Source organism: Salipaludibacillus sp. CUR1 (assembly GCF_021028955.1).
Lineage (GTDB): Bacteria > Bacillota > Bacilli > Bacillales > Salisediminibacteriaceae > Salipaludibacillus.
Genome location: NZ_JAIWPE010000053.1, coordinates 115,343 through 173,013, shown reverse-complemented (window position 1 = coordinate 173,013; position 57,671 = coordinate 115,343). Strand labels below are relative to the sequence as shown.

57 protein-coding genes (2 of these 57 running past the window's edge) are annotated in these 57,671 nt (G+C 43.7%); 19 read left to right on the top strand and 38 right to left on the bottom strand.

Features of this window, described 5'->3' with window-relative positions; all coding sequences use genetic code 11:
- Nucleotides 1–357, bottom strand: partial view of a D-2-hydroxyacid dehydrogenase gene (locus K8O68_RS11195; protein WP_230896969.1) — the 5' portion only. The gene continues 585 nt to the left of window position 1, outside the view; only the first 357 of its 942 coding nucleotides appear in the window; it begins with the start codon at nucleotides 355–357; its stop codon lies beyond the left edge, outside the window.
- A 228-nt stretch (nucleotides 358–585) separates the two neighbouring features.
- Here K8O68_RS11195 and K8O68_RS11190 point away from each other — a divergent pair, with 228 nt between their 5' ends.
- On the top strand, nucleotides 586–2,010 hold the full coding sequence (locus K8O68_RS11190; protein ID WP_230896968.1) for a tyrosine phenol-lyase: 1,425 nt from the start codon (nucleotides 586–588) through the stop codon (nucleotides 2,008–2,010).
- 308 nt (nucleotides 2,011–2,318) lie between these two features.
- Here the strand turns inward: K8O68_RS11190 and K8O68_RS11185 are convergent, their stop codons facing one another.
- Entirely contained in the window at nucleotides 2,319–2,621 is a 303-nt protein-coding gene (locus tag K8O68_RS11185; RefSeq protein WP_230896967.1) for an HNH endonuclease, read from the bottom strand.
- Nucleotides 2,622–2,781: 160 nt separating this feature from the next.
- The gene (locus tag K8O68_RS11180; RefSeq protein WP_230896966.1) at nucleotides 2,782–3,501 is read right to left on the bottom strand and encodes a hypothetical protein; all 720 of its coding nucleotides are present in this window, start codon (nucleotides 3,499–3,501) and stop codon (nucleotides 2,782–2,784) included.
- A gap of 1,043 nt (nucleotides 3,502–4,544) precedes the next feature.
- Between K8O68_RS11180 and K8O68_RS11175 the strand changes: the two genes are divergently transcribed.
- Complete coding sequence (locus K8O68_RS11175) at nucleotides 4,545–5,918, top strand: MFS transporter (protein WP_230896965.1); 1,374 nt, start codon at nucleotides 4,545–4,547, stop codon at nucleotides 5,916–5,918.
- Nucleotides 5,919–5,983: 65 nt separating this feature from the next.
- On the opposite strand, the gene K8O68_RS11170 is transcribed toward K8O68_RS11175, so the two are convergent.
- Nucleotides 5,984–6,838 carry a GNAT family N-acetyltransferase gene (locus tag K8O68_RS11170; RefSeq protein ID WP_230896964.1) on the bottom strand — a complete coding sequence of 285 codons (855 nt, stop codon included), beginning with the start codon at nucleotides 6,836–6,838 and terminating at the stop codon, nucleotides 5,984–5,986.
- Between the two features lie 223 nt (nucleotides 6,839–7,061).
- Here K8O68_RS11170 and K8O68_RS11165 point away from each other — a divergent pair, with 223 nt between their 5' ends.
- Nucleotides 7,062–8,231, top strand: coding sequence for an MFS transporter (locus tag K8O68_RS11165; RefSeq protein WP_230896963.1), 1,170 nt, complete (start codon nucleotides 7,062–7,064; stop codon nucleotides 8,229–8,231).
- 43 nt (nucleotides 8,232–8,274) lie between these two features.
- On the opposite strand, the gene K8O68_RS11160 is transcribed toward K8O68_RS11165, so the two are convergent.
- From K8O68_RS11160 to K8O68_RS11120, 9 genes are all read right to left on the bottom strand, one after another.
- A complete protein-coding gene (locus tag K8O68_RS11160) occupies nucleotides 8,275–8,493 on the bottom strand; it encodes a hypothetical protein (RefSeq protein ID WP_230896962.1) in 219 nt (72 codons plus the stop codon).
- A gap of 217 nt (nucleotides 8,494–8,710) precedes the next feature.
- Nucleotides 8,711–9,673: a 6-phosphofructokinase gene (gene pfkA / locus K8O68_RS11155; RefSeq protein ID WP_230896961.1), complete on the bottom strand. Its 963-nt coding sequence runs from the start codon at nucleotides 9,671–9,673 to the stop codon at nucleotides 8,711–8,713.
- Nucleotides 9,674–9,932: 259 nt separating this feature from the next.
- Nucleotides 9,933–10,901, bottom strand: coding sequence for a UV DNA damage repair endonuclease UvsE (uvsE, locus tag K8O68_RS11150; protein ID WP_370640518.1), 969 nt, complete (start codon nucleotides 10,899–10,901; stop codon nucleotides 9,933–9,935).
- A 124-nt stretch (nucleotides 10,902–11,025) separates the two neighbouring features.
- The gene (locus K8O68_RS11145) at nucleotides 11,026–11,217 is read right to left on the bottom strand and encodes a cysteine-rich CWC family protein (RefSeq protein WP_255717160.1); all 192 of its coding nucleotides are present in this window, start codon (nucleotides 11,215–11,217) and stop codon (nucleotides 11,026–11,028) included.
- Nucleotides 11,218–11,258: 41 nt separating this feature from the next.
- Nucleotides 11,259–13,046, bottom strand: a complete 1,788-nt coding sequence (pepF, locus tag K8O68_RS11140; RefSeq protein ID WP_230896960.1) for an oligoendopeptidase F — start codon at nucleotides 13,044–13,046, stop codon at nucleotides 11,259–11,261.
- A 185-nt stretch (nucleotides 13,047–13,231) separates the two neighbouring features.
- Nucleotides 13,232–14,071, bottom strand: coding sequence for a YihY/virulence factor BrkB family protein (locus tag K8O68_RS11135; RefSeq protein ID WP_230896959.1), 840 nt, complete (start codon nucleotides 14,069–14,071; stop codon nucleotides 13,232–13,234).
- 379 nt (nucleotides 14,072–14,450) lie between these two features.
- Nucleotides 14,451–16,418, bottom strand: coding sequence for a hypothetical protein (locus K8O68_RS11130; protein WP_230896958.1), 1,968 nt, complete (start codon nucleotides 16,416–16,418; stop codon nucleotides 14,451–14,453).
- On the bottom strand, nucleotides 16,390–17,295 hold the full coding sequence (locus tag K8O68_RS11125; RefSeq protein WP_370640520.1) for an ABC transporter ATP-binding protein: 906 nt from the start codon (nucleotides 17,293–17,295) through the stop codon (nucleotides 16,390–16,392). The genes K8O68_RS11130 and K8O68_RS11125 overlap by 29 nt, the downstream gene beginning before the upstream one ends.
- A 2-nt stretch (nucleotides 17,296–17,297) precedes the next feature.
- Nucleotides 17,298–17,675, bottom strand: a complete 378-nt coding sequence (locus K8O68_RS11120) for a GntR family transcriptional regulator (protein WP_230896956.1) — start codon at nucleotides 17,673–17,675, stop codon at nucleotides 17,298–17,300.
- Between the two features lie 1,034 nt (nucleotides 17,676–18,709).
- Here K8O68_RS11120 and K8O68_RS11115 point away from each other — a divergent pair.
- From K8O68_RS11115 to K8O68_RS11105, 3 genes are all read left to right on the top strand, one after another.
- Nucleotides 18,710–18,844 carry a YrzI family small protein gene (locus tag K8O68_RS11115; protein ID WP_230896955.1) on the top strand — a complete coding sequence of 45 codons (135 nt, stop codon included), beginning with the start codon at nucleotides 18,710–18,712 and terminating at the stop codon, nucleotides 18,842–18,844.
- A gap of 148 nt (nucleotides 18,845–18,992) precedes the next feature.
- Entirely contained in the window at nucleotides 18,993–19,916 is a 924-nt protein-coding gene (locus K8O68_RS11110) for a mechanosensitive ion channel family protein (RefSeq protein WP_230896954.1), read from the top strand.
- 51 nt (nucleotides 19,917–19,967) lie between these two features.
- Complete coding sequence (locus K8O68_RS11105) at nucleotides 19,968–20,126, top strand: hypothetical protein (RefSeq protein ID WP_230896953.1); 159 nt, start codon at nucleotides 19,968–19,970, stop codon at nucleotides 20,124–20,126.
- Here the strand turns inward: K8O68_RS11105 and K8O68_RS11100 are convergent.
- From K8O68_RS11100 to K8O68_RS11090, 3 genes are all read right to left on the bottom strand, one after another.
- The gene (locus K8O68_RS11100) at nucleotides 20,123–20,584 is read right to left on the bottom strand and encodes a CBS domain-containing protein (protein WP_230896952.1); all 462 of its coding nucleotides are present in this window, start codon (nucleotides 20,582–20,584) and stop codon (nucleotides 20,123–20,125) included. The two genes, K8O68_RS11105 and K8O68_RS11100, sit on opposite strands and share 4 nt — an antisense overlap.
- Before the next feature lie 155 nt (nucleotides 20,585–20,739).
- On the bottom strand, nucleotides 20,740–21,618 hold the full coding sequence (locus tag K8O68_RS11095) for a hypothetical protein (protein ID WP_230896951.1): 879 nt from the start codon (nucleotides 21,616–21,618) through the stop codon (nucleotides 20,740–20,742).
- A gap of 4 nt (nucleotides 21,619–21,622) precedes the next feature.
- Nucleotides 21,623–21,874, bottom strand: a complete 252-nt coding sequence (locus K8O68_RS11090; protein WP_230896950.1) for a hypothetical protein — start codon at nucleotides 21,872–21,874, stop codon at nucleotides 21,623–21,625.
- Nucleotides 21,875–22,198: 324 nt separating this feature from the next.
- Here K8O68_RS11090 and K8O68_RS11085 point away from each other — a divergent pair, with 324 nt between their 5' ends.
- Both K8O68_RS11085 and K8O68_RS11080 read left to right on the top strand, forming a co-directional pair.
- A complete protein-coding gene (locus tag K8O68_RS11085; RefSeq protein WP_230896949.1) occupies nucleotides 22,199–23,497 on the top strand; it encodes an MFS transporter in 1,299 nt (432 codons plus the stop codon).
- A 410-nt stretch (nucleotides 23,498–23,907) separates the two neighbouring features.
- On the top strand, nucleotides 23,908–25,707 hold the full coding sequence (locus tag K8O68_RS11080; protein WP_230896948.1) for a XylR N-terminal domain-containing protein: 1,800 nt from the start codon (nucleotides 23,908–23,910) through the stop codon (nucleotides 25,705–25,707).
- A gap of 130 nt (nucleotides 25,708–25,837) precedes the next feature.
- Here K8O68_RS11080 and K8O68_RS11075 read toward each other — a convergent pair whose 3' ends face one another.
- From K8O68_RS11075 to K8O68_RS11045, 7 genes are all read right to left on the bottom strand, one after another.
- Nucleotides 25,838–27,457, bottom strand: coding sequence for an ABC1 kinase family protein (locus K8O68_RS11075; protein WP_230896947.1), 1,620 nt, complete (start codon nucleotides 27,455–27,457; stop codon nucleotides 25,838–25,840).
- Between the two features lie 428 nt (nucleotides 27,458–27,885).
- Nucleotides 27,886–29,379: an alanine/glycine:cation symporter family protein gene (locus K8O68_RS11070; protein WP_230896946.1), complete on the bottom strand. Its 1,494-nt coding sequence runs from the start codon at nucleotides 29,377–29,379 to the stop codon at nucleotides 27,886–27,888.
- Nucleotides 29,380–29,816: 437 nt separating this feature from the next.
- On the bottom strand, nucleotides 29,817–30,101 hold the full coding sequence (locus K8O68_RS11065) for a hypothetical protein (protein ID WP_230896945.1): 285 nt from the start codon (nucleotides 30,099–30,101) through the stop codon (nucleotides 29,817–29,819).
- Nucleotides 30,102–30,231: 130 nt separating this feature from the next.
- On the bottom strand, nucleotides 30,232–31,314 hold the full coding sequence (locus tag K8O68_RS11060; RefSeq protein WP_230896944.1) for a hypothetical protein: 1,083 nt from the start codon (nucleotides 31,312–31,314) through the stop codon (nucleotides 30,232–30,234).
- A 221-nt stretch (nucleotides 31,315–31,535) separates the two neighbouring features.
- Nucleotides 31,536–32,324 carry a GNAT family N-acetyltransferase gene (locus K8O68_RS11055; protein WP_230896943.1) on the bottom strand — a complete coding sequence of 263 codons (789 nt, stop codon included), beginning with the start codon at nucleotides 32,322–32,324 and terminating at the stop codon, nucleotides 31,536–31,538.
- Nucleotides 32,325–32,613: 289 nt separating this feature from the next.
- Complete coding sequence (locus tag K8O68_RS11050; RefSeq protein WP_230896942.1) at nucleotides 32,614–33,216, bottom strand: hypothetical protein; 603 nt, start codon at nucleotides 33,214–33,216, stop codon at nucleotides 32,614–32,616.
- A gap of 673 nt (nucleotides 33,217–33,889) precedes the next feature.
- Nucleotides 33,890–34,591 (bottom strand): CPBP family intramembrane glutamic endopeptidase, encoded by a 702-nt coding sequence (locus K8O68_RS11045; protein WP_230896941.1) that lies wholly within the window; start codon nucleotides 34,589–34,591, stop codon nucleotides 33,890–33,892.
- Nucleotides 34,592–34,680: 89 nt separating this feature from the next.
- On the opposite strand from K8O68_RS11045, the gene K8O68_RS11040 reads away from it, so the two are divergent.
- Complete coding sequence (locus K8O68_RS11040) at nucleotides 34,681–35,448, top strand: MerR family transcriptional regulator (protein WP_230896940.1); 768 nt, start codon at nucleotides 34,681–34,683, stop codon at nucleotides 35,446–35,448.
- Between the two features lie 50 nt (nucleotides 35,449–35,498).
- Here K8O68_RS11040 and K8O68_RS11035 read toward each other — a convergent pair whose 3' ends face one another.
- From K8O68_RS11035 to K8O68_RS11020, 4 genes are all read right to left on the bottom strand, one after another.
- Nucleotides 35,499–35,834 (bottom strand): hypothetical protein, encoded by a 336-nt coding sequence (locus tag K8O68_RS11035; RefSeq protein WP_230896939.1) that lies wholly within the window; start codon nucleotides 35,832–35,834, stop codon nucleotides 35,499–35,501.
- Between the two features lie 29 nt (nucleotides 35,835–35,863).
- Nucleotides 35,864–37,744 (bottom strand): hypothetical protein, encoded by a 1,881-nt coding sequence (locus K8O68_RS11030; RefSeq protein ID WP_230896938.1) that lies wholly within the window; start codon nucleotides 37,742–37,744, stop codon nucleotides 35,864–35,866.
- Between the two features lie 76 nt (nucleotides 37,745–37,820).
- The gene (locus K8O68_RS11025) at nucleotides 37,821–38,102 is read right to left on the bottom strand and encodes a hypothetical protein (RefSeq protein WP_230896937.1); all 282 of its coding nucleotides are present in this window, start codon (nucleotides 38,100–38,102) and stop codon (nucleotides 37,821–37,823) included.
- A gap of 193 nt (nucleotides 38,103–38,295) precedes the next feature.
- The gene (locus tag K8O68_RS11020; RefSeq protein WP_230896936.1) at nucleotides 38,296–38,475 is read right to left on the bottom strand and encodes a hypothetical protein; all 180 of its coding nucleotides are present in this window, start codon (nucleotides 38,473–38,475) and stop codon (nucleotides 38,296–38,298) included.
- A gap of 221 nt (nucleotides 38,476–38,696) precedes the next feature.
- Between K8O68_RS11020 and K8O68_RS11015 the strand changes: the two genes are divergently transcribed.
- Both K8O68_RS11015 and K8O68_RS11010 read left to right on the top strand, forming a co-directional pair.
- Complete coding sequence (locus K8O68_RS11015) at nucleotides 38,697–39,605, top strand: WD40/YVTN/BNR-like repeat-containing protein (protein ID WP_230896935.1); 909 nt, start codon at nucleotides 38,697–38,699, stop codon at nucleotides 39,603–39,605.
- 15 nt (nucleotides 39,606–39,620) lie between these two features.
- Complete coding sequence (locus tag K8O68_RS11010) at nucleotides 39,621–40,085, top strand: flavodoxin (RefSeq protein ID WP_230896934.1); 465 nt, start codon at nucleotides 39,621–39,623, stop codon at nucleotides 40,083–40,085.
- Nucleotides 40,086–40,162: 77 nt separating this feature from the next.
- Here the strand turns inward: K8O68_RS11010 and K8O68_RS11005 are convergent, their stop codons facing one another.
- The 5 genes from K8O68_RS11005 to K8O68_RS10985 all read right to left on the bottom strand — a co-directional run bounded on the left by K8O68_RS11005 (nucleotide 40,163) and on the right by K8O68_RS10985 (nucleotide 42,974).
- Nucleotides 40,163–40,639 carry a hypothetical protein gene (locus tag K8O68_RS11005; protein ID WP_230896933.1) on the bottom strand — a complete coding sequence of 159 codons (477 nt, stop codon included), beginning with the start codon at nucleotides 40,637–40,639 and terminating at the stop codon, nucleotides 40,163–40,165.
- Between the two features lie 42 nt (nucleotides 40,640–40,681).
- Nucleotides 40,682–41,425, bottom strand: coding sequence for an amidohydrolase family protein (locus K8O68_RS11000; protein ID WP_230896932.1), 744 nt, complete (start codon nucleotides 41,423–41,425; stop codon nucleotides 40,682–40,684).
- 34 nt (nucleotides 41,426–41,459) lie between these two features.
- A complete protein-coding gene (locus tag K8O68_RS10995; protein WP_230896931.1) occupies nucleotides 41,460–41,765 on the bottom strand; it encodes a helix-turn-helix domain-containing protein in 306 nt (101 codons plus the stop codon).
- Between the two features lie 30 nt (nucleotides 41,766–41,795).
- Nucleotides 41,796–42,215: an NUDIX hydrolase gene (locus tag K8O68_RS10990; protein WP_230896982.1), complete on the bottom strand. Its 420-nt coding sequence runs from the start codon at nucleotides 42,213–42,215 to the stop codon at nucleotides 41,796–41,798.
- Nucleotides 42,216–42,818: 603 nt separating this feature from the next.
- On the bottom strand, nucleotides 42,819–42,974 hold the full coding sequence (locus tag K8O68_RS10985; RefSeq protein ID WP_230896930.1) for a hypothetical protein: 156 nt from the start codon (nucleotides 42,972–42,974) through the stop codon (nucleotides 42,819–42,821).
- A 310-nt stretch (nucleotides 42,975–43,284) separates the two neighbouring features.
- Between K8O68_RS10985 and K8O68_RS10980 the strand changes: the two genes are divergently transcribed.
- From K8O68_RS10980 to K8O68_RS10945, 8 genes are all read left to right on the top strand, one after another.
- Nucleotides 43,285–44,832, top strand: a complete 1,548-nt coding sequence (locus K8O68_RS10980; protein ID WP_230896929.1) for a 4-hydroxyphenylacetate 3-hydroxylase N-terminal domain-containing protein — start codon at nucleotides 43,285–43,287, stop codon at nucleotides 44,830–44,832.
- A 343-nt stretch (nucleotides 44,833–45,175) separates the two neighbouring features.
- On the top strand, nucleotides 45,176–45,964 hold the full coding sequence (locus K8O68_RS10975; RefSeq protein WP_230896928.1) for a dioxygenase family protein: 789 nt from the start codon (nucleotides 45,176–45,178) through the stop codon (nucleotides 45,962–45,964).
- 142 nt (nucleotides 45,965–46,106) lie between these two features.
- Entirely contained in the window at nucleotides 46,107–47,246 is a 1,140-nt protein-coding gene (locus K8O68_RS10970) for a muconate/chloromuconate family cycloisomerase (RefSeq protein ID WP_230896927.1), read from the top strand.
- On the top strand, nucleotides 47,246–47,713 hold the full coding sequence (locus K8O68_RS10965) for a DUF3237 domain-containing protein (RefSeq protein ID WP_230896926.1): 468 nt from the start codon (nucleotides 47,246–47,248) through the stop codon (nucleotides 47,711–47,713). The genes K8O68_RS10970 and K8O68_RS10965 overlap by 1 nt, the downstream gene beginning before the upstream one ends.
- Nucleotides 47,714–47,739: 26 nt before the next feature.
- Entirely contained in the window at nucleotides 47,740–48,594 is an 855-nt protein-coding gene (locus K8O68_RS10960) for an alpha/beta fold hydrolase (RefSeq protein WP_230896925.1), read from the top strand.
- Complete coding sequence (locus tag K8O68_RS10955) at nucleotides 48,584–49,279, top strand: CoA transferase subunit A (RefSeq protein ID WP_230896924.1); 696 nt, start codon at nucleotides 48,584–48,586, stop codon at nucleotides 49,277–49,279. Before K8O68_RS10960 ends, K8O68_RS10955 begins: the two co-directional genes overlap by 11 nt.
- Nucleotides 49,269–49,916 carry a 3-oxoacid CoA-transferase subunit B gene (locus K8O68_RS10950; protein ID WP_230896923.1) on the top strand — a complete coding sequence of 216 codons (648 nt, stop codon included), beginning with the start codon at nucleotides 49,269–49,271 and terminating at the stop codon, nucleotides 49,914–49,916. Before K8O68_RS10955 ends, K8O68_RS10950 begins: the two co-directional genes overlap by 11 nt.
- 3 nt (nucleotides 49,917–49,919) lie before the next feature.
- Complete coding sequence (locus K8O68_RS10945) at nucleotides 49,920–51,122, top strand: acetyl-CoA C-acyltransferase (protein ID WP_230896922.1); 1,203 nt, start codon at nucleotides 49,920–49,922, stop codon at nucleotides 51,120–51,122.
- A 430-nt stretch (nucleotides 51,123–51,552) separates the two neighbouring features.
- Here K8O68_RS10945 and K8O68_RS10940 read toward each other — a convergent pair whose 3' ends face one another.
- From K8O68_RS10940 to K8O68_RS10915, 6 genes are all read right to left on the bottom strand, one after another.
- A complete protein-coding gene (locus tag K8O68_RS10940) occupies nucleotides 51,553–52,425 on the bottom strand; it encodes a dimethyl sulfoxide reductase anchor subunit family protein (protein ID WP_230896921.1) in 873 nt (290 codons plus the stop codon).
- Nucleotides 52,426–52,438: 13 nt separating this feature from the next.
- Nucleotides 52,439–52,978, bottom strand: a complete 540-nt coding sequence (locus K8O68_RS10935; protein ID WP_093054072.1) for a DMSO/selenate family reductase complex B subunit — start codon at nucleotides 52,976–52,978, stop codon at nucleotides 52,439–52,441.
- Nucleotides 52,979–53,006: 28 nt separating this feature from the next.
- Complete coding sequence (locus K8O68_RS10930; RefSeq protein ID WP_230896920.1) at nucleotides 53,007–55,580, bottom strand: molybdopterin-dependent oxidoreductase; 2,574 nt, start codon at nucleotides 55,578–55,580, stop codon at nucleotides 53,007–53,009.
- A complete protein-coding gene (locus K8O68_RS10925; RefSeq protein ID WP_230896919.1) occupies nucleotides 55,573–56,313 on the bottom strand; it encodes a TorD/DmsD family molecular chaperone in 741 nt (246 codons plus the stop codon). Before K8O68_RS10925 ends, K8O68_RS10930 begins: the two co-directional genes overlap by 8 nt.
- Nucleotides 56,314–56,547: 234 nt before the next feature.
- Nucleotides 56,548–57,102, bottom strand: a complete 555-nt coding sequence (locus K8O68_RS10920; protein ID WP_230896918.1) for a 4Fe-4S dicluster domain-containing protein — start codon at nucleotides 57,100–57,102, stop codon at nucleotides 56,548–56,550.
- Nucleotides 57,099–57,671: the end of a molybdopterin-dependent oxidoreductase gene (locus K8O68_RS10915; protein ID WP_230896917.1), read on the bottom strand. It continues 1,449 nt past the right edge of the window; the window shows 573 of its 2,022 coding nt (coding positions 1,450–2,022); its start codon lies off the right edge, out of view — the gene reads right to left on this strand; it ends in the stop codon at nucleotides 57,099–57,101. The genes K8O68_RS10920 and K8O68_RS10915 overlap by 4 nt, the downstream gene beginning before the upstream one ends.

Genomic DNA, 57,671 nt, shown 5'->3' with positions numbered 1-57,671 from the left:
TTCATAGCATGAATGATTTTGTACATCACGAAGTATGTAACTTAAACAATATTCACTCATTCTCTGGCCAAACGAGCAGACAGTGCGGGTTAACAGCACATCCTCTTTCCAGTCGATGTCCTTAAGAATTTTATCGACTCCCGCGCCGAATGAATGAACCCATTTAATATTTCCAAACGAAAAATTCGCAGGTCGTTTGAATGCTATAAACGCATCAGCCCATTTATAATCATCCTCTGTCACTTCCTCTTCTGTCCGGAAACGAAACTGCTTATCCCCCGCCACTTTTTTACTGTTAAAAATATGCTCTATTTCTTTCGCCATCGGGCTGGCAAATAAAATAGTACTGATTTTCATAACTAAATCCCCTTCCTGTATGCCAAGATGATGTCCTCTATTATAAAACAAATCAAACCCTCTGTCGTCCCGGATCTGTTAAACAAGCAAGACTCGGCTTTTAACTCGGTTAAAAGCCTTGCCTTTAGTGCTTTTACAGGTTAATGCACGTTCTTGCAAGCGCTTTCAAATGCGTGGTAATCTGAAAGCATAACGTATTTTCAAACATTTTACAGGGAGGGTTTTACAATGAGGAGAAGAACGGCAGAACCTTACAAAATCAAATCAGTTGAGCCTTTGAAAATGCTGAATTATAACGAACGGAAAGAAGCTTTGGAAAATGCGGGATATAATACATTCCTGATTAATTCAAGAGAAGTATATATCGACCTCCTGACAGACAGCGGCACAACGGCCATGAGTGATCAGCAGTGGGGCGCGCTGATGGTCGGAGATGAAGCGTATGCGGGAAGTGAAAGCTGGCACCACCTCGAAAAAGCTGTAAAAGAGATCTACGGTTATAAATACGTGATTCCAACCCACCAAGGAAGAGGTGCAGAAAATCTCCTCTCACAGATGAAAATTAAAGAAGGCGATTTTGTTCCAGGGAATATGTACTTTACTACCACGAGAGCCCATCAGGAATTAAATGGCGCAACATTTGTTGATATAATTATTGATGAAGGCCACGATTCCTTACTCGACCATCCATTTAAGGGAAATATCGATTTATCCAAACTCGAGAAAGTGATTAAAGAGGCCGGTCCTGAAAAAATACCTTATGTCTGTATCGCAGTAACGGTCAACCTTGCTGGCGGACAGCCAGTCAGTATGAAGAATCTGCGTGACGTGTATACCCTTTGCAGCAAATACGGAATCGATGTCATGTACGATGCGACCCGTTGTGTTGAGAATGCTTTCTTCATTCAGGAGCGGGAAGAAGGATATGCGGATATATCTGTTAAAGATATTTTAAAAGAAATGTTCTCCTATTCTGACGGCTGCACGATGAGCGGCAAAAAAGACTGCTTAGTGAACATTGGCGGATTTCTCGCTATGAATGATGAAGAGCTTTATATTCGCGGCCGTGAGCTGGTCGTTCTATATGAAGGCATGCCTTCATACGGCGGTCTTTCAGGCCGGGACATGGAAGCTATGGCGTTAGGAATCTATGAGTCCGCTGATGATAACTACATTGCGCACCGGATCCATCAGGTAAGATACTTGGGCGAACAGCTAATTGATGCCGGCATCCCTGTCGTAAAGCCAATTGGAGGCCATGCCGTCTTCCTGGACGCGAGAGAGTTCCTCCCTCACCTGAAACAGGAGCAGCTCCCTGCCCAGGCTCTGGCCGCAGCAATTTATTTAGATTCCGGAGTAAGATCAATGGAGCGTGGTTACGTGTCAGCCGGCAGAAACAAAGTTACAGGTGAAAACAATAAACCAAAACTTGAACTTGTGCGATTAACCATACCAAGACGCGTCTATACAAACAACCATATGGATGTGGTTGCTGATTCTGTTATAGCTCTTTATGAAAAAAGAGATCAAATCGGAGGCCTTGAAATGACTTATGAGCCGCCGACACTGAGGTTCTTCAACGCCAGGTTCAAACCTCTGGCCAAGAACGGTGAGCTCATGGGGAACGCTGCTTCTGTAACTACCCATTCATAACATTTCAGTGGTTAACCCGGCAGGCGATTGGCTTGCCGGGTTTTTGCGCGGCTTAAGATTGAGTGATAAAGAAAAGACTTGGCGATGGGGCGCGAAGATAATGAGGTAAGATGGCGCGTGCTGAGTTGGGGGGATGAGATTTGGAGATGAAACCTGCGAGTGCATCAAATATTACCGTGAGTGCATCAAATATCTTCAAGACAGCATCAAATAATGAATTGACTGCCTCAAATATCAGCGATACTGCATCATAAATCAAAGATTACATGTTTTCCGGCTGTCGTGCCAGGCAGGCCAACTGATGGCGCCTACCTTCTCCGTTGATTTTTCTCATTGGACTTTCTCATTTTAACTCTTGCTGAAGAAGGCTGTTTCCTGATGAATTTAATAAATTTCTTAAGTTGTTCGTCGTTCTGAAGCTTTTTTACCGTGCCCAGTCTGACGGCTAATTCGCGGTTCGTATACAAGTTATGAATTTGCTTATGACATGGTTTACAGAGCATGGCCGTTTGCAAATGGGCACCGCCTTCTTCTTTTGGAATTAAATGATGTTCAGTTAATTCCACTTCGTTCCTTGTACATAATTCACATTGTCCAGTACGCCTTTTCACCCTTGCCTCCCCGCTTTCTATGTATAGTTAACTCTGTGTTTTTAAACTAAATTACTTATACTGTAAACCACCAGGCCGCAGCCAATCAAATAATCCCCCTGATAAGTGTGGACTTATAGGGGGATAGAAATCTTATAGAGCAAATGACTTTCTTTTTTTATTAAAAATCCAAGTCTTCAGGGAACGTCATCGTTTCGAAAACCTCTCCTGTGTGTTCATTTTCAAAATGAACAATGACCTCAAAGTTGTCCGGGTCTACTCCGTCAAACAACTGGTAAAACATTCCGCTCAGCCCTAATCCGAACGCTGCAAATCCGTCAAAGCTGTTTTCAAAGGTTTCCTGTTCCACAATCATAGTAAATTCAGAATAAGAATCGTTATAAGTGATATCTGAGATGGACACGAAATCTTCACTGTTTTTCGTCTCTTCGATCGTTTCGTTGATGTCTTTTTCCATTTCCTGCATCATTTCTTCATGTTTTTCTTTAGACATTGTATAAGTCACTGTTCCGTCTTCAAGCATAGTTACATCGTAAATGCCTTCTTCCTCTTCTTCAGCGATCATATCTTCAGGATCTTCCTCTTCAAATAATGAAGGCGGAAGCGTAATTGTCACCTCAGATGCACCTGTGTCTACGCTGACTGAACTGTTGTCAGAATCGTGCCCCTGCTCATTTTCATTTTCGTGTTCATTTTCCTCAGTTTCAGCTTCGACCTCTTCCGCATTCCCGTTGTTTTCAGCCTCATTCTCCTCCGCGCCATTTGTATTGGCCATTGTTTCTTCAGCTTCAGCGTTCGTCTCCCCGTCTTCATTGCCGTTGCACGCCGTTATTCCCATAAGGAATACAGCAGCCAAGCCTGTTAATACATACTTTCTCATTGGTTAATACGCCCCTCTCATTTTTACTCTTCTGTTTACCCTTCTAATATACCAGACTGTCTGACAACCTTTGTCAGGGGAGAAGAATTTTTTTAAAAAAATCTATCATTTTCTTTTCTCTTCAGAGGTAAAGGATTCCGATTTTTCATTAACTTCCTTTTTCCGGCACACGTACTGCTCGCCGCAGCATTTACATTTCGATTTATAAAAATGAAACACCGTGCCTTCGAAGGCGCTGAGGCTTTTTAAGGAATGGCTTTTTTCAGCCTTGGCCAGATGCTTATACTGCTCTTCAAACTCGCTTAATGGCAAATACTCATTTACCGGAAAAGTATAATTTTTGTTTGTTGAAAACATTAATTTCTGGTCAAAAAAACTGTGTTTGCGGCAATTTGGGCATTTCACCTGGTGAGAGAATAAAACAACAGGTAATAAGACAGCACCGCACAGAACCGCCACTCCTTCTGTCCAATGGTAATAAAAAAATGACAGTGGGCTCATAAGGTCGGTTCGCAGGTTTAGTTGTATAAAAGAAATGATTAAAAATGATATCAGCCCGGCCAGAAGCCCAAAAAACATGTATCTGACTTTAAAATGGGGTTGGTACCGATAAATATAATAAATATATAACGCCGTAGAACTAGCGCCGATTATGAAATATTCCAAATAGGGCCTTGTAAAGCCAAGGGTGGGGGTTATGGGGAGCCCGGAGAACACAGCGATGAGAAGGGATAAGAGAATCGAACCTGCATACATCACATAGATCATCATTTTTACCCCCGCCTGAAAGTGTCATCTACTTTCATTATAAACAAACAGAGAGATGAATATGTATGTCCGCCTCTTTAAACGTATGAACAGAATTTCCAGCTGTTCTTGCTGATTTGATTTTTTTAGAAAAGAGGTGGTTCCTGCTAATGCCTTTCCTCTTGCGTGAGTATCAAGAAAAATATCAGATTGAATTTTCGGAAAATTTAATCTATAATAGTTTTGTACATACCGACCGGTTAGTATTATACTGCCAAATAAAAAGGAGCGATGTTATGTCAGCTAAAAATCAGCAGGAAGTGGAGTTCGTACAAGCCAGGCCTCAGGACCGCCCTGGCCATAAAGAGATGTTAAATTACGGTTTAGGATTCTTCGGAATTATTTTAATCTGGACGATGGTTGGTACGTTTCTCGCATTTTACTACACAGATATTGCTGGTATTTCAGCCGGTGTGGTGGGGACATTGATGCTGGTCAGCCGCCTCCTTGATGGTGTCACCGACATAGGCATGGGTTCAGTGGTGGACAGGACGAAATCAAAACACGGGAAAGCACGGCCCTGGATTCTCTGGATGGCCCTGCCGTTTGCCGTTTCCGGCGTCCTCCTGTTTTCTGTACCGGATATAAGTATGACAGGCAAAATTATTTACGCTTATATCACTTACATTTTACTCATCTTAACGTACACCGCTATTTCTATCCCTTATAAGACACTCTTGGGGTTAATGACTCAAGACCCTAAAGGAAGGTCGTTAGTTAACATCTATACCGGTGTGTTTACGATGCTGAGTACGATCCTTGTTATGACCCTTGCTGAACCGGTTGCCAGTGCCATAGGCGGAAACTTTGGTTGGACGGCTGTTTCCCTGGCCATTGCGGTTATTATTGTGGTGACCTGTTTTACTTCTTTCCGTTCAACACAAGAAAGAGTCGATGCGGAACCGGTAAAAAAGGAAAAGAAAGTTCCTTTTAAAACAGAATTTAAGGCACTCCTTACAAATAAATACTGGGTAATTATTACGGTTTACTGCGTACTCGCTTATACGCTCAATGCTCTTTTAACAGGGGCAGGGCTTTACTACGCAACATATATCTTAGGAAACAGCAGCTATTTCTCTTTCTTCGCATTGTCATTGTTTCTGCCAACCATTGTCTGTTTCTTTTTTATCGGAAAATTAGTGGGCAGGTATGGCAAACGGAATATTGCATTAGTTGTATCTTTAGTAGCTATATTCGGGTCTATTATTAAATTTATTGATCCGTCGAGTCTTGCTCTTTTCTTAACCGGCAATGTTATTCAAGGGTTTGGGCTGATTCCTGTCATCACTTTTCTGTATGCGATGATTAATGACACGACAGAATACGGCCAGTGGAAATCCGGGTTCAGAACGGCGGGCCTCGTAAACAGTGCAGCCAGTTTCGGAATGAAAGTAGGAACCGGGATCGGCGGAGGATTAATCGGCTGGCTTTTAGCCTTCGGCGGCTATCAGGGCGCCCTTGCCGAACAATCAGCCTCGGCAAGCCAAATGATTATCGCCCTGAACATCCAACTCCCGCTTCTCTTTACGGTCCTTCAAGTCATCCTTCTATGGATGTATAAACTGGATAAAGAGTACCCGGCCATTTTAAAAGAGTTAAACCAAAAATAATTGAAAGGGGTCTGTCCCCCAGCGCGTTAAAGCTGTAATGCGCTGGGGGACAGACCCCAAAAAATTTACTTCTCTGCTTCGTAAAGGACCCACACGGAATTAAGCTGAAACGGGTGGTTGGCAGGAAGACCGGTTATTTCTTCTTTTGGTATATCCATCCAGACATGTGCCTCTTCACCAAGTTCATCCTCAAGGTTTTGTTTCGCTTTGTAAACCGTTTGCCAAAAACCTTTCTGATCCCGCGCATCATTCCATGGATAAGCGACGTGTAAATAATGTGTTCTTTTCTGGTCATGTTTCGTCAGGAAGAAACGGTCGCCTGCTTTGTTTTCATAAAAGGTCCAGTCCTTAAGGGTATTCTCATTGAACAAAGCCTCAGAGGCAGGAAACGGATAATAACATTGAAAAGGGAAAACTTTACTTTTGGCAAGATATGTTTTTTCAAGCCAGCTTTTCTTCCGACCGGTTGAATGGATTTCCTGCCAAACTTCTTCTCCGCTTTCTATAGCCTCTACCTCTTTTGCCGTCGCCGCATACTGGGTAAGCTTCGGTTTACAACCGATTTTTTCTAGTACACGCCTGGCCGGCAGGTTGCCTTCTTCCGTATTGCCTCCCACCCATCTGACACCTTCTGCGCTGAACGCTTCATTTTTTACATGCGTCATTAATTCTGTCGCAAATGATTTCCTTTGGAAACGCCGGTCACTGCGGAGCCGTCCAAGCATCGCATACCGGCCAGCAAAAATCGAATATCCGCCCATCGAAGCAAGCTTCCCGTCTGCAAATAAACCATACAACCGATTCGTCCCACCTGCAAAGCGCTCAAAAAATAAGTTGATATAGTCATCTTCAATTCCTGTATCCATAGCAGCAAATAACTCATAATCTTCTGAAGTGAGTCGTCGTATCTTTTCGCTCATCGCCTGCTGTCTCCTTTAACCAATAAACTTCTGTCTCTCATTATAATGTTGAACAGGAGAGATTTCATGTCTTAAGTATTTTTAAAAAAGAGGCTAAAAGCAAAACTTTTCCGTGAACCTTCCGGGGTGAATGTAAAACCCAGCCCGTTCATACACAGGCAGCAGGACTTACTGCCCGTCTATTTTCTGTTTATGGGACATACATTGTTCCGAGGTGGATAAAATGACGGAATCGACTGTAGACAAGTTTAATATTTTCGTTGTCATGTTTTTGATTACTCTTGTTATCAGGCTGCAAATGCCTGTATTTACGCCTTACGCAGCCTCGTTTGACGCGTCAAGCATGCTAATAGGAATTATTTTAGGGGTCACTTCACTGACTAACTTAACGGGGAATTTAATCGCAGGCCCGCTGGTAGACCGCTTTGGAAAAAAGAGATTTATCACTTTTCCATTATTTATTGCGGGAGGTTTGTTTATCGCACACGGCCTCGCCTCTAATGCCGGCGACTTACTGATCCTTCATGCTTTAAATGGCTTTGCCCTCGCTTTTTTAATCCCGGCCGCCTTTACTCTCCTTTCAGGATACGCCAATAACAGCCGGCAGCAAGGCAAAAACATGGCAATTAACGGTATGCTATCAACTCTGGCCGGAATTATTGCTCCTCTCATCGGCGGTAAAATGGTCGTGATGTTCGGGTATGTTAATACTTATTTTTTTATAGGGGCAGCTATTATTGTCATTGGCTTTTATTCCCTGCGTTTTATAAAAGACAGGCAGATGGTGGCGGTAAAAACATTTACAGAGGACTCAAAGTCCCGTGTTCTCACCACGCCAAACCTGCTGGCAGCTTATTTAATCGGTTTTGCGGTGATGTATATTCATGGGGTGCTTATATTTGAAATTCCTTACCTGACGGTTGAAAAAGAAGTCTCAACCATTCAGACAGGCCAGTTATTCAGCCTGATGAGCATTGGCACATTCATTACGCTGTCCTTATTTTTTATTAACCAGTTTGACCCATTTAAACGGCTGATGTGCGGGTTATTCGGTATGTCTCTTTGCCTGTTTGGATTATTCAGCACCTTACTTCCCCTGCCGTATCTTATTTTTATGATGGGCATGTTTTTTGGACTTGTTATGCCCGCTATGGCTACCTCGATCACCGAAAACGCAGCTAAAGAAGTACACGGCAGGGCCTTTGGTTACATGTCTGCTGTTTTTTCGGTGGGGATTATTCTCAGTTCATCAGTGACAGGAATTGTAAGGGACTTTATGTCACCTTATTTTATCGCTTTTCTTATAGGCATGATTGTTTTCACGGTTAGCGGATACATGCGGCTGAACTCTTCACAGATGATAAGCCGGCTGATAGGATCAAACAGCAAATAACACCGGCCGATGGTGGCCGGTGTTTTGTCATAGTCAACGGGCATCAGGCCCGTTTTTTTTCTTTAAAGTACTTTCTTGCTATTGGAATCCACTCTGTCCATTGTTCGATAGAGTAATTGTTAATACAATCCATACAGACTGAAAATTCATTGTTCGTCTCTAGGATTGGATGCAAACGTTCAGGCAATATGCCTAACGAACTCTTTTCAGACCATTTCCTGCATCTGTCGCACCTTTCCATACTATCTTTTTCTTTATCCATTTCTATCTCTCCTCTCTTTTTAAAAGAGAATAAAGGTTCAGCCGACGGATGGCTGACTTCCCCACCGGCAGCATTGATACCTCTGAAAAATCGAAAGCCCAGTTGCCTAACCGTAAGTCCTTTAAAAACAGCTTTCTTTAGCCGGTGTATCCCGCTATACCCGGTCTGCCGGACTGTTAAAACGATGATAAAGGTTGTGCTATATAAGAATCTTTAATTAAATGAGGTCTCCAAAAATGCTATACAGTTTAGTATTGGGAGGCTGCTTTGCCTCAAAAATTTCTTCGAAGCTATGATAAGTAATATCATTATTTTCTATCCCCAGCGCCACTCCATAAATATCATTATCAATCAAATGAATGACTTCGTGGCCCATCCGGCTAGTAAAGACACGGTCGAACGCTGATGGCGTCCCGCCTCTTTGGATGTGCCCCAGGATGGTCGCCCGGGTATCCAGTCCGCAATGGTCTTTAATCATTTGAGCGATCTCCTCGCCATTCCCCGCACCTTCTGCGACCATGACAATGCTGTGTGTTTTCCCTTTATCAAAACGGGCTTTTAATTTACGGGATATTTCCTTAATATCCCATGGCTGTTCGGGAACTAAAATAGCATCCACGCCGCTTGCTATGCCTGCGTGCAAGGCAATATCCCCGCTATTTCTTCCCATCACCTCAATGACACTTACCCGTTCGTGGCTGCTCATTGTGTCACGCAGATTCCCAATCGCATCAGTTACGACATTTAAAGTAGTATCAAAACCAATTGTATAATCAGTCAGTGGCAGGTCGTTATCAATTGTCCCTGGAAGCCCATATGTTTTTATCCCCAGGTCATTTAGTTTCGCAGCCCCCCGGTAACTGCCATCGCCTCCAATAACGACGAGATGCTCGATCCCCTCTTCTTTTAAATTATTCGCTCCTTTTTTCTGGCCTTCTACCGTCCTGAACTCTTCAGACCGGGCAGATTGAAGAAATGTCCCGCCGCGATAAAGTTTATCCGAGACATCTTTTGATTCTAAAGGTATAAAGTCCTTTTCCATCAATCCATTATAGCCTCTTCTGATCCCTACAATCTCGTATCCTCGTGCAATTCCTGTTCTGACTACAGAACGAATAGCGCTATTCATTCCCTGCGAGTCGCCTCCTGAAGTTAATACACCAATCTTTTTCACTGTCATCCATCCTTTCGTTGTTTAAGCCTAAAATAAGCGGGAAGCCTTTGCTTAGTGAAAAAATCAAGTCCCTCATTATCGGTTTTTTCCGTACTTATCCATTTATAATTGTGGAGATAAATTTACTCTAACCCTTCATCCTCCTGCTATTCCCTTTTCAATCCAATTAAACACTTCAAGAATCTGTTTGAAAAAATGGGGCCAGACCCCTGGCACATTAACGCTTTACTGTGCTGGGGGTCTGACCCCTTACATATGAATCCATCTAATCTTTCCACTTGAATGAGCTTTGCGTTATCATTTCAATATTTGGATGCTTTTTGAGCTCATTTGTTAATTTAAAGAGGGCGTTATCTTTCTTTTTTGCTTCGATCATACAATCAATTTGCCTTGCAGAGCCGTTTGTCTTTTTCACAAAATCGAGCAGAAGATCGACATCGACGTAATCCGCATGCGCTTTAAATTCTTTCTCGCTTTTTGGGCTTGAAATATGCATTTTTACAGGCAGAGGTGAATGAGACCAGGAATTGACGACGCGGGGCCAATGGTCTTCCCAGCTTTCACCGTCATGGTTGGCTAGATGATGGTGAATATCAAAGACTTGCGGAATATTTAATTTCTCACACACATATAAGCAGTTTCCAAGCGTATAAGACGTATCATCATTTTCAATTATGAGCATTTTCTGTATCCCCTTCGGCACCACAGACCAGTGATCAATGAACCGCTCGAGAGACTGCTCTTTATCAGCGTAACGCCCGCCTAAATGGATGACGCAGCGGTGATCCGGAGACAATCCCATATAGCGGAGTAAGAGATAATGATATTTTAAGACGTCTAAAGACACCTGAAAGATCTCCTTATCAGGAGAATTAAGGACCACAAAATGATCTGGATGAAAATCAACCCGCATCCCGTTTGCTTCAGAAAACCGGCCCAGCTCTATAAGGCTTTCTTTAAGCGCGGCGATGTAATCCCACTTAGCCAGATCCTCATGTGTAGCCAAAGGAACCAGTCTTGAGCTCAGCCTGAAAAAATCCACCTCGTGCGCTTTATTGTGTTTTAGTAGCCTGAGACAATTTTGAATATTTGATTTAGCAATTCGTTCAAGCTTTCTTACAGCCGCTTCCCAATCATTTATGTTCTTAAAACTTTTAAGAGTCATCGTCTGGGAAGGGGAAGCATTTTGCAAATTTAAACTCATGGCTACATAGCCTAGCCTATATACCGTCACGAGACATCACCTGTTCAACGTTTTCCTTTAGTATCAGCGAAGAGGCATTCAGTTATGTAACTTTTCCTTGGAACGACTGTCCCTAAAAAAAGAAACTTCCACGAATGGAAGCTTCTTTACATGCCTAGCTGGTACCGCTTTTTTCCTTGTAAGCCATCACGCATTTCCGGCAAATGCAATGTTTTCTTTTACTTTCCGGAGGCACCAGTTCAAAAATACCGGCCGGGAAATCGACCTCGTTACACCAGCACGGACCGGGCTCTCGGGCCATACACTTATTTTCTTCCCCGCAAAGCGGACAATACTTATTGGCCAACTGTCTCCCCTCCCTATTAAAGTGTCAGCGCAACTGTTTGCTTAAAGGGCGGAAAACTCGTCAATGAGCTCTTCGAAAAGGCTGAGAGCATTTTCTACCGGTTCCGGACGCGTTAAATCCACACCGGCATTTTTCAATAATTCAATCGGGTAATCAGAACTTCCGCTCTTCAGGAATTCAAGATAATTACGAAGCGTCGTCTCATCTCCACTCAAAATTTTATTAGCAATATCAATCGCTGCCGCGAAGCCTGTAGCGTACTGGTAAACATAAAACGGCCGGTAAAAATGAGGGATTCGCGCCCATCCATACTTCGTTTCTTCCTCTAAGACAAGCGCTTCCCCGTTGTACTCCTGGAATAATGCCTCGTACATTTCACTGAAGGAATCAACGTTTAAAGGCTCACCGTTTTCTGCCCGTTCGTGTGTTTTCTTTTCGAATTCCGCAAACATCACCTGTGTAAAAAAGGTGCCTTTAAACTGGTCAATGAAGTGGTTCAGCAAGTACTTCCGGTACTCTTTGTCTTTTGCATTTTTCAATAAATAATTAATTAACAGCACTTCATTCACCGTGGATGCCACTTCAGCCACAAAAATGGTATAGCCGGCGGTAATCTGCGGCTGGTGCGTATTCGAATAATGGCTGTGCATGGCGTGCCCCATTTCGTGCGCCAGTGTAAACAAGCTGTCCAGGTCGTCTTGATGGTTCAATAACACAAATGGATGGGTGCCGAACAGTCCCATATTATAAGCACCAGACCGTTTCCCCGGTGTTTCCCTGACATCAATGTAGCGGGAATTTTTCATTTCCTTTAAAACGTTTATATAGTCGCTTCCAAGCGGGGCCAATGCTTCTAACATCGTTTCGTAAGCGTCCTCGTAAGAGATGTCTTCTTTTACACCTTTTACTAATGGCACCGCCAAATCATATTGCCTGAGCTCATTGACACCCAGAGTCTCTTTCCGTAACTCAGTATAACGGTACATCGGTTGAAGGTTTTCTTTCGTCGTTTGGATCAGGTTATCGTATACCTCTTTCGGAATCTTCTTTCCGAACAGGGATTTTTCCAAAGCTGAAGGGTAATTTCTCAATTGAGACAACGTCACATTTGTTTTAACTGCAGACGAAAGAGTCGAGGCAATAGAGTTTTTAAGCTGAACATAAGGCTTGTAATACGCTCTGTATGCTTCTTCCCTCTTAGCCCGGTCCTCATCTTCGATTAATTTGGAGTACATCCCTCGGGTAAGCCTTACTTTCTTGCCTTCATCATCCGTTACCTCACCAAACGTCATATCTGCATTGTTAATCATTCCGAAGGTCCGGCTCGGGGAAGACAGGCTTTCTCCCAGACGGGACAGCAGTTCTTCGTTTTCCTTGCTTAACACGTGGTCTTTATAACGATAAGCGTCCAGCAAATCTTTTTTGAAATAATCAAGGCGCGGCTCTTCGTCTATAAAACGCTCCAGTATGCTTTTTTCCAGACTCAAAAGGAAAGGAGTAAAAAACGATGTGGCTGAATTCACTTTCACACCGAGCTGATCTGCCTTTTCAAGTAATGACTGAGCCTGTGTATCTCTCGTATCAATATCGCCGCTTAGCCTGGCGAAAACATAAACATTTTTAAACAGTAATTCCACCACTTCTTCTTTGTGCAAAAATTGATAAAGATCGTTTCCGTTTTCAATTTTTCCATCATATGAGCGAAGTTCTTCGGTTAACTCTTCAATTTTCCGGTAATCCGCTTCCCATTTTTCCACGGAGGTATAAATATCTGCTAAATTCCATTTTTCCGCTTCAGGAACATCGTTTCTTGAATCATAAGTATTCATTTCATATCCCCTCTCGACTGTCGTACGTTTACCATACCAAAAATCAATTTGATTTTGGAGTATTTTTCCTGTTGGAATTTACTTTAGACAGGAAAAAAGCCAGGACGGCGCCTGGCTTTCATAGGCCTGGAAGAAGTGTGGGCGACCACAGCCTTTTTACATTGCAAGGTGGTATTTTAAAAAATTTATGCCGACTTTCCTGTGTTTGCCGGTCTTATCCTTCGGTAAAGTACGGCATTGATTTCAGCGCCAATCACAAGGATCATTCCTATAAGGAAAAACCAAATCATCAGAATCACTACGCCACCTAAGCTCCCATAGGTTTCGGTGTAATTCCCGAAATTGCTGATATAAATCGAAAACCCGAATGACGTCACGAGCCAGGCCACTGTCGCAAACAAAGCTCCTGGCAATACTGATTTAAAAGGAAGTTTAATATTAGGGGCAAAATGATACAGTGCTGACAAAATCGCCGCGATGACAACTATACTCACTGTCCAGCGGAGCACTTGGAAGAGTATTTCTGTCCCGCCTCCCAGGTTCACTATTTCATTAATAAAATTAATAATCACATTCCCGAAAATAGGCAGCAGCAAAGCGACAGCCAAAGCAAGGATCATCCCTAACGTTAAGGCGATGGACAAGAGTCTCGCTTTAATAAACGACCGGTTTTCTTCTACATTGTATGCCTGATTCTGCGCTTTCATAAACGCATTCATAGCTGAGGAAGCGGACCACAGTGTCCCGAGGATCCCTACTGTCAAAAGGCCGCCCCTTTGCTCGGTGATAATACTGACAATCTGGTCTTCAAAAACGGATGCCAATTCTTCCGGCATCACGCCGCTGATCATCTCCATTGCCTGATCCGGATCCAGATTCAAATAGGGCAGAATCGAAAGGATTAAGATAAGCATTGGGATTAAAGACAATAAATAATAATAGGCCTGGGCAGCTCCCAAAAGAGGCACATTATCATTTGAAATTTCCTTCATTAGCGCTTTAGAGTAAGAAATTATCTTTCTCATTATTCTGGCCTCCCATCAGATGTTTTGGTTCTATCCCCTTTATCAGCACTGGTTAACCTTTACTTTGGTTTTTTTAAAAGACGGGAGGGTTATCTTTATGTGGACGAATGGTAAATTTTTCTGCTTACTATTGGGAGGGCCTGGGGATTACATAAGATATGAGAGAATGGCTGTTAATTAATACTTATCGGCGAGTGCAACAATGATTTTGGGAAGTGCAACGATTATCAAGTGAAGTGCAACAATAATTAGAGAGGAAGTGCAACAAATATCCCTCTGCCCTGGCATGACGGAATTTCCTTCGCGCTTGCTTCCAAAAACTCCAATAAAAAAGGATAATTAGCCCTTAGAACGGACTAACTATCCTATTAAAAATTATCTATTCGAGTTTTTCCAGTACAAAATTAGGGGCGTCATCCTGATTAAACCCTAAATAGTGGTACTGATCGCTTCCGCCATCTAAAATTATGACATAATCGCCTTCATAATAATCTCTGCTGACTGCCAACAGCTCTTCAAGTTCATTTTTATCCGAAGTCTTAAAGGAATTTGGCAGATCTTCAGGTTTGCCGCCGGAGTGATACAGTATGTCATCCAGCTCCCTGAAGAACTCAGTTCCTGCAGCACGCACGACCGTGGCTGATGGGATATTTTCAGCAATAACGAGTGACTCGGAATAGTCATTGTCTTTTAGCCAGCCAAGCGTCCGTGTATAATCGCTGGTCAGGAAAATGTATTCATCGTTTTGTCTCTTGGAGGTTTGGAAATACAGTTCACCGATGTGCCGTGCCTCATATTCAATAAGAAGATGGGAAGGCTGTTCGCCGGCATCTTGTTCGAGCAGGCTAATTAATGTATTCAGTTCATCCGGATCAGTAATCCTCTGTTCGCGGCCTTTATAGTTACCGAACACTGAAGCCAAAGCAGGTTCCAAGTCTCTTAATTTAAACACAGGGTCATATGCTTGTTTAAACTCGTTATTATTTCTCAGGTCTTCAGTGACTTCTTTACCAATTGAGTCACTCAGGCTGTACTCTCTTTTTAACGAGCTGCCGTCTTTCAAAGCATAATCAATCGTCAGGGTGTTCCAGCGATAGAATTCCTCATCCTGGTAGTTCTTCAGCTGCCGGTGCAGCTCTGTCACCTGCTCAATTGACAAGTCGCTCGTTAAACGCGGCGGCTCTCCGGCTTCTTCGTACCCATAGGAATAGGAACTGTAAATTGCTACTGAGGATACGTCTTCAGGTGCGGGAATGTTGTTTTCATAGGCTGCACCACCGATATTCACAGGAATCATCAGCAGAATAATTGCTGCCACATATCCGGCGAATCCTTTCCATGGCCATGAAAGCCGAATGGCTTTTTGTAAAATCATCTGGAGCACCGTATAAGCGAAAAATGCGCCTAAAATATAGCCGAACAGTGTCCAGGCAATCCCGCCTTGAAGGGCTTCTGTAAAGTAAAGACCTCCAATCAGCATGGCAAAAAAGGTGAGTCCATAAAGAAAGATTGAGCGGACAACCGGGAAAATGACCGCCTGATCAGACGCTTCTGAAGGACGTTTCATGTAGGCCGCATACGCCGCTATGACAAGCAGCACGGCTATTGCTGCATAAATAATATATTCAATAACAGTAAATGGTTCATTATATAATTCCATGAGCCGGGCAAAGAAGATGCCTTTGGACAGGAGTGTTTCAGTATACGACGTTAAGGCTAACCCGGAGATAAAATATTGAAGGTTAGTGAGCGCCAGAACAATGATCAGGGCAGGGACGATAATTACGATATAGGTTAACGCGCCGTGAAGAAACCCATTTCCCACAATAACGCCAACGGCCATCGTTAAAATAAACAATAAAGCTGCTATCATAAGTGAAAGTCCGGTCCAGGCGAGCACATCAACAAATGAGTAGAATGGCTGTTCCAGAATAAACACCAGGATGCCCAGGACAAGTCCCGTCAGCACAATAGGTGCCAGAAGAGCAATGGCTCCGGCCAGATACGTATTTGTTAAGATGCTTTGCCGGGTAAACGGCAGGCTGTGCATAAAATAAGTGGCCTCTTTTTTAGTTGTGAAATTCAGCAGTACGATTCCGAGAAGAACTGGGAAGATAAAGAAGACTAACAGTTGAAACGGAAAAGAGAATTCACTCAGAGCGTTCAGTTGACTGCCGGCTGTGTAAAAATGAAGGTGGGCGTCCGGACCGAAACGGATCTCCCTGACGAGAATACTGACAGGCAGCATGACAAAAAGCAGCAGCGTCAGCAGGATACTAAACCAGCTGACCGTACGCAACTGGAGTGTGAATAATGCTTTATTCCACAATGAGATTATTGATTTCATAGCCGGCCCCTCCCAACTCATAAATAAAGATTTCTTCCAGTGTCAGCGGAAGGAGGTCAACGACGGCGGGTTGGAATTTCTTAACCTTTGAGAGAATGTCGTCTTTTTCCCCTCTTACAATTAAAAACATCATACTCCCTTTTACTTCGTAATGGAGCACATCCAAGTCTTTAACAAACTGACCCTTTTCGGGAACGCTTGTAAAAGCGAGCTGTAATTTATGAACATCACTTCGAAGCTCGTCGATATCTCTCTCAAACAGCAGTGAACCTTCATGAAGAATCCCGACATAATCACAAAAATCCTCCATTTCCCGAAGGTTATGCGACGATACAATAAGGGTCAGTTCACGCTCTGCCACATCCTGCATAATCAGGTTTTTCATTTGCTGGCGAATGACGGGGTCCAAACCGTCAAAAGGTTCATCAAGAATCATCACATCAGGCATGGCAGACAAGGTGAGAATAAAGGCAGCCTGACGCTGCATTCCTTTCGATAATCGGTTTAACCGTTTCTTTTGGTCCATTCTGAAATGCTTTACCAGCTGATTGTACCTTTTTTCATTCCACCGCTCGTAGACACCTGAGTAGAACTTTGCCATATCGTGCAGGGAAGCTAAATGAAAAAAGTAAGGATGATCAGAAATAAAGAGAACGGTTTGTTTTGTATCCGGACTTTCATAAACGCCCATGCCATTGACAGTCACTTTCCCGTTGTCTGGCTTGTAGACGCCGGCGATTATTTTTAAAAATGTTGATTTACCCGCGCCATTTGATCCGAGCAATCCGTAAATAGATCCTTTGCGGACGGTTAGTGATAAATTGCGGACAGCCTGGAGATCGTCGAATTGTTTATTTACTGTTTCGGCTATAATCACTTTCACTCCCCCTGTTCTTTCTCTTCTATAGTGTTTAACCATTGAATGAGCTCCTCTTTACTGCCTCCTAAAAACAAAAATTCGTTTATCGTTTTCTCGATATCCTGCCGGAGGGAATTAAGTTTATCCTTATTTGAATTTATTTCTAAAGGAGAAACAAAGCTTCCTTTTCCAGGGATCGTATAAATATACCCTTCACTCTCCAATTCGCGGTACGCTTTTTGAATTGTATTTGGATTAACCGTCAATTCCTGTGCGAGACTCCTGACCGACGGCAGCTTTTCATCTTCTTGAAGCACGTTACGAATCATCATCGTTTTTAACTGTTCAATCAGCTGCTCATAAATAGCCACCCGACTCCGCGTATCCACCTTAAACATAACAATCCCCTTTCCATTTATTCCCTTCTAACTGTATTAACTATTATAATACGGGACATACGACATTACCACTACTTTTTTGGAATTTAATGGGGGGTCTGTCCCCTCGCGCGGTGACGCATTACTGCGCGAGGGGACAGACCCCCGCTGCTGTAACGTGGTGCAGTGCTAAGGGCTCATGCGAATGATGAAGACTATTGTCGACTGGGCCAAGGGAATCATGTAAAAATCTCAAAAAGGTAAATTGGGCTTCCTTTTATTCAGGACTTAATATACAATTAACTCGAAATTAAAAAATTCTGAAAGCGAGGTCGAGTCTAATGAAAAAAGCACATGTATACGCCATCAAATTTAATATTTCTTCCCGGTCGACCTCAGCAGAGAGCTGAATGTTGTAACTATGCGCATTTTTTAGAATGTCTTTCAAAAGTTTACTGCACAAGTCGATCACAGGAATGACTTGTGTTTTTTATTACAGATTCTGATATGCGGGTGTATTTGCACTAATGCAGCGCCTTCAGGATATATTTAAAAGCCGCAGGACTTTCCTGCGGCTTTTTTGCATAGGTGTAAAAGGGCGTTAACCCGCCCTTTTATATAAATACTTTTTTCCAAAAGGAGGTGAGAACTTGACTGTCCCAATTTTCACTTACACTATTACAATACAAAAAAGACAAAAACCGAAACCGACCAAACATCAAAGACATCAGCACACGTCTGAAGAAGAATGGTTTCTCAGCAAAATGACGTACTTGTCGCGCTTCTAACTTTTAAAAATGCTGAAGAAGGAGGTCATAAAAGTGTTAACCGCCAAATGAGAGTCTCTTTTTACTGAAAGAAAAATTTTTAAATTAAGTGTTATTTTCAGCAAGAGGTGCATAAGATGAAAACCGGAGTCACACTTCTTAACAAAAAAAAAACGAGGAAAGGATGATGGATGATGATTAAGCGAATGAAGTTTATGGCATGGTTAAATTTGGAGAAGGATAGCGCTTAGCGAAAAAATCGATTAACATACGGAAGGTGAAACAATAATGAAACTCAATATTTTATTTTTTACAATATCAATCGTTAAACGTCCTGAGGAAGACCGCTTACGTGAAGAGCTGCATCTCCAGCGAATCCAGCGGCGCCTTGACGAAGCCAAGACTAAATATATGAATTACTAATAGATCAGGAGGGTGGATCCGGCATGACCGGCCCACCCTCCTTTTTGCTGATGCGAATCCCCCGTACACCCCTGCTCCCCAACCTGGTTAGACACTCCTTTAAAAAGGGTATGTGCTTCAATAATAACCATTAAAAGGGAGTACTAATATGAATGATTTAACAGATTTTATAATGGCAAATACAGTTCTCTATCAGCTCTTCATCGCCTTAGTTGGTGTGCTCCTCATCACTCTTTTAGTCAGGGTGATGAGAAAAAGTCTTCACCGTTACGTTAAAGATCATAGTAACTGGTATAAAACGAGAAAAGCTGTCAATATTTTCGGTGTTGTGCTTGCAGCCGTCTTTCTTGCCATCTTGTACAGTGACATGCTTGGGGGCATTACCGTCATTCTAGGTGTGGCAAGTGCCGGTATCGCCTTCTCTCTGCGGGAAGTGATCGCAAGTATTGCCGGCTGGCTGACTGTCCTTGTTGGCGGAATGTTTAAAACAGGTGATAGAGTCCAGCTTGGCGGGGTGACGGGTGATGTCATTGACCTTGGGGTTCTAAGAACGACAATTATGGAAACCGGCGAGTGGGTTAACGCCGATTTATACAGCGGAAGAATTGTTAAAATAGCGAACAGCTTTGTTTTTACTCAGCCAGTTTACAATTACTCCACTGATTTTCCTTTTTTATGGGATGAAATAACCCTCCCTGTCAAATTCGGAAGTGACTACGAGTTTACACGTGAACTCATTCGTCAAGTAGCTGATGACAACCTGGTCGACAACAGTGAGCAAACGAAGGCACATTGGAATTCAATGGTAAGGAAGTTCCTTATTGAAGACGCGACCACTGACCCTATGATTACCCTCTCCGTTAACGACAACTGGGTAGAATTTACTTTACGCTATATCGTTGAATATAAAAAAAGAAGAGGAACGCAGGATATCCTTTTTACGAATATCCTTAATGAAATTGAAAAAAATTCGGATAAAGTCCAGCTTGCTTCCGCTACCTTCGAATTAGTCAATGCGCCGCCGGTGGATGTGAATGTTAAAAAAGGCGCAGAGTCCGGGAGTTGGCGCTAAGAGTGAAAATGACCTCACATCGAATGATGGCTTTTCAAAGGTGAATAAAGCTTGCCCCCTTGGTGTATTGAAAACTCGCGGGAGGTATTGCGCCAGCAGGGCGGAAATGTGCTTATGAAAGTGGTCTGGATTGCCGTTATTATGCCTATAATTAAAGAAGCCGCCTGCATCAAACAGGCGGCTTCGATTTATGTTGGTTTAACACATTAATCTTCAGCTGTGGAATAAAGATGGTTCATAATATCGCGACGGGAGACAATGCCGGCTAACTTCCCATCGGATTTAACCACTGGAAGTCTTTTAATTTTCTTTTCCACCATGATCGTCGCGGTACGTTCAATCGTGTCATCAGGCTTTATGGTAATGACGTCTTTAGTCATCATGTCCCCTACCCTTTCTGACATCGCCCGCTTTAATTCATCCATAAATTTATTGGGATTATCAAGGTAAATCAAACCGCCGAGCAGCTCCAGAACGGCCGGTGACTTAATATGAGACGCTCGCTTAATTAAGTCGCCTTCGGTTACAATGCCCACAAGCTGATCATTAACATCAATCACAGGTACTCCGCTTAAATTATTTTCATAAAGCAGTTTGGCGCATTGTTCGACTGTACTGTCAACATCAACTGCGATCACATCTTCAGTCATAATATCTTTTGCATACATTGAACCAACCCCCTCTGTTTTTGTAAAAATTCCCTCTCTTACTTCTATTATAAAGTATTTCACTTCCTATTCCTTTCAATACAGTTTTAAGAAAGTGACTAAATACTGACAATCATTTAGAAGTGAAGGTTTTACCTATCTATTAAAACTTTAAATTAAAGACAGAGCTTTCGGTCTTCATAAAATTTCTTTAATTTTTCTCTCTGTTCATCAGTAATAAACTGATCTTTTAACACTAATTCCAAACACTCCTCCCAGGTAATCCACGAGATTCGCTTCGTAAGTTTCTCCAAGTACTCGTCGTTTACCGGATGGCCGTTACTCTCAGAAAGACGCGGAATATCGAACGCAAGCGCCGCAGGATCATTCATATATTGATGCATCTTAAAATAATAAAACCGTTCCCCTGGATATTTTTTGTACCGAGACGGGGTGACAAGAACAAAGTAAAAGTCTTCAACAATATTGTCAACCTCCGCTAAGCCTACATCAATGCACCGGGCAATCTGGTTTCTGTTTGTACAGTGGGCCGTATCACTGGAAATGTCTGCGGTAAATTTAGCTTCAAAAAATACTTTCTTTGGACCGGTACAAAGCACAGCATCGAAGTTCGTTGCCCCTTCGATAGGTTTATCTTTTTTACTAATCTCCCGGGCATATTTTACCGGGTGCTCTGCAGCTTCTTTTTTAAGTACCATTAAAATCTCTTTAGTAGACGACACAGCTTTTTCAAGTTTTAATTCGAAATTTTTACCGGAGTCCTCCCACTCTGTTTGAAAAGTCTGGTTTAAAAGTTTATTCCATAATTCGCCTTCTCCTTTGTTTAATGTGGCAAACGTAAGTAAAGTGAGGATATTTTCATCTTTATGAATCTGCAGTTTATCTCTTACAAGACTGATAGACTTAGGGAGCTCTTTATGGCTGCTCTCATACGCTTTTTCATTGGCCGCCAGTTTTTCAATATGCCTCATTCTTCCTTGCTGATCACGGGAGTACAGGGAAGCTAAATATTTTTCCTCAAAAATGAGATCCATAGAGTCACATCCCTTTCAGAAAATTTTTATATTCAATGAAATACTTGAGTGTGCGCTCATATTCGCCCGTTTTATTAGCATAGGCTTGATTGATTAGCTCTCTCATTCGCGGGGTTATGTGTAATTCTCCATTATAGATCTCTTTTTTTCTCATGTTGCTTAACCGGTTATCGTACTGGCTTGCTGATACCTCATTTATTTCCCTTGTTTTACTAACAAATTTATGTCTGTTAACTAAATAAGCATGAAAGTCCATACCTTCCCCCCTTACTTTTGTGTAGAGTTCCTCCTGAAACTAATATTTTGCGGTATATAAGGATAATTATAGTTGTATCATACCAATAATTGGTTTTTTTTTTATTCTAATATGTTTATCTGCAAAATAATACTAAAAAGGGGTCTGTCCCCCAGCGCTTTAAAGCTGCACCGCACTGGGGGTCAGACCCCTAATCTACTCCTAAACCTGGATTCTGTCATCATTTGAATAGAATGGTATAATCATAGTCAACTATGCCTTCCAGGGTATGGCGTACATACTTTATTTTTTTATACAGCAATCTTTCAGAAAGAGGTCATCGCAGTGGGACAAAAATCAGGTAATACTAAAAAGCATGAGAACCAGCCAGACTGGCTTCAAAGTTATATTAATAACCGTGAAAAACAGCGGTGGCTCTATAAACGAACGTTAATTATCGTTGTTATTTCACAGCTTTTCGGCGGGGCAGGTCTTGCGGCCGGAATCACTGTAGGAGCACTTCTGGCACAGGACATGCTGGGAGCAGAAAGTTTAGCAGGATTGCCGATTGCCTTGTTCACACTTGGATCTGCAGGCGCTGCCCTTGTCGTGGGCCGGCTTTCCCAGCGATTTGGACGCCGGGCAGGTCTTGCCTCTGGGTTCCTTGCCGGTGGGGTTGGGGCGATTGGAGTGATTATTTCAGCTGTCACTGTTAATATTCCGCTCCTTTTTGCCTCTCTTTTAATTTACGGAGCAGGAACGGCTACCAATCTGCAGGCACGGTATGCCGGGACCGACTTGGCAACATCTGCCCAACGTGCCACGGCCGTAAGTATCGCCCTGGTAGCCACAACATTTGGTGCTGTTGCAGGGCCAAACCTTGTTGAAGTGATGGGAAGGTTTGCAGAATCGTTTGGGATTCCTTCGTTAGCAGGGCCTTTTATTCTCGCAGCGGCAGCCTTTATATCTGCAGCGCTGGTTCTTTTAATTTTCCTCCGGCCTGATCCTTTCCTCGTCGCTAAAGCTTTAGCAACAGTTGAAAAAGATCAAAACGGGTCTGAATCAGCGTCGTCCAGCCCGGCTGCAATTAACAAACGGGGCATTGTCGTGGCAGCCACAGTGATGGTCTTGACTCAAATGGTAATGGTAGCCGTCATGACGATGACGCCCGTCCATATGGAACATGCCGGGCACAGTTTAAGTGCTGTAGGAATGGTTATAGGCATTCATATTGCCGCCATGTACCTGCCTTCTCTCGTCACCGGTGTCCTTGTTGACAAGGTTGGCAGGACAAAAATGGCTGTAGCTGCCGGGGTTACGTTGCTGGCTGCAGGTGTTACTGGGGGCGTCGCTCCACCAGAATCAATGACCATGCTCGTCATCGCTCTCGCTTTGTTAGGACTCGGCTGGAACTTCGGCCTCATCAGCGGCACAGCCCTGATCATCGATGCAACCGGACCGGCTGCCCGTGCAAAAACCCAGGGCTCAGTCGATGTCTTAATGGCCCTCTCCGGGGCTGCCGGTGGCGCATTATCCGGCATGGTCGTCGCTGCAAGCAGCTTTACAATCCTCTCTCTTGCCGGCGGCCTTCTTTCACTATTGCTTATTCCCGTGGTCATCTGGTCCACACAGCGCAAAAATTAGTTTTTAATTCTATATAATTTTTAAAACGGTTTGCGATGAAATAGGCGCAAGCCGTTTTGTTTTAAAAAAGGGGTCTGTCCCCCAGCGCTTTAACGTTGCACTGCGCTGGGGGACAGACCCCAAAGTATTAAAGTTTTTGTTCCTTTTTGTAACTTTATAAACACTTTTGTATGTGAGCAGGGTTTTGCTGCTTTCCGAAAGAAATTCATAGAGGGCCACACACAAACTGAGCCGTAAAGAAGAAACTTGAAGGCGGAGACGATGCTGGATGAACAGCTTACCCCCTCCCACCCTTCTACTTTTTGAAAAGAACATTTATTTAATCACTTTGTACCGACGAAACTCTCCCTCTCACCTAAGATCACCAGACAGGCACCAATCTTCTACACTATTTGAGAAAGGGGTTTCCAATGAAAGCTCACCACTTACAATTTGAAAAACTGATCGATATTAATCCCCGGACAGGCACGATCTTTTTTAACCGTGAACGAATTGCCCTGGTCTCTGTAAAAGCTCTTGGAATCCTTCGGAAAGATTTAATCAGGACACTTGGTATGGAGCGGGCCAAGGGGTTTTTAATGAGGTACGGCTGGGCTTGGGGACAGAATGACGGGGAAAGTATTAAAGCAAAATATAACTGGGATAATGTGAGAGAACTGATGCTCGCAGGCCCTGCGCTCCATACACTGGAAGGGGTAGTCAGTGTGGAACCTGACCATCTGGAAATTACCGGCGACTCCCTTCATTTCACCGGATATTGGAGAAACTCTTTCGAAGCAGTGGAACATATACACCATTTCGGTTTGGAAAAGGAGAGTATCTGCTGGACTCTTACCGGTTATGCAAGCGGCTACCTGACAAGCACCTTTGGCAAGGAAGTCATTGTTTATGAGGATAAATGCAGCGGGAAAGGCGATCCCTATTGCAAATTCACAGGTAAAACAAAGGATCTGGACGAAAACAAGTTTAACGAACTTATGAGGTATTACAAAGCTGATTCACTGATCACCGAACTGGACCGCGCCTACCATGAAATCCGTGAAGTCAACAAAAATATAATCGAGTCGGATCAAATACAGCAGAAGCTGACTAATATGTCCCTTGAAGATAAAGATCTTTCTGAAACTATCCGTTATGTGGCAAGTGTGCTCGATAAAAGTATTATTATTGATTATTACAATAAAATCGTTGAAAGTGTTTTTATAACTGATGAACATAGACTCATCTACCGCAGCTGGACCAATGATTTCTCCTATACGGCCGAGCAGCAGAACGGGATCGCCACCTTCCCCATCCGCGCAAACCATGTGAACTTAGGACGGATGGTGGTCGTTAGCCGGGACAAATTAACAAGCAAAGAACAGCTTATTATTAAACGTGCCCTGAGTGTGATGACTATCCAAATGTTCCACCAGTGGAAATTAACCCATACCCTTTGGAAAAAGAAAGAAAACTTTTTTGAAGAAATGCTTCAAAACCCTGATTCCGAAGCTTTTGAAAAACGATCTTACTTATTTAACTTTCACCCTGAATCCCTGAACCGTATGTTATCAGTCAAAGTAAATCCTGACACACAATGCGCTGAAATATTGAAGCTGCTTGATAAAGCTTATGAAGAGAAAGATGTTTTTTCAAAGGGAGCCTACATTCTAATCATTCTATCAGGGGAAGAGGCAGAAGCTCCAAACGCTATTTCAGAAGACATCCACCGGCTGTTGCAAGACAATTTCCCGGCATTGAAATTTTACATTGGCGTGGGACGGAAAGCTGAAAGCCTCCGGATCCTTGCAAAAAGTTATCTGGATGCCTGTAAAATCAGTGATTTTATTCACCTCGCCCACCCTCAATCAAGCCGGATTTCTTATTTTGATAACTTAGAACATGTGATGATGCTTCTTAAAGGCACCGATCAGGAAGAGCTGATTCTTTTTTACCGAAAAATTATTGGAAAGCTTGTTGAATATGACAAGACAAACCAATCAAAGTTTATCATGACGCTTAAATCCTACCTCGACCACAATGGAAATTTACAAGACACAGCGAATGACCTCCACCTGTCGATCGCCGGTCTCCGCTACCGCCTGGAAAGAATTGAAAACATTTGCCATACTGACTTGAAATCCGGCACAGGAAGATTTCAATATCAGCTGGCTATCCAAATTTACTATGCGATTAAAATAGACCACAACCATAAAAAACTTCTGATGTAAAATTACAGGCAGAAAAAAATGTTCATCGCACTCCCGTCCCTTGAAAATAACCTAAAAGAAAAAGCCGACTAAATAAATAGTTGGCTTTTTCCAGTAGCTGGCTGTCTCTTCAAATTACACCAGGTCTACATTACCTCCGTTTTTTATGCATATATTTCAGCCATTTTTTCAGTTTATAGCCAAAGATTACGTAGCCTAATGCAGAGACAATGGTTGTGCCGGCTGATAGTTGTAATATAAGCTGATGATCGGTGTAAATACCAAAGGCAACTCCCCCTAGACCGGCTATAGTCAGTTGAAACATCTGCTTTTTATAATTTTCATATATAGTAAACTGGAAATGCCTTCGCTGCTCGTTCTCCTTAATATCCTCTAATTTCTGCGGCAATTTAAAGAATTCCGTAAAAGAATGTATGATTTTAAACAACGGCTGGGACTGCAGCCAATACCAGAGAAATGACCATTTGTTATTTCCTTGTTTCTGTAACCAGTCTAAAAAGACAGGTTTAAGAATCTCAGCAAGTTCCTTCTCAGTGGCCAGGCCGCGAAGGATCCCTTCCATAGTCACAACGGATCGCCCTAAAAAGACAAACCTTGTCGGGACTTGAATAGGCAGTGCCTGGATCAGATCATTCATTTCCAGTTTTAAAGCCATAATATCCATTTCTTTCAGTTGCTGCGGTTTAAATGACATCAGTTCAGCGAGTAACCGTTCCATCGTGCTGGCATCAGCCTCTGGAAGCAAAAACCCTAAATTCATTAAGCATTCTACTGCCCTCGCATAATTTTTTGAAAGGAGACTTTCAATCAAACCTTGAAACTCTGAAGCATCCCTTTTAGAAATTTCCGCAGTCATTCCAAAATCGAGTAATATTATTTTACCTTCTTTCGAGACGAGGACATTGCCTGTATGCGGGTCAGCATGAAATGTGCCAGGCTCAAGCCACTGTGGCAGAAACAGTTCGATAAGTTTATGGGCCAGCTCTTCCCTGCTAACCTCCAGTTGATCCAAGCCTGACTCATCTGTCAGCCTTATTCCGTCTACCCACTCCATCACAAGCACTCTGGACGTGCTTATGTCCGAATACACATCCGGGATAACCATACTGTCTTCATTTTTAAATCGTTCTTTAAAAAAGAGGAGCGTATTCTTTTCCAAAGAAAAATCAACTTCCCGTTCAATGACTTGCTTCAGTTCTTTAAACAAAACTTTCAAATTGATAAAACCTTTTGGAAGAGGGATAAAATGGTCGGCAAACCAGATTATTATTCCTAAAGTCCTGAAATCCGTGTTTATGATCGATTGAATATTCGGCCGTTGTACTTTAATCGCCACTTCTTTTCCATTTTTTAATACCCCTTTATACACTTCGCCAATGGATGCCGAAGCGACAGCCTTTTGATCGACATAATCAAAGTAATGCTCAATTGGCTCTTCCCACTCCCCTTCAAGTATGTTCTGGATCTCTTCCCAGTCTGATGGCGGGACATTATCTGTCAGATCCTGAATTTGGCTTATAAAACCATGAGGCAGCAGGTCAGCCCGAATACTTAAGAGTTGTCCGATTTTAATAAGTAATCCTTCCAATTCAAATAAGGTATCTCTAAAGCTTTTTCCTATTTTCACCCAGAGCATGTCCCAGTCTTTCTCCGGCTTTTTCCGAAATTTGTACCAGTATATCTGAAGAAAGATCATAAGCGCCATGGATAGGATTTTTACCATTCGACGAAGTTTATTGGTTGTTTTCATGCCGCGTTCACTCTTTTCTATATATGCTTATAAGTTAAACTGGAAAGTCCACTAAGTATGTAGTTTAAGAACCAAGTATTTACAGAGGATTTTTTATCATCTTTTATCATACCACTTTGGTTTATTCAAAGAGCTGCTAATTTGATAAAGGTAAAATAAAAGTCATCACAAATACTGATTAAAAAAGAATGTAACTGAAGAGAACTCCCTGTTATGTGAGCAGAGAGTTCTCTTTTTCTGAGGTGTTATGCCTATTTCGCAGCATTCTTTATAGAGAGCAATTTTTTAAAAAGAGCTGATGAGTGGAAACAATTACTCGCGCTTTTTCTGAAAGGTCGCCTTTTCCTCTTCCTTATAAGTATTTATTAGCAGCTTCATAAAAACATGTGCAGGGAATTCCCTGCACATGCTGATCTCCCATGCAAATCCTATTTGTCGTTCGTTTTATCCTTCTCATATTCCCTTTCCCAGTAGTCCGCATTTTTGATACCAAGTTTACGCGGGTCAAAAACAGGATCGATCCCATTTTTCTTTTGCTGCTCGTAATCTTTCAAGGCTTTTAACGCTGGCCTTGCGAGAAGAAGAATCGCAATCAGGTTGAGCCAGACCATCAGGCCTAACCCGATATCCCCGAGAGCCCATGCTAGATTCGCCGTTTTGACCGCTCCATAGAAAGTGGCTGCAAGCAGGACGACCTTTACTGCAAACATCGGCAGCCTGCTGTTTTTTCCCTTTGTTAAATAAGCAATGTTCGTTTCAGCGATATAGTAATAAGCCATGATGGTAGTAAAGGCGAAGAAGAACAGGGCAACGCCGACAAACCCCGCTCCAAATCCCGGCAGGACAGATTCAATAGCTGCCTGTGTATACCCAGGACCTGCCTCTACCCCGTCGAGATTTTTTGTAAGATACGTGCCGTCCGGTGTCTGAGTATTGTACATGCCGGTAAATAAAATCATGAAAGCAGTCGCAGAACATACGAAGAGTGTATCGATATATACTGAGAATGACTGGACCAGCCCTTGTTTCGCAGGGTGGGACACTTCCGCTGCAGCTGCCGCATGCGGGCCTGTTCCCTGGCCGGCTTCGTTTGAGAAGATCCCCCGTTTAACGCCCCAGGCAATCGCGGCTCCCACAATCCCTCCAAAGGCGGAGTCCAAGCCAAACGCGCTGCTAAAAATTAAAGACAGAACAGCTGGCAGCTCGCCAATATTCATCCCCACAATCACGAGGGACAGAAGAATATAACCGAGCGCCATAAATGGAACAGCATACTGTGCAACCCTGGCGATCCGCTTGACCCCTCCAAAAATAATCGTTCCGATTATAGCCACGAGAATAATGGCGGTAACGGTTGGGCTGATGCCGAAAGCGTTGTCCAAACCTCCTGCGATGGAATTTGACTGGATACCCGGCATTAATAAACTCATGGCCACGAGAGCGGAGAATGCAAACAGAACAGCAAACCATTTCCAGCCTAAGCCCTTTTCAATATAGTAAGCCGGGCCCCCTCGGTACTCTCCATCCTGTTTGACTTTGTAAATCTGAGCCAACGTTGATTCGATGAAGGCGCTTGAGGCACCAATAAAGGCAATCATCCACATCCAGAACACGGCCCCCGGTCCGCCGAATGCGATTGCTGTTGCGGTTCCGGCAATATTACCTGTCCCTACTCTTCCTGATAAAGCAATAGATAATGCCTGAAACGATGAAATTCCTGCTTTAGAGCTTTTGCCTCTAAACATCAAAATAACCATATCTTTAATGTGCCTAACCTGTACAAATCTCGTTAAAATAGAAAAAAGTAATCCAACTCCAAGACAGATATAAATGACCGGCGTACTCCACAAGACCCCATTTAACCCATTAATAACCGCTTCCACCTGTTTCCCCCCTTGAAAGAAAGTTTGTATTTTGTTCATATTTATAATATTCCTTCAAGGGATTAGTAGAATAAAATACTTTTTGATGGAGGCAACTTTAATTGGACTGGAAATGGCGTTGTATAAATAAACTGATTAGATGGTTAAAAATTGGGGGAGATTTTTGATAAGGATGCAGGCGGGCTTGTTTTTAAGAGTATAATTCAGATTATAATAATTCAAATTAGCTGATTGAAAGGGGAAAATCGCCGATTGATTTGATTTTTCGCTGATTGAATCAGATTTTCGCTGATTGAATTTATTTTTCGCCGATTGGACCCCCATTTTCGCTGATAGACACGCTTTTTCGCTGATTCGATCTAATTTTGAACCGTGTAACTTATGCCTTAATCTCATTTAACCCACACTACGAAAAAACAGCTGCCGGTTTGGCAGCTGTTTTGAACTAAAATCTATACGATTCGCTGTAAAAAAATTTAATTTTCTTTCTTACCTTCTTCCTCGAGTTCTCTCATGCCTTCATGCGTTTGTGGAAAACCGTTGTTACCCCAGTCATTTTTATGAATGGCGTCCAGTTGTGTCAGCCCTCTTTCTTCAGGTACCTGATCCGCATCTGCGCTTTCCATTTCATCCAGCTTTTCTTTGTTTTGCATATCCAGGTCTTCACGGAACTTACCTTTTTGTCTCTTTTTATAAGCTGAGGTTGCCAGTATGGCGCCGCCAGCTGAAATTAATGATCCAAAAACAAGTGATTTTCTCATTATATCCCTCCATTTAAATATCTTTCCGCAGTAGTCTATACCCTCTTTTTCATCTTTAAAAAGTATCAATTTGATTACAATTTGTCTAAACTAAGCCGGCCCATAAATTCTAAAGGCTTCTTGGCATTTTTTAAAAGCCTAAAGGGGTTTCCTGCAGCTTCCATCCGCCCATCAAGGAGTCTCTGACTAGCCGGAAACGGAAGGTGTCATCTGTTTCCCGCTTCCCTTTTTCCTTTATTTTAAACTCTGCTTCTATTTCAAATTCAAACGGTTCTTCCACAGAAGGGGTATGCAATTTCATCAGTTTAGCGAATTCAAAATTATTTATATTCACTTCTTTGTTGGCCGGATGAGAAATTAATCTGAATAAATCAGCGTCATTCTGGTTTAAGGCGATAAAATATAATTGCACTATTTCTTTGGCTGGCAGGCTCTTCACAAATTGATTTATTAAACCTCCTGCTTTATGCACCATTACCTGGTGGGAAAGATCTTCATTTCTTGTTGAATGCGTAAGGCTCCCTTTAAAATGAATACAAAAATGGCCCGGGAAACCGTTGCTCAGTGCCCCGCCTCCGTGAGGCATCCCGTGCATCGAAGCTGCTATAATCTGATCCTCACAATGGATTAACACTGCTCGCCTATTCCAGCTCCACTCGTCGTTATAAATCTTTTTCATGATATTTGTATCCTTTTTTGTGATCGGCTGGACATCCGCATGGTTACTGCCTGCTCTTCGTTGAGCATAAAAGCTTAATCCGGTCTCTAAATCAGTGACTTTAAAAGTGGCGTACAGCGGCAGTTCTCCCTCGATCGTCTCCCAATCCACAAGTTTCCCAAAATGTTTTTTATGCAAAGCATTAAAATAGCTATTCAGTTTATTCGCAGTAACGGACGGAAATTGGACTTTTTCTTTTCGCTGAACATCATAAAACTTTCCGAACTCATCCCTTACAAAAGTTCTTATTATACCTCTATCTTCAAATAACAAATAATGATGTAAGTTTGGAAGTTCTGACACTGTCTGTAATGGTTCAGTATTAGTAATGGAATCAAATAACTGATCCGATGCCATAACCAGGTCAGACTGAAACACGGATTCCCCGGAGGACTTCACCACCAGCATCAACCTCCCTGCAGAATCATCTGCTGCTGACGGTAAGGGCTGTACTAAAAAAAACAATAATATAAATAACATAACGGCTTTATTCATTGATTTTCCCACCTATATTTCATTTCGACTACATACATAACTATTTGCATTTTTCCAAACCATAAACTTACAAATATATGGCAGCTAAATGAAACAACTGCCTGCAGCCACTTTTTAAGCTTACTCGTTCAGCTTTTTCCACTAAAAAACGACTTTCATATAGAAAGTCGCCTGATTCATAAACATTTAAATATTAAGGTGAAAAGCATGTCACCTTTAAATCAATACGTGTGCATCACCCATTTGCCTATGTCTTCAAAACCAAGTTTTTTATAAATTGTCCCTGCCTCCGGGTTGTCGTAAAAAAGGCAGAGATACTTTCCTTCCTCAAGCAGCTCAGCGCACAGCCTCATCATACAGGCCGTTGCGTACCCTTTTTTCTTATAGGCGTCGAGCGTGCAGACGCCTATGACCATCGCTGACATACTGTTTTCAGCTGTTGTCATAGCTGAAGAGACCATTTGATTTCCATCTTCTATATAGTAACAGCGGGAAACGCCTTCTTCCATGTTCCGGATCAGCCCGTCAGCCCTGTCATCCTGTTTATCGAATTCAGGAATTTGGCTGTATAACTTAATAACCTTTGGAACGTCTTCAACAGCAGCCTGCTTAATTTCAACATCCGGAACGTTCATTTCTTGAAGAGCCTCACATTTAGCGTAAAATAACTCTTTTAATTTCACCGGCTTAACTGGCATGTGAGCCAATACCTGATTCACAATACCGGCGATTCCGGAAATCATTTTACCTGGCTGTTTGTCGCGGGCAATTAATGCCGCAAATCCTGCAGCATCGTATTCCCCCGGCGCATAAATGATATAATTTTCACGGTATCTCAGCATCACCGCTTTAAATTTTCCAGTTGGGTCGATGTCCGCCCATAAATCCTGAAACTTTTCATTAAAACCAAAAGCTTCCACGTCTCCGATAATAAACAGGTTTTCGGCCGGTTTTTCCTTTACAAACAACAGGCACTGGTCACGGTCTTTTTCATTTAGTTCACGAATCATTGATGTTTCCCCTTTTCTACGATTCCAATTATGTTTTTCTTTTTTTTGGATTGTTATAATATTCGTTGAGTAAAAAGGCAGAAATTACGGCAATTGAACCTATTATAAAAACTGCTGGGCTCTCAAAATATCGTCCCAATAAAATAATTAACATACCCAGCAACACGATAATAAAGTGCAAAAGTCTATAACGGCTCATAAAGCAGTTCCTTTCTAAAATCCTGTCTTAAAGGCCTTTAAATAGAAATACCATGTAAGTTTACTATCACCTATCTTTTCACCAATCTCCTCAATCAATCACTTCGAAATTGTACTCATTAATGACACGGTTAACAATTTGCCTTAGCTCAGTATCTCTTGAGTGATACGGTATTTCCACTTCCTCCCCCGTTTTGGTTATGAAAGTATAAGCTTCTACAGCTGCAACACTGCTATTATCCGGAGAGGTATAAGTCCGCTTTACTGTTGTAATATCGTCCCACAAAAAACCAGACTCCGAAAAACTGGCGAGATCATTATAATAAATACCTTGATCATCCATATAGTAGTAATTTGAAACGCCAAGGGCAAACAGCGGCAGACAAAGCATTAGACTTAACCCGTAAACCCATACAAAACGAATTGTTTTTTCCCGTTTTTCAACCCAGACTTTAATACTTAAAAACGCTATAAGAACAAGCGGCACCCAGAGCATGCCCGCACCAAAAATAATATAGGCTGAAGCAGGAGTGGAAAAGATCCAATGGGACCTTGAAAAAAAGAATATATCCTGAAGAAGCATGACAAATACAATTGGCAGTATAAATGCAGAGATAATCATTAGTACGCTTGTAACGATCACCACTTTTCCCAGCTCATGATTATCCGCCTCTCTGATTGATGGCAGTTTCATAAAATCCCCTCCAATTTACCTTATTTAGTATTAAACCACTGTTTACCCTATGTAATATTTGCGGTACTTCCCTAAGCCTTTCTATATAAATTGGATATCTCTCTCCTCCTCTTTCATAAAAAAAGAATTTAATTTAGTTACGTTATTTAACTGGAAAAAGTTTCAAAATTGTTAGATTTTTTTGTTATTTTAGCTGTTAGTTGATAATTAGTCACGTTTCGCTTGTTGAACTTCTTCTGCACGTCTTTCTCTAGTGGTCTGTAGGTTGAAGCAGCTCACTGTGTTTTCTTTACCCCAGATGCATTGAAACTTTCAGGATCAATAATTTATTTTTACTGAGATTGTATATAAAGGAATTCATATTTATTTATTGAACTAACTTAGCAGGGCTACTTTCGATATAGAAATAGACAGAATAGTAAAATTGGGGGAAATATAACAAATCAATCAGATTCATCCTTGAAACCACCTAATTATTTCTTCATAAAAGGCGGGTACTTCATAAAATTATACTTTCATATAAGGAGCGGATGACCGATTTTAAATTATTGATAATTTGGAACATAGTTATTTTAGAACATTTTAAGATGGTGCCCTCCTTTTAGCCACCTAGAACACTTGAGAAAGGCTAAGAATACTAAACGAAAATAAATGCATATCGTGTTAAAATACACTACGCTAAAGCCGTCAAGATAACGGCCAGCCCGTTAAATATTCCGTGAATAATCATGGCGGGGAAAACAGAATTTGTTTTCTCATATGTCCAGGCAAAAATAATCCCTGAGATAAAATTTACAGGCAGGGTGTTATAGGTCGGTATGTGTACAAGAGTAAAAATAGTGGAGCTGCTGACGATTCCGGCAGCCCCCCCCCATTTTGAACGAAACCATTTATAAAGGAAGCCCCGGTAAAAAATTTCTTCATATACGGGTGAGATAATCGCCGCGGACACAAAAGCAAAGAGAAAACTTATCCAAGTCATGTTTGCGTGAAGGGCCTCCGTTTTCTCATTTTCCCACCCGATATTAAACCTTTCCATCATGAACAGTACTATTACGCTTGCTCCAATTAATAAGAGGGTCCAAATTCCGATCCATTTCCAGTATCCTGAATGGAACGGTCTGATGCCTACAGCTTTCCATGATAATCTTTGAGGTCTTAACGCAACCAAGTATAAAGCCAGCATAAACACTCCCGCCATGACGAATCCAGTTAATGTTCCTGAATACAAACTGTCTTGAAATACGCTGTAGAGGATGCCATGTAACATATATTCAATAAAAACTGGAACAAAAATAAAAGTAACTATAAGTAACAGACTAACTTCTTTCCACGACCACCATAAATTATGGGTTTGCTTTGATTTGTTGTACATAACCATTCCTCCAGACCAGTTAAGTAATACATAGATTACTTTATATGGTTACGCAACGTCACCTGCAACCCTTTTTCAGGAGGAGAAAAATGAATAGTTATTACTCTACCGGAGATGTCTCTAAAAAGTTGAACATATCACTTAGGACGCTGCGTTATTACGATCAAATAGGACTAGTTAAACCTACAGCCAAAAATGACAGCGGGAAGCGTTATTATTCTGAAAGTGATATGCTTGAACTTGAAAAAATCGTCATGTTAAAAGAAACGTCAATGGCTCTCAAAGATATTAAAGCAATATTAGATCAGGTCACCATTAAACAAGTACTTACATTACATAAACAACAGCTTGAAACTAATTTACAAAAGCAGCAGCTCTCGCTAAATCATACAAACACGCTACTCAACATTTTAAAACTTGAAGGTCACCTTTATTGGGATCAGCTTCTGCCTTTATTTTCTAAAAAAGAAGATAAAAATAATAAAAAAAACAGAGATGAGTTATGGTCTCAGCTGTTCAAGGAAGAGGAAGAAGCACTTTTAACGTCCCAGCTTCCTAAAATGGAAGATGATAATGAACAAATTTTAAAATGGATAAATGTAATTAAACGGATTGAAATATGTTTAAAACATGATAAAGGGCCGGACTCTGAAGAAGGTCAGTTAATAGCTGAGGATATACTCTTTTTATCTAAAGAGACTTTTAACGGCAACCAGCAATTAGCTAATAAATTTTGGGAAATCAGGAAGTCCGAAACAGGCTCTTCCAAAGCGCATTTGTACCCGTTAAATAAAGCAGTCATTACTTTCATTGAGTCAGCGGTTAATTTTTTGGAGGGAAGCGAGGATAAAAAATAAAAAGCTGAGCTGAAGGAAACCTTCAGCTCAGTTGTTATGACATATTTATCTTACTTCAAGCGTATGACAACATTCGAGAGGCCTTTATTATTTGTGGAGACTCCAATTCCTCCCCCACTGCCTTCCTGAATAATTTCAAAAATAATTTTGTTTTTTACATCAGCTGTCTGGATTTTATAAAGTTTCTCAGAACCAGGTCCGAGATTATCTTTTTTCATTTGTTTATCTTCAGCAAAAACTAGTAAAGGTGTCTTATTTTCGGATTCTTTATCATACGCATTAACTGCAAATTGGCGGCTATTTTGTTCATTGCTGTTTACTACTTTTACAAAAACTTCTTCGTTTCTTGCCGGAACAGTACAACGTGATACGTTCCTTTTGCCCATACAATCTCCTCCAATAAATTAGTTAATGATTATTTCTTATTTTTATTTAATGATTCAATAGCTTCCATTACAGCTTTGCGGGTATTCTCTTCACCTTTAGATGCCATTAAATTCATTGTGTTAGTAAGCGTCGCCATAAGGCTTTCCGTATTCTGGCCACCTTTAAGAGCTTCCAGTAAAGTCAGTGTAGATAAAGCTGTTGCAAGTGATCCTAACGCCCCGTTATCGCAGCCTCCAACGTTAATGATAATATTATCACCCGTGCTAATATCATTGTTGTCAAATCTGGCATCAGCAGTGGCTTCAGCATCTGATTCAGATTCTGCAGTTGCGTCAGCATCCGCATCTGCGTCCGCATCGGCGTCAGCATCCGCATCCGCATCTGCGTCCGCATCCGCGTCAGCGTCGGCATTGGCTTCAGCATTCGCGTCAGCGTCGGCATCGGCTTCGGCGTCGGCCTGAGCGTCAGCGTCGGCGTCGGCATCCGCGTCGGCTTCGGCCTGAGCGTCCGCGTCGGCGTCGGCATCTGCATCTGAATCTGCTTGCGCGTCCGCATCGGCATCCGCTTCAGCGTCTGCATCTGCATCAGCATCTGAATCCGCTGTCGCATCGGCGTCAGCATCCGCATCTGCATCGGCTTCGGCGTCGGCCTGAGCATCTGCATCCGCGTCAGCGTCAGCTTCAGCATCTGAATCTGCTGTCGCTTCAGCATCCGCAGTAGCATCGGCATCCGCGTCAGCATCTGCTTCAGCATCAGCATCGGCGTCGGCATCTGCATCTGAATCTGCTTGCGCGTCCGCATCGGCATCTGCATCTGCATCCGCATCGGCGTCTGATCTGGCATCGGCGTTAGCATCCGCATCGGCATCGGCTTCGGCGTCGGCCTGAGCATCTGCATCCGCGTCAGCGTCAGCTTCAGCATCCGCATCGGCATCCGCATCCGCGTCAGCATCTGCATCAGCGTCGGCATCCGCATCGGCGTCGGCATCCGCTTCAGCGTCGGCGTCGGCATCGGCCTGGGCATCTGCGTCAGCTTCAGCGTCAGCATCAGCTTCAGCATCCGCGTCAGCATCCGCATCTGCGTCTGATCTGGCATCGGCGTTAGCATCCGCATCGGCGTCCGCATCTGAATCTGCTTGCGCGTCAGCGTCGGCGTCCGCATCGGCATCTGCATCTGCATCAGCATCTGCGTCTGATCTGGCATCGGCGTCCGCATCCGCGTCAGCATCGGCTTCGGCGTCGGCATCCGCGTCCGCGTCGGCATCGGCCTGAGCATCCGCGTCGGCATCCGCATCCGCTTCAGCGTCAGCGTCGGCGTCCGCATCGGCATCTGCATCAGCATCTGCGTCTGATCTGGCATCGGCGTCCGCATCCGCGTCAGCATCGGCTTCGGCGTCGGCATCAGCGTCGGCATCCGCATCGGCGTCGGCATCAGCATCTGAATCTGCTTGCGCATCCGCAGTAGCATCGGCATCCGCGTCAGCGTCAGCGTCAGCTTCAGCATCCGCATCAGCATCGGCATCCGCCTCAGCGTCGGCATTGGCTTCAGCATTCGCGTCGGCTTCAGCATCAGCATCAGCATCCGCATCTGCGTCGGCATCTGCATCCGCATCGGCGTCCGCATCGGCGTCAGCATCTGCATCGGCTTCTGCTCTTGCCTCGGCAGTGACATCTATGTCTATATCAGCTCTTACCTCCGCCTCAAATTCGGTATCAACTTCCACCTGTAAATGTTTTATTAGATCCTCCAAGTAATTAATTTTCGAAGTGAGCCTCTTTTTTCTTTTTTTGTCATTGGCGTGATTAATCCCTTTTTTCTCTAACTGGTCCAGCTTAGATTCAAGTTTGTTCTTTCTGTCGTTCAGTCTTTCTAGTCTTGTATTATTGGAACTCCCATTATCGTTTCTCAATAATCTTCCTCCTTTCCAAATGTATTAGTATTATAGGTTGGCTTTTGATAATCGGTTCTAGGTTAAATAATCAAAATTACAGGTTTTCATCTGATCGGTTTTCTTCTTCCTCCAAAAAGCTTTCCTCTTCTTCAGCTTTTTCGTTTCTTTCTTCAGCACGCTTAATCCGTCTTTCCATCTTTTCGATTTTCTCTAAAAGCCTTTTCTTTGTATGTTCATTTTGCAGTGCTTCAGCTTGTAACTGTTCTAATTTTTTATGCAGTTCTTCTCTTTCTTTCTCAACATTCTCCAAAAGAGCTAACTGTTCCAGGAGCTCCTCCTGTCTCCTTTTCCTTCTCATAACCTTTTTTTCTCCCATTCCTGTTCCTCCTTTTAAAGACATATTAGTATTATAGAAGTCCAGATTTATTTGGTTCTAGGCGAATACCTGCATGAAAAACATTGATAAATTTTTCACCTAAAGAGTGACATGCGCTGCAACATTATGTTTTCACGAGCAAAAAAACAGCCTTCCAAACGAGATGGAAAGCTGTGTGTTATTCCTTATTTGGTTACTTTTTGTCTGAATCCTGTTCTTCAGATTTTGAAATACGTTTTTCAAGGTTTTCTAATTTTCTTTGAAGTTTCTCTGTTTTCTTTTCACTGGCTTCCGGGTCTTTCTTCAGCTGTTTTAACTGTTCAAGAACCTCTTCCTTTTTTCTTTTTCTTCTTGTAACTTTGTTTTCTCCCACCATTATTCCTCCTCATCAAGACATATTAGTATTATAGCGATGAGCCACGTAATGGTTCTGGGCGAATACCCTGTTTTTTAAAACACACATACAATCCACTAGGCGATTTGGTTTCTGAAAAATATAAAAATCTAATTGACAATGGTTCTCAATAAGATTATAGTTTAATTGAGAATGATAATTGTTATCAATTGGCATTTTACATGTATAGGGGGTCTTACATGACTGGGTCACATATCTTTCCTGGAGCGACAGCAGTAACTAAATCTATAAGAGGCGACTATTTTTTTGCAAAAGATGGGGCTATATCGTTTATCGATAAAAAGGGATCAGAAAAATGTCTTACTACGATCAACCAACGGCTCTTAGACCTTATCTCCATTGAGAACATATTGCTTGGCGTTGGTGATCACGGAACCTTTGTTAGAAGTCACGATTACGGTCAAACTTGGAAAACATCTACGTTACCTACTCTTAGTTCTATATGGAGTCTTTCAGCTGATAGAAACGGGACGGTCGTCACACACGGCAACCACGTGATATTCATATCTTATGACTTCGGAGAAACCTGGCGAACGATACGTCCTTTTCACAGTTTAAATGATCAAAAGCCTTCTATCCGTTCACTATTATTAGATGGAAAAACAATATATGCCGGAACGAAAATCCACTCTCATTCCGGCGGCTTATGGAAAATTGACTTAGAACGCCTGGAAACAATCAGAATAAAAAAAGAGACGAGAATGATAGCCTCTATTCTGAAATATGATAATTACTTAGTAACCGCTACAGGCACATGCTCTGGCAGCAAGGGGTCTATTGATTTTTGCCAGACTGAAGGCTCATACGGAAAGAACTATTTATGGGAAACATGCGAAACCGAGAAACAGGAACGATGCTATTTACATTTATGTGAAAACAACGGCTATATTTTTGCAAGTTCCTCTCAGGATGCTGACGGAATAGGAAAAGTTTACCGGATATACTTAGAAGAAAAAATGCTTGTCACCTGTGCCCGCGTCCATGGCCACGGGTGGCGAATATCTAATTTGCAGAGTGATTTTTTTGTTGCTGGATTGTATGGGTCACTATTATCCAATTCAGAGCAGAACCAGCTTATACTTCAGTAAACGGAGGGAATGCACATGAGTAAAGTATTATTAGTTTATGCCAGTATGACAGGGAATACTGAGGAAATGGCAGACTTAGTAGAAAGAGGACTGGAATCAGAAGGTGTGACAGTGGATAAAAAAGAGGTGACAGAGGTAGATATTGATACCTTGGAAGAGTACGATTATTGCCTGTTTGGTGTATATACTTGGGGAGACGGAGAATTACCTGATGAAAGTTTAGAACTTTACGATGATATGGAAAGTGCAGATTTAACTGGTAAAACTTTTGCTGTTTTCGGCACCGGAGACCACGCTTACGAAATCTTCTGCGGTGCAGTCGATTTATTAGAAAAAGTAATTAAAGAACAAGGCGGACAATTACCTCTCGAAAGTCTGAAAGTAGAAAGTTTCCCTGAAGGTGAAGACGCAGACAAATCAGTACAGTTCGGAGCCGATTTTGCCAGAATAGCTAAAAATGAAAAAGAAGTCAGTTTGTGAATTAGTTTGAAATTTTTTATTTAGGGGCTGGACTTTCAGGCCCCCTTTTTTTATACCAGGATTGCCGGTTATAAAAGCTATTTCTCTTTACTTATTTCTTTAGCAATAGAAGCCTTTTTCCACCTTCCATTTTTATAGTTAGTTAACTGGATATGAAAGTAGTTAATATACTCAATGATTGCAAAGCCGTAGATCAGCATCATAACGGAAAATAGTCTAAATGTAAGAGAAGGTTCAGACATGAGGTCAATAAATATAGTTACCGGAACTATACTTAAAAGCAATAAATTAATTTTTTTAAACGAGCGCAGCAGGTTTGAAAAATAAGCTGGAAATGGCCGATGAGTTCTCAGGTGTTTCCATTTAATCAACCAGTAGGCGCTTGCCTGCAGTAATATAAATAGTAATATGAAAAATGCCAGGAACAGTGAGTAACTTTGCTCTGTATTAAAAGAAAAATAGAAAAATAAAAAGGTAAAAACGAGGATGGCGGACAATTCTCCTGTAAATAAATAAACAAGTCTTCTATTCAGACTTTTCCGATTACCCTTCATTCCCATCCCCCCTGATTTTTCGATAGACCTTAAAGACCTTCGCTATTTTCTATACCAGTTAAGTGCATTCTCATATAAAACCTTTTCGGCCTCCTTTTCACTAAGAGCCTCAGTAATAACAGCCACATCAGACAGTCGAAACGGTCTGGCGGCCCTGGTCGAAGGAAGATCGGTTCCAAACATGAGAGCGTCCGGATTAACAGAATAAATACGTTTAATTGCCTTCCCCGGCTCGAAATCAATCCGTCCAAAGCCAGTTGCCTTGACTTTCACCCCTTTTTCCGCGAGTGATAAAAGAGTGTCAAACCCTTCCTTGGATAAGCCGAGGTGGTCGATCGACACCGCAGGCAGATTTTCAATAACCGGCCTGAGAGCAGGCAAGTGAATCGAGTTAATATACAATTCCGTATGCCAATTGGCGAGGTCATAAATTCTTTTTGCAAAATCATTCAACCGGGAAGTATCTTCAGAGCCGCCCCGGTTCACATTAAAACGGACGGCTCTAATTCCTGCATCATTAAGTCTCATGATCTCTTCATCCGGTATATCAGACGGAAGCTGTGTCACCCCGAAAAAGTTTTCACCGAGGGTTTTTAAAGCGTTAATCAAATAAGACTGGTCAAAGCCCTGAAAGGAGCCTGACACGACAGCTCCGCCCATCACATTGAGCGGGCCGGTCTTCTGTAAGTAATCATCGCAGGAAAAATAATCAGGCACATACCCTTCGTTAGGTATTAAGGGAAACCTCTGATCGATGATATGTAAATGCGCGTCGAAAACAGTCATAGAATACCTCCTAAGAAGCCGCTCTCTTAAATGATCAGCTTCCTTTTTCCCCGAGCCACTGGCGGAGTTTTTGCCTATGGTAATACACTTTTCCATTGACCTTCACATGCGGAATATCGGGAAACTCATTAATAAGTGCTCTAGCATCTTCTTTCGATAAACCAATATAGTGGTGAACCTTTTTTTCGGGAATTAAATAGTTGCTGAATCCGTCTTCAGCCTGCTCATCCCACATTTTTCCCAAAGAGTGTGTGGCATCCGGGTTTTTAAAGTTCTCGAGCCCGCGCCCGATAAAGTAGCCTGCTGCTGCGATTCCTAATCCTAAAAAAATAAAATCCATTTTTTCTGATCACCTTTCTCGACCTAACGGTTAATGTGAAAATATTAAATGCAAATAGTCGCCATGCCCTCTTATAAGTCCCCTTTCCTCTGCCGCCGAAATCCAAAAGAAGCGAAATGTTAATCCTTCTTCTTCTCCACCTCCGGCTGGGTTCCACACCCATTCATCCGGAGCATCTGACACAGTAAGTTTATAAAAATACCTGTGATGAACCGCTCCATCATTATTTTTCCAAAGATCTTCGGCTAGTAAATGGTTTAGATGAACGTCATTTAATCCTGTTTCCTCTTTCATTTCCCTTATCACTCCCTCATCAGGAGCCTCTTCAGTTTCCACCGTGCCTTTCGGTATTTGAACGCCCGCTTCCGGGACAGGATGCTGAAAAACTAATACCTGTACGCGGCCGTCTTTTACACGAGTGACATAGCCGTAAGCTTTTTTGACCGGGATGATAGGTCACCTCCTTCCAATTATCTCGGAAAATACAGTTAATGTGCCCGCTATTTTTCCAAATTTTAATACGGCAGTTAATCGCTTAGAGAGCTCCGCCCAGCAAAATAACCTGAACGGTTAAAAGTGTAAATGGCAATCGCAGTTCGTTCTGATTCACGAGGGTAAGAATCATGGCATAGACGATCATTGCACACAAACCGCCAGCACAAAAACAGTAAATTTATTGGTTGGTGTGATTTTGAATCTCCATCATTAGCGTAAACCTTTCTTACTTACGGATAACTTATTGAATTGTTTCAATATTTTTTATTTAATAGGAAGTCCATCTGCTTATTTATAATCATTCAAATAAACTGATTGAATGGATAAAATCGCTGATTGATTTGATTTTTCGCTGATTGAACCATGTTTACGGTTAAAAAATCCCTTTTCCTCTCTTAAAACTGCATCCTATGATTAAAAACCATTAACTTAGCTTTTAGCATATAAAAAAAGAAAAGAAATACCACCAAAAGATATAAAAACCGCTAAAAAAGGCCGTTAACACGACAAATGATCCATGCCGGCATAATCCCGGCATGGATCTCTATAAACCTCCTTCTAATCTTCATCATTCATCCGTCGGTCAAAATTGAATTCTGCTCTGTAGTCAAATTCTTCAGATGCTTCGGTGTCTCTGCAGGTTTCCCGTCTGTCGGCACCCTCAAATTTCTTTTCTTTATGCTTATTTAATTGATTTTTATCTTTTTTGCTCAACAAAAATACCTCCTTCCGTGTCGAGTAGGTTTAGCTTATGGAGGCGAAAAGGTTCTTATTCCGGCCGGCGGCTACGCACAAGAACCGCTCCCTCAATGCCCTGAGAGTTCGACTCATGTTTAATGAAAACTCCCTAAATTACCGGTTACTCCTTCAAAAACCGGCTGTTCACTATAAAAACCGCAAAAAGTGAAAGAAGATTACGGATATTTACTACCTTTTTACAGTGCAAATATTGGCACATTTATTAAATAATGAAGATATTGAAAGCGCTTCAATAATCTTCATTATTAAGGAGGAGGTACTTTTCATGATCACGGAACAAAAAACACAGCGGCCTTTAACAGGGGAAGAGTATTTGGAAAGTTTAAAGGACAACCGGGAAGTCTGGATTAACGGAGAAAGAGTCAAAGATGTCACCACCCACCCCGCTTTTCGCAACTCTGCCAGGTCGATTGCCACTCTCTACGATGCGCTGCACGATGATAAAACGAAAGACAAACTGACAACGCAGACTGACACCGGCAATGGCGGCTACACTCAGAAATTTTTCCAGTTCGATCAATCGAAAGAAGATCTTCTCGGTTCACGTGACGCGATCGCTGAATGGGCAAAAATTACTTACGGGCAGATGGGACGGTCCCCCGACTACAAAGCGGCTTTTCTCGCGACGTTAGGCGCCGATCCGGACTATTACGCCCCATATGAAGATAACGCGAAGTTCTGGTATAAAGAAGCGCAGGAACGAAACTGGTATTTTAACCATGCGATTATTAATCCGCCTGTCGATAGGAACAAACCGATGGAAGCCGTCCGTGATGTGTTCGTCCGTGCCGAAGAAGAGACAGATGAAGGAGTCATTGTGAGCGGAGCGAAAATGGTCGCGACAGGCTCAGCCCTCACCCACTATAACTTTGTTGCGCACTACGGAGCGGTCCCGGTAGGTTCTGAAGAAATGGCCCTCGTTTTTGTCGCACCGATGGACACGCCGGGTGTGAAACTGATCTGCCGGCAGTCCTATGAAATGCAGGCCGCCGTTATGGGAAGCCCGTTCGATTACCCGCTCAGCAGCCGTTTCGACGAAAACGACGCTGTTCTGATCTTTGACCGGGCGTTAATTCCTTGGGAAAACATACTTATTTATAAAGACGTTGAAAAGGCCAACAGCTTTTTCCCTGAAAGCGGCTTTCTCCACCGCTTCACGTTTCACGGGGTGACCCGTCTCGCAGTCAAACTGGATTTTATTTCAGGGTTGCTCATTAAGGCGGTTGAAACGAACGGCACCGACGAATTCCGCGGCGTGCAGGCAAATGTCGGCGAAGTACTGGCCTGGCGGAACATGTTCTGGGCCATAAGCGATGCGATGGCCATGAACCCGGATCCCGGAAGGAACGGCACTGTCCTCCCTAATTTGAATTACGGCCTCTCATACCGTGTGTTTATGTCGGAAGGCTGGTCCAATATTAAAAAGATTATTGAAAACGTCGTCGCCGGAAATTTAATTGTCCAGCCGTCAAGCTCGGCGGATTTCAAGAACTCTGAACTCAGGCCGCTCATCGACCGGCTGTACCGTGGTTCGAACGGCGTCACCTCTGAGGAAAAAATCAAACTCATTAAAATGCTCTGGGAAGTGGTCGGTACCGAGTACGGCGGGCGCCATGAATTATATGAACGAAACTATTCGGGCAACCACGAAAACATCCGGCTCGAAAACTTAACGGCCGCCAGAAATTCAGGAGATGCGCAGGCTTACATTAATTTTGCGGAACAATGCATGGCTGACTATGATCTCGATGGCTGGGTGAATAAAACCTGGATGAACCCGGACGACGTGAACTTTTTTAAAAATAACGTGTAACACACCATGAGTAGGAATACCCGATGCAAGTATGGCCCGACTGCACACTTAGATTAAACTCTTCCGTCATTACTTTGGGAACTTATGACGTGTGAAAAAGGAGAGGTTATTTCATCCACCCTGATCAGAAAGCTCCTCAAAACAAATAAACTGACAGAGGCAAGGCAACTGCTCGGAAGAAGCTGTTTAGAAACTTCTATTATATAAGTCTTGTTTTTTAACATGTGAAGGTAGCGTTTCAAGACACGATCAATCGTGTCTGCCGCCGCTCTGCCCTCTCAAACAGCCGCAGTGTAAATGCCGCGGCCCCAAAATAAAACTTAAAATCCAAGGAGGAATTTATATGCAACAGCAGCAAGTAACTAAAAAGAATGAACGAGTCGAGGAAGTTTTCAATCTGTTTATTACCCATATTCAGCGTTTTCTGGAGGAAGCTAAGCTCAATCATGAAGAGTACACGAACTTTGTGAAATGGGCGGACAGGCTCGGAAGAAAAGGTGAACTTCCTTTGTTCGCTGATGTGTTCTTTGAATCCCATGTGCTGAATGCGATGTACAGAGATAAGCCGGGAACGCAGCCTTCCCTTCTGGGGCCGTATTTTCTTGACGGAAGTCCGTTGATTGAAAGCGTGCCGGGCCAGCCATCTGTGCTGACTCAGAGGCCGGATGAAGAAGGTGAGGTCTTTTATTTCAAAGGCAATGTGAAAAATACAGACGGAAAACCGCTTGCTAATACTAAAGTTGAAATCTGGCATAACGACAATTCAGCGAAATATTCAGGGTTTGATTCCGATGCCCCCAAATATAATTTAAGAGGCCATTTATATACAGATGATAATGGGGATTTTGAAGTGAAAACGATTGTGCCTCTCCCTTATTCCATTCCTACTGAAGGGCCGACCGGTGAATTTCTCACCTACATGGACCAGCATTCGATGCGGCCGGCCCACTTGCATATCATGTTTGAGAAAGAAGGACATGAAACGTTGATTACGCAGGTCTTCTTCGAAGGGGATGAATGGCTTGACACCGATGTGGCCGAAGGGGTCAGGCCGGATCTCATGACTAAACTTGAAGACTACGGAGACCATAAACGGGCCTCGCTCGATTTCATTATGCGGACTGATGAATAAACAGCACGGCTGAAAAGGGGGTTTTTATAAGCCTCCTTTTTGGAGGTTTCAGAAGGAACAGAAGGACGGATCACGAACGGTCCCTCCCCTCACGTTAAAGCTTTCATCAATGGAAAGAAAATACGTAAAAAGGAAGGTGCGTATGGAAAAGATCACCATTAAACAGATCACTACGGAACTGATTGATATTCCTATTAAACGTCCCCACCAGTTTTCAGCCGTTAAAGTCTCTTCAAAAAGCTTCCTGCTCCTTCGAATCGAACTGAGCAACGGGTATACCGGCATTGGCGAAGGGACGACACCGGGAATCTTCTGGAATGGCGAAAGCGTGGAAACGATGAAAGTGGTCATCGACAACTATATCGCTCCCCTTCTTATCGGAGAAGACGCTGCGAAAATTGAAAGCCTGCTGCAGACACTGAACCGCCAGGTCCGCGGAAACGAGTTTGCGAAAGCAACCGTTGAGATGGCTCTTTTTGACGGACTCGGTAAAACTTATGATGTCCCAGCCCATCAGCTGTTAGGCGGGCTTTGCCGGGACCGGCTTAATGTGCGCTGGGCCCTCGCTTCCGGCACCCCTGAAGGAGATATTAATGAAGCAAAAGAGGCGGTCCAGTCAGGTAAGTATGAGGTTTTTAAAATTAAATCAGGGAAAGAATCGGCACGAAAGGACGCCGAACGATCCCTTCTCATCGCAGGCGGGATTAAAGGCTACTCGACGATCGGCATAGATCCAAACGGGTCGTGGGACCGCTTAACGGCAATGAGCTGGATGGACGCGTTCTTTGAAGCGGGAATCGATTTTCTCGAACAGCCCCTTGCCCCCCATGACTTTGAAGGTCTCGCCCAGCTCACAGCGATGAAAAAAGTGCCGGTGATGGCTGATGAGAGTGTGGCCACGATCCATGATGCGATCAAACTGGCGAAAGAACAAGCCGTGCATATTTTTTCATTAAAAATTCATAAAGCCGGCGGATTGAAAAATACGATAAAAGTGGCGGGCATTGCGGAAGCGTCGGGTATCTCCTGCTTTGGCGGCACCTCGCTCGAAAGCTCCATCGGAACGGCCGCCTGCCTGCACGCTTACGGCTCAATTCCTAATCTGGATTACGGCTGTGAATTATTCGGGCCGGACTGGCTTGCTGATGAGATCGTCCGGGACCCGGTCGTCTGCAAGGAAGGGCAAATTTATGTACCGGATAAGCCCGGGCTTGGGATCGAACTGGATGAACAGAAAGTCCAGTTATACGCGAGAAAAGAAAAAGTGGGAGGCGTTCACTAATGAGACATTTGCCTGCTCCTTCCCTTTCGTTTTTAGCAGACATGGAGTTGACCATTGAAGGTGCCCATCTGCCTGGTAAAACGCCAAACGGTACAAGGCGGATTATACGTGTCACCGGCGGCGCGCTGCGTGGAGACCATTTAAATGCAGACGTGGTGCCCGGCGGGGATGACTGGATTACCGTCCGTGACGACGGGACAATTATTCAAAATGTGCGCATCCTTTTACAGACGGAAGAAGAAGACCTCATTATGATGACTTACCGGGGGATCCGGACAGGCGAACCCGACGTACTCGCCCGGCTGGACCGGAATGAAGCAGTCGATCCGGATGACTATTACTTCAGGACCTCCCCCATTTTCGAAACAGCCTCAGAAAAGTATGACTGGCTAAACAAACGGGTGTTTATTTCAAAGGGGATCCGCCTGCCGGACCGGGTCAACTACTCCATCTATACGGTGGAATAACTAAAGATAGAGAGGGTGCTAGTCTAATGGGACAGCAGATAGTTACGGAAAATGGCAGATCACTTTACGTGGAGGACTCACCGGGGACGAAAGGGACCATTATCGCTGTCCACGGGCTGACCGGGCACCATAAACAGTTTATGAATTACCGGAAAGCCTTGGCCGGGACCTTCCGCTTTATCAGTTATGACCTTCCGGGACGCGGAAACAGCGGTCCTGCTCTTCAAGATACTTCTATATTTAAGCATGCTGATGATTTAACTGCTCTCATCTACACGCTGAAAATAGAGAGACCCATTTTGATGGGCTATTCCATGGGGGCGTATATTTGCGCGCTTGCAGCCGCTAATGAATCAATTATCCCGAAAGCACTTGTACTGCTTGATGGCGCAGGGGAAGTGGATGACACGGCAAGGGACCTAGTCCTCCCCTCCCTTGACAGAATGAAAAAGGCGTATCCTTCGAAAGACAGCTATGCAATGGATATGAGAAGCCTCTACAGAAAACTGAACGTGAACTGGACTGACAGAATGGAAGATTATGTGCGCTATGAACTCGCACGGGGCAGCAGCAGCTGGCGTCATAAGTCAGATCCTGCTCTGATTGAAAAGGATTTTGAAAGTTTTTATGCGTTTGAGCCTGCAGACCTCCAAGGCTTGATCACCTGCCCCGTCTTCCTTTTGATTGCCACCGGCAGTCTCGCGGGTAATCGCTCCCTTTTTACAGAAAAATCCTATGAGCCGGTAAAGCGCGTGTTCAAGGAATTGCAGGTTGAAAAAACTTCCCAGAATCATTATGAAATCGTTTTAAATAACCAGCCTGACCTTATCGAACGAATTAAAAATTTTTTAACGATGGAGGGCATTGTGCATGGTCATTAATAAGATAAGTACAGCTGAGCAAGTCATAATGAAAGTGCAGACTGGCGACACTCTGATGGTGGGGGGCTTTGGTCTTGTCGGGAGTCCGTTAACATTAATCGACGCATTAACACGCCACGATGCCGGGAACTTGACCATTATCAGCAATAACGTTGGAGAAGCCGGAAAAGGATTAGGCCTTCTGCTGAGGCAGGACCGGCTGAAAAAAGCCGTCGGCTCCTATTTTACGAGCAACCGGGAAGTAGCGAAATGGTACAACGATGGCTTGCTGGAACTGGAGCTCCTTCCTCAGGGGACGTTCTCCGAGGCGATTCGTGCAGGCGGCGCCGGAATCGGCGGCTTTTATACAAAAACGGCCGTAGGAACCGACCTGGCCGCCGGAAAAGAAACGAAGCTGATTGACGGAGAGACATACGTGCTGGAGAAACCGTTAAAAGCGAATGTGGCTCTTATCCGGGCGTGGAAAGCAGATTTGAAAGGAAACCTCATTTATTACAAAACAGCCAGAAATTTTAATCCGCTAATGGCGTCAGCGGCCGATTATGTTATCGCCGAGGTTGACGAAATAGTAGACGAGCGCGACCTGTCTCCAGAAGAAATCGTCACCCCTCACCTGTATGTAGATGCGATTGTCGAAAGCCGGCTCATTTTAACGCGGGAAGGGGTGGTCGAACGTGACATTTAAAGAACGGATCGCCAAAAAAGCCGCGGAGCAACTCGTCCCCTGCTCAATTATCAATCTGGGAATCGGCATCCCTACTCTCGTCGCTAATTATCTGGACAAAGACGCTTACTATCTCCATACGGAAAACGGGCTTCTCGGCGTCACATCAGTCGCTGAAGAAGATATCGATCCGCTGTTAGTGAATGCAGGCAAGCTCCCTGTCGGTGAAGCGGCCGGCGCCTCCTACTTTCACAGCGCCGATTCCTTTTCTATGATCCGCGGGGGCCATATCGACGTCGCCATTCTTGGCGCTCTCCAGGTCGATTCCAAGGGAATGGTCGCCAACTGGGCGATCCCCGGCAAAGATATCATCGGCGTAGGCGGCGCCATGGACTTGCTCGTCGGAGCAAAAAAAATAATTATTACGACGAATCACGTGGCAAAAGACGGGACACCAAAATTTGTTAAGGAATGCACGTACCCGGTAACATCCACCCGGCAGGCGGATATTCTCATTACTGACCTGGCTGTTTTTCACTGGAAAAACGGGAGGTACGAACTGACCGAATTAATGGGAGACACGAGCCTGAAGGATGTGGAAGAAAACACGACCGCGTTTTACAAAGTCAGTGAGCAGCTTTTGGAAAAGAGGAGATAGACGATGAATGAGGCAGTAATAGTAGACGCAGTCAGAACACCGATCGGTCGGTATAAAGGCGCACTGAAAGATGTGCGCCCGGATGATCTTGGCGCAGCTGTTATAAAAAGCTTGATGGCACGCAATCCTGAGCTTCCGCCTGATGCCGTAGAAGATGTGATTTTCGGGAATGCCAACGGTGCTGGAGAAGATAACCGCAATGTGGCGCGAATGTCTCTTCTCCTTGCCGGACTGCCGGTATCTGTCAGCGGCACGACGGTTAACCGCCTGTGCGGATCAAGCCTTGATGCCGTCAGTTCCGCTGCCCGGGCGATTCTCTCAGGCGAACAGGAGATTATAATAGCAGGCGGAACAGAAAGCATGACGCGTGCCCCGTTTGTTATGAAAAAACCGGACAAAGACTACCCGCGAGGCAACATGGAAATGGTTGACACAACAATCGGCTGGCGGTTCCCTAACCCAAAACTCGCGGAGATGTACGGGATTGATTCGATGCCTGAAACCGCTGAACATGTAGCAGAGCGGTTTCATATTACACGTGAAGCGCAGGACGCGTTCGCCTATGAGAGTCAGCAAAAAGCGAAAGCGGCTATGGAAAAAGAACGGTTTAAAGATGAAATCATTTCGGTGACGTACAGAGACAGGAAGGGAAACGAAGTAACTGTTGAGCAGGACGAACATCCGCGCCCTGAAACGACTTTACAAAAATTAAGGACCCTCTCCCCTCTTTTTCCAGACGGGACGGTAACCACAGGAAACGCCTCAGGCGTGAATGACGGCGCTTCCGCTCTTCTAATCATGAGAGCGGAAACGGCAAAAGCATACGGATTAAAACCGCTCGTTCGTTTTAAAGGATCGGCAACGGCAGGCGTTGAGCCGTCCATAATGGGTATCGGGCCGGTCGCTTCCACTCAAAAGCTGCTGCAGCGGCTGTCTATGAATGTGAGTGATATCGACCTTGTGGAACTGAACGAGGCGTTTGCGTCCCAGTCAGTGGCGTGCATCAGGGAACTGGGGCTGCAGCCTGAGCGGGTCAACGTGAACGGCGGCGCCATTGCGTTTGGCCATCCGCTCGGAGCAAGCGGTGCAAGGATTTTAACGACGCTGATTTATGAAATGAAAAAGCGCGAGGCCTCCATAGGGCTCGCGACAATGTGCATTGGGGTCGGACAGGGGATTTCAGTGATAGTGGAGAATATGGCGTGAAGAGCCCGAACTGCCAACCGCCTGTCCGAAGCCGCTGAAAATCACAGACTTTTAAATGCTCCATAATTCAATTTATATTGAGAAGTAGTTGATGAGACCGGAGCAAACGAGACTCCTGTGGAAAAGGAAGTCAGGCAAGACCCTGCAGAGCAAAGCTCGAAGCGGCTTGCCGACTTCTCCACGGAAAGCGAGTTTGCGCAGGAATCATTAACCCCTTTATACAGATTACATAATAAATATAAAACCGTTCTCCAAATATAAGTTTTTTTCAGTGGCTTCGCTTGTCCTCTGACCTCTGCGAGGAAAAAAAGGGAGTGGTCTGAAGCGAAAACCACCCAGAATCTGATTATTATTAAAAAGCACCTCAATTTGTTAGAGAATATCTAACATTTGAGGTGCTTTCATAATTGAAGAGATTAACCGGTCTGAATTACCCTATATTCATCGGGATGCCGGAAATATAAAACAAGTAACGTCCTGTAAATTCACCGATCAGCACTAAGGCCACAGCCACATAAATAAAGGCTGGGATATGCTTCGTAAGACGGTCCGCATAGCGGTAGAAACTGTAAATTAATAATCCTCCTCCTGCGATCGTCAGCAGCCATCTTAGTAACATGGTCCATGCATGATTTTCAAAAAGGAGATTCAGGGACATTTGAGCGGCAGGCGCCCCGCCGGCCAAGCTTGTCAGGTAGACTGGCAGAACGATAAGCTGAACAATAATGGCTCCTGCAGCAACAAAGCCGGCTTTTTTCATAAATGAGACGTAATGAGAAGTAAAGAATTCTTTTCGGCCAAAGACCATAAAGCACAGACCAGCTCCCACCACTCCATAAATGACAGTCGTACCAAAGTATGCCAAGTACGTATTGACATGCATCCAGGCAGGAATAATAGTAGTCACATACACACTGGCCATCGCGTAGACAGTGGCGATTCCCGCTGCGGCTGTCACCCAGCTGATGACGTCAATCGATTTCTGTGTATACGAGATAGCATAGGTCGCAACGAGAAGAGCCAGGAACACTCCGGCTAACAGGATCTCCCTTGCCAACCAGGAGGAGCCCGCGTTTGATAGCGCGTAAAACGCGTTAGAGATAGACCCTAAGTGGAACATGGACATAACGATAGCCACAGCCATTAATACTGTAAGCGCAAGTAAACTAGGATTCAGCCAGCGTAAGTCAGTTATGCCATTTCGTTTTAATACAAACCTTGCGGCCATAAGAACAATAAACGTGCCGACAGCTAACTGGCCAAATAACGTAAAGAATATAAGCGGCCATTCTTGACTAAACATTGTAATCCCCCCTTTAGCGTGATTTTTGTTTCACCACTATATTTGGCTTGGTAATGTCAAGATCCGGGAAGTAGCGGATGGACTGGTTGGTACCGTACTTTTCCTTCAGCTCTTCGATATCACCATAGTCGATTGCCCGCATCGTGCACGCAGACACACAGGCTGGATCTTCATTATTTTCAAGCAGATCCTTACAGAAGTCACACTTAGCCACTTTCCCCTCTTCTTTCAGGTATACCGGCCCATCGTAAGGACATGACCACATACACATCTTACACCCGACACATTTGGAATGATCAAAATCAACAATACCGTCTTCACGTTTATGCATTGCGCCTGTTGGGCAGTTTTCAACACATTTAGGCTTATCACAATGGTTACAGCTTATCGTCACGTGATCCACATAAGGACTTGGAAACGATCCTCCTTCAAAATCATGCACTTCCCGAAACAATTCGCCTGTTTTAAGATCATTCTTATCTTTACATGCTATCTGGCAGCCTTTACAGCCGATACATGTTTCAAGGTCATAATAGAATCCCATTTGTCCCATCTCATTTCCCTCCTTTTAATCCAAATTTTTAAACAGTTCGAGGCTCCCACAGTTTATCAAGCTTCAAGTCCTCCCCTTCCCATTTTCGGAAATCACAGATCGTTGAGTTCCAGCCTGATATCGCCTGTCCTGTAGCAATCGCACCAGTCAGTATATTATCTGATCCGGCTTTATCGATGTCCTTTTCCTCATCCATTTCCACCCATGCCCCATGCATGAGGCCGATTGTGCCTGGAATCAGCCGTTCGGTCACGTGAGCGATCCGCAAAGTTTTTCCGTGTTTACTCTCAACAAGCACCGTATCACCGTTTTTGACTCCCCGCTCTCTTGCATCAGCCGTACTCACATAAACGTCGTTAGGCCAAGCTTCCCGGAGCCACGGATTATTATCAAAAATAGTATGGGCACGTCTTAAATAATGAGGATTGATAACTTGAAGCGGGTAGTCCCCTTTTTCTTTCGCATGAAAGTTCTTATACGTGTCCTCGTATCCTTCTATAGCAGGATTATAAGTCGGGATCGGGTCTATTTCTGTAAAGCCGATTCCTTTTACATACTCTGCCAGGGCTTCCGAATAAATTTCCAGCTTTCCTGTGGCAGTTTCCAGCGGATTAGCCTCAGGGTCTTTACGGAACGCTTCCTGTGCTATATACCCGTAATTATCACCCGGTTTCCGTTCGACTTGGTAGACGCCCTTTTCTTCAAGTTCACTTATCGTAATGCGCCCCTTCTGCGGCTCTCCTTCCACCCCCCATTCAGAGATGTCTTTATTTGTAATCGTCACTAAAGGCTCGTAGTCCGTGCCAGCTTTATTAATGACCTGGGCGCCTGCAATCTGATTAAACAGCTGCTGTCTCGGCGAAACGTCTCCATAAACTTCTTCTGCTGTAAAACCGAGTTTCATTCCGATTTCCGTTGTAATCTCGGCATCATCTTTACATTCAAACAACGGATCGATCACATTACGATAATAGAATAATGCGTCCCGGTTACCGACGTTAAAGCCGCCTTCCCGCTCCCATGGCGTCGTCGCCGGCAGGACAATATCAGAGTATTTAGCATTAGTAGTAATAAAATGGCCGTTCGTTACGACGAACTCCACGTTTTTGTGCACGTCAATTCCTTTGGACTGGCCGTCTCTTGTCTGCAATGTGGCTCCCATGCCGTGATAAATCATCTGGATATCTATATCACGCTTATCATTATAGCCAGCCGTGTATTCTCCTTTAAGGATGGCGTCCCACATCTCTGCATGAACAAGGCTGTCCGGCACGTCGTTTTCTTCCGCCGGAGGGACCCCGTTACCTCCGCCCATTACTAGCCTTGGACCACCGTTCCCTGTACCGAAGTGGCAGCTGACACCGGTCATTCTTCCCGGCTGAGCCATATGCCCTGTCATAGCGCCAAATGTCATAAACATTTGTGGCCATGAATCGGAATTTTTGATTCTTGCCGGAGCCCATCCTGTCAGTAGCGCAACTCGGTTAGTAGAAGCTATGTCGCGGGCAATCCTGCGAATGACCCCAGCCTCAACTCCTGAAATCTCACTGGCCCATTCGGCCGTTTTGGGCTGTCCGTCATGTGTTCCGAGCACATAATCTTTAAAGTTAGCCTCTTTGTCCGCCCCTTCAGGCATCATATCCTGGTCAAACCCGACAGTACAAGACTTCAGGAAATCCCAGTCAATGAGAGGGTTTGAATCCGGATCGTCTTCTTCAATAAGCGTATGAGCCATTCCGAGCATAAGGGCGTGATCTGTCCCAGGGTGCACCGGCACCCACTCATCGCCGAGAAGTTCGGCAGACTCCGAGTACATTGGATCGATCACAATTACTCTTGCGCCTGCTTTCTTTGCCTGAAGGAAATTATACGTTGGCGACCCCGGCGAACTCCATGCCGGGTTTAATCCCCATAGGACAATAAGCTGCGAATTGCGCAGGTCTATCCGGTCATTAATGCTGTGCTCAAAATATCCTTCTTGAAGACCAAAGTAGGCGGGGCCCCAACGCCAAGACCCCCACGAGGTCGTTCCCCAAGTGCCCACGTGACCTCCGACCAGATTTAAGGCCCGTCCAATATCTCCTCCTGTAACAAGAATGGAACGGTTACTGTATTTATTTTTGATACGTTCAATTTCACTTGCGACAATGTCGGTCGCTTCGTCCCAAGAAATACGCACCCATTCATCGTTCCCGCGTAACTCCTTATTTCCTCCACCCGGCTCCCAATGTTTACGTTTCATTGGATATTTCAGCCGGTCCACACCATAAACTTGCTGACGCTGTGATCGTCCCCGGACACAGGCGCGCTGTTGCGGATTGTCCGGTGAATCCTCACGGGTATCATCCGTTTTCACACGTTTGACGATCCCATCAACTACTTCCGCTTTGAGTAAACAACGTCCTCCGCAGTTATGCCAGCATGCGGCAGGAATCCATTCGCCTTCTGAAGACTGGAGCTCTTCTGCCTGCACTGCTGTCAACTTTTGAAGCTTGTTCCGTGAAGCGGGAAATACTGCCCCGGCAGTTACCGCTGCGCCCGCTCCTATAAAGCTACGCCTGCTGAATTTGTGCTCTTTTACTTTATTCAGAAATTCAAACATCCTCTGTCACCTCCGTTTTGGTATTGACACTCAGTAACAAAAATTCACTTAATTCATTAAGAAGCAGCCGATCCAACTGAAGTGCTCCCTCAAGAACAGCGGCCACCCCTTTATAAAACGGCATATGGGCTGCTGTTTCCATCTCCTTGCAGAAAGAGGGAATCCAGGAAAAAAGATGCTGTTCGATGAAAATAATTTGATCTCTAATACACGATTGCGCTTTGCCAAACTCTTCTTCCTGGAAAAGAGAAGCTGTCTCTTTAGTCAGCCGGTACATAAAATCGAGTTCATAACCAATGTGGTCTTCTGCTTCAGAGCCGAAATTCTGTAATTGAAAACCATATTTCGCATAAGCTTTTCTTATTTGCCGGGTCTCACTCTGGAAGAGCAGCCTTCCATCGCTTGAGTAGGCTGAGGCCCACGGGGGTGCCGGAAGTTCATAAGGCCCTACAAACATGCGCGTATAATCCCAGTGTAAATCTTCAAAATCCCGTTTTCTTAAGCTGTCGTATGAGTCCATCGCTTCAGCAGCCAGCCTGCAGCCTTTCTGAAGCAAAGGATTTGAATCATGAAATGGAAGTTCTTTAAAAATCCCGGATTCCTTTATTTCTAATAAAAGCTGTTCTGTCGGTTCAGAAAGAAATAATTGCCTGAGCAGATTATAATAATGTGTGCGAACTTCAATAAGTGACAGAACCTGTCTCATATCGATGGTTGTATTTGAAGAAGCCACTCTCCTCACCCCTAACATTTTGTGTGCTGTATTTTGAACGGGCCCTTTGTTCACTTTAATCGTAATAGATAATTACTTCTGTTTCTTTAGACGTATACGAAAATTTACTCTTAGGCTTTTGTACAGTATGACAAAGAAAATGTGGCAGAAAGGTGTCTGTTCTGTGATTCAGCACCTGCTGCTAAGCTTTTTCTTGGTAAATAGAAAAAAGAAACCGTGGGCTCTCACGGTTTCTTAGCTTAAGAAATAGCGTTTCTTTTTTCTCGGTGCAATCAAGCGGATGGAGGGATAAGTGAAAGAGGAATCAAACAAGCCCGGGAGGTCCTTCTTCCACTGCTTGTCAGGCAAGACAGGAAGCATATCAATATCCCCCGCCATCAGCGCTGAGGTGGTGCACGCTTCTGTACACGCCGGGAGTTTTCCCCGATCAAGCCTTTCGTGACACAATTCACATTTTTGCGCTTTCGGACCAAGGGAACTGTCAACAATTTGAATAGCCTGGTATGGACAGGAATGTACACACTTTTCGCATCCATTGCATCTCGCTTCTTCAATCATAACGAGTCCGTCCCGGCGCTTAATAAATGCTTGTTCAGGGCACACTCTCATACACTCCGGATTGTCACAATGATTGCATGATAAAGATAAATAATGGGTCGTTTGCGAGGGATCCACTCTTCGAAAGCTCTTTGCAGTCCTCTCCCTGTTTTCATTGATACAGGCTGCTACACACGCATGACAGGAGACACACCGGTCGGCTCTGAACAGAAAACCAATTTGTTTTATCATCTCCCTGCCTCCTCCAGTTTCACAATATAAGCTCGTGTATCAAAAAATTCAGAAGTCTCTCCAGCCCCTTCTGAACAGTCCGGTTTATACCCTGAGAGTTCATTAACCGGGTGATCTCCCCCCTGCCTTAATACCAGTACATTTTCAGGTATCAGGCTATCAATTTTTACATGACGCTCTATTTCACTGTGTTCATTAAAAAGAAGTACCTTGTCATTTTTTTTGAGGCCAAGTGAAGCTGCCAGGGATGATGATATTTTTACTTCAGTCACTTTCAGAAAATCCTGCGTGGAAACACGTGGTTCAAACTGTGAATGGATGTGCAGCAGTGACTGCGGCGATAACACTTTGAAGGGGCCTTTTGTATGGTTAACTGTTACCTTATCACTTACATTCCACTCCGTAAAAAATGTTTTTGACGCATCCTTTTCTGAATAAAAAGTGACCCTGTCAGCCTGCTTCATTAATTTAGAGGTGTCATTAAGCACAGCTGGCCTTATCCGCAGCTCCTCCCAGGAGGAAATCGGGTATCGTCCTTTTGGCAGCGAAGCCACTTCTTCTGATAACCA

Excerpts from the sequence above, each read along its gene's own strand:
- K8O68_RS11100 (WP_230896952.1), bottom strand. The coding sequence starts at position 20,584 with ATGTATGCAAAAGATATTATGACTGAAGATGTGATCGCAGTTGATGTT.
- K8O68_RS11115 (WP_230896955.1), top strand. The coding sequence starts at position 18,710 with ATGAAACTCAATATTTTATTTTTTACAATATCAATCGTTAAACGTCCT.
- K8O68_RS11080 (WP_230896948.1), top strand. The coding sequence starts at position 23,908 with ATGAAAGCTCACCACTTACAATTTGAAAAACTGATCGATATTAATCCC.
- pfkA (WP_230896961.1), bottom strand. The coding sequence starts at position 9,673 with ATGACAGTGAAAAAGATTGGTGTATTAACTTCAGGAGGCGACTCGCAG.
- pepF (WP_230896960.1), bottom strand. The coding sequence starts at position 13,046 with ATGAATACTTATGATTCAAGAAACGATGTTCCTGAAGCGGAAAAATGG.
- K8O68_RS10975 (WP_230896928.1), top strand. The coding sequence starts at position 45,176 with ATGCAACAGCAGCAAGTAACTAAAAAGAATGAACGAGTCGAGGAAGTT.
- K8O68_RS10970 (WP_230896927.1), top strand. The coding sequence starts at position 46,107 with ATGGAAAAGATCACCATTAAACAGATCACTACGGAACTGATTGATATT.
- K8O68_RS11065 (WP_230896945.1), bottom strand. The coding sequence starts at position 30,101 with ATGAGAAAATCACTTGTTTTTGGATCATTAATTTCAGCTGGCGGCGCC.
- K8O68_RS11070 (WP_230896946.1), bottom strand. The coding sequence starts at position 29,379 with ATGAACAAAATACAAACTTTCTTTCAAGGGGGGAAACAGGTGGAAGCG.
- K8O68_RS10960 (WP_230896925.1), top strand. The coding sequence starts at position 47,740 with ATGGGACAGCAGATAGTTACGGAAAATGGCAGATCACTTTACGTGGAG.
- K8O68_RS10995 (WP_230896931.1), bottom strand. The coding sequence starts at position 41,765 with ATGGATTTTATTTTTTTAGGATTAGGAATCGCAGCAGCAGGCTACTTT.
- K8O68_RS11165 (WP_230896963.1), top strand. The coding sequence starts at position 7,062 with ATGACGGAATCGACTGTAGACAAGTTTAATATTTTCGTTGTCATGTTT.
- K8O68_RS11015 (WP_230896935.1), top strand. The coding sequence starts at position 38,697 with ATGACTGGGTCACATATCTTTCCTGGAGCGACAGCAGTAACTAAATCT.
- K8O68_RS11180 (WP_230896966.1), bottom strand. The coding sequence starts at position 3,501 with ATGAGAAAGTATGTATTAACAGGCTTGGCTGCTGTATTCCTTATGGGA.
- K8O68_RS11055 (WP_230896943.1), bottom strand. The coding sequence starts at position 32,324 with ATGATTCGTGAACTAAATGAAAAAGACCGTGACCAGTGCCTGTTGTTT.
- K8O68_RS11050 (WP_230896942.1), bottom strand. The coding sequence starts at position 33,216 with ATGAAACTGCCATCAATCAGAGAGGCGGATAATCATGAGCTGGGAAAA.
- K8O68_RS11025 (WP_230896937.1), bottom strand. The coding sequence starts at position 38,102 with ATGGGAGAAAAAAAGGTTATGAGAAGGAAAAGGAGACAGGAGGAGCTC.
- K8O68_RS11060 (WP_230896944.1), bottom strand. The coding sequence starts at position 31,314 with ATGAATAAAGCCGTTATGTTATTTATATTATTGTTTTTTTTAGTACAG.
- K8O68_RS11000 (WP_230896932.1), bottom strand. The coding sequence starts at position 41,425 with ATGACTGTTTTCGACGCGCATTTACATATCATCGATCAGAGGTTTCCC.
- K8O68_RS10965 (WP_230896926.1), top strand. The coding sequence starts at position 47,246 with ATGAGACATTTGCCTGCTCCTTCCCTTTCGTTTTTAGCAGACATGGAG.
- K8O68_RS11130 (WP_230896958.1), bottom strand. The coding sequence starts at position 16,418 with ATGAAATCAATAATCTCATTGTGGAATAAAGCATTATTCACACTCCAG.
- K8O68_RS10935 (WP_093054072.1), bottom strand. The coding sequence starts at position 52,978 with ATGGGACAAATGGGATTCTATTATGACCTTGAAACATGTATCGGCTGT.
- K8O68_RS11010 (WP_230896934.1), top strand. The coding sequence starts at position 39,621 with ATGAGTAAAGTATTATTAGTTTATGCCAGTATGACAGGGAATACTGAG.
- K8O68_RS10945 (WP_230896922.1), top strand. The coding sequence starts at position 49,920 with ATGAATGAGGCAGTAATAGTAGACGCAGTCAGAACACCGATCGGTCGG.
- K8O68_RS11045 (WP_230896941.1), bottom strand. The coding sequence starts at position 34,591 with ATGTACAACAAATCAAAGCAAACCCATAATTTATGGTGGTCGTGGAAA.
- K8O68_RS11160 (WP_230896962.1), bottom strand. The coding sequence starts at position 8,493 with ATGGATAAAGAAAAAGATAGTATGGAAAGGTGCGACAGATGCAGGAAA.
- K8O68_RS11095 (WP_230896951.1), bottom strand. The coding sequence starts at position 21,618 with ATGGATCTCATTTTTGAGGAAAAATATTTAGCTTCCCTGTACTCCCGT.
- K8O68_RS11075 (WP_230896947.1), bottom strand. The coding sequence starts at position 27,457 with ATGAAAACAACCAATAAACTTCGTCGAATGGTAAAAATCCTATCCATG.
- K8O68_RS10920 (WP_230896918.1), bottom strand. The coding sequence starts at position 57,102 with ATGATAAAACAAATTGGTTTTCTGTTCAGAGCCGACCGGTGTGTCTCC.
- K8O68_RS10930 (WP_230896920.1), bottom strand. The coding sequence starts at position 55,580 with ATGTTTGAATTTCTGAATAAAGTAAAAGAGCACAAATTCAGCAGGCGT.
- K8O68_RS11190 (WP_230896968.1), top strand. The coding sequence starts at position 586 with ATGAGGAGAAGAACGGCAGAACCTTACAAAATCAAATCAGTTGAGCCT.
- K8O68_RS10940 (WP_230896921.1), bottom strand. The coding sequence starts at position 52,425 with ATGTTTAGTCAAGAATGGCCGCTTATATTCTTTACGTTATTTGGCCAG.
- K8O68_RS11135 (WP_230896959.1), bottom strand. The coding sequence starts at position 14,071 with ATGAGAAAGATAATTTCTTACTCTAAAGCGCTAATGAAGGAAATTTCA.
- K8O68_RS11035 (WP_230896939.1), bottom strand. The coding sequence starts at position 35,834 with ATGGGCAAAAGGAACGTATCACGTTGTACTGTTCCGGCAAGAAACGAA.
- K8O68_RS11005 (WP_230896933.1), bottom strand. The coding sequence starts at position 40,639 with ATGAAGGGTAATCGGAAAAGTCTGAATAGAAGACTTGTTTATTTATTT.
- K8O68_RS11120 (WP_230896956.1), bottom strand. The coding sequence starts at position 17,675 with ATGTTTAAGGTGGATACGCGGAGTCGGGTGGCTATTTATGAGCAGCTG.
- K8O68_RS11175 (WP_230896965.1), top strand. The coding sequence starts at position 4,545 with ATGTCAGCTAAAAATCAGCAGGAAGTGGAGTTCGTACAAGCCAGGCCT.
- K8O68_RS11170 (WP_230896964.1), bottom strand. The coding sequence starts at position 6,838 with ATGAGCGAAAAGATACGACGACTCACTTCAGAAGATTATGAGTTATTT.
- K8O68_RS10955 (WP_230896924.1), top strand. The coding sequence starts at position 48,584 with ATGGTCATTAATAAGATAAGTACAGCTGAGCAAGTCATAATGAAAGTG.
- K8O68_RS11040 (WP_230896940.1), top strand. The coding sequence starts at position 34,681 with ATGAATAGTTATTACTCTACCGGAGATGTCTCTAAAAAGTTGAACATA.
- K8O68_RS11110 (WP_230896954.1), top strand. The coding sequence starts at position 18,993 with ATGAATGATTTAACAGATTTTATAATGGCAAATACAGTTCTCTATCAG.
- K8O68_RS11090 (WP_230896950.1), bottom strand. The coding sequence starts at position 21,874 with ATGGACTTTCATGCTTATTTAGTTAACAGACATAAATTTGTTAGTAAA.
- K8O68_RS10980 (WP_230896929.1), top strand. The coding sequence starts at position 43,285 with ATGATCACGGAACAAAAAACACAGCGGCCTTTAACAGGGGAAGAGTAT.